Origin of the sequence: Mesorhizobium sp. M1182 (genome assembly GCF_040318335.1) — a bacterium.
Classification (GTDB): Bacteria; Pseudomonadota; Alphaproteobacteria; order Rhizobiales; family Rhizobiaceae; genus Mesorhizobium.
This window is the reverse complement of record NZ_JAMYMD010000015.1, coordinates 53,148-106,023: the sequence shown is the minus strand read 5'-3', so window position 1 is coordinate 106,023 and position 52,876 is coordinate 53,148. Positions and strand designations below refer to the sequence as shown.

The window sequence follows — 52,876 nt, the reverse complement described above, 5'->3', positions numbered from 1 at the left end:
GGCCGAGCTGCTGGCCGCCGATCACCTCCGCCTCGACGGTGAAACGGTAGCCGAGCAAACCGGCGGCCTCGGCCACATTGCCCTCGCACAGCAGCGTGCGTATGCGGCTCGACGACACCACCTCGGCGCTTTCGTCGCGAAACGCATCCACCAGCGTGACGCCGAAGCCGTGGCGCTCGCCGGCAGCCATCAGATAGGCCGGGCCGCCCTGGCGGTCCTTGCCGAAATGGAAATCGAAGCCGGTGACGGCGTGGCTTATGCCGAGATTGCGCTCGAGCACGCCGGTGACGAAAGCCTCCGCCGACAAGGCGGCGAACTCGCGTGTGAACGGCTGCTCGACCAGCGCCGCAAAGCCCAGATGCGACAACAGCCGCGCCTTCATCGGCGGCGGCGTCAGCACGAACAACGGCATGTCCGGCCTGAACACCTTTCGCGGATGCGGTACGAAGGTCAGCACCAGGGCGGGTACGCCGCGACGCTCCGCTTCGGCGCGCGCGCGTTCGAGCACCGCCTGGTGGCCGCGGTGGACGCCGTCGAAATTGCCGATAGCCACCACGCCGCCGCGCAGATGGGCCGGCAGCGGTGCGGTTGCGGAAATGCGTTCGAACATGGCAGTCATGGCTTGAACCTATTGCAGCCTGGGAATCACCGCGACCGGCCTGTAGCCATATTTTTCCAGGAAGGCCGCGAGCCTGGCCGGATCCGGCTGCAGCGTCTCACCGTAATCACGGGCATGGATCCCGCCCGATACGTAGAGCACGTCGAAGCCATTGTCGGCCGCGCCCTTGATGTCGGTCATCATGCCGTCGCCGATGGCCAGAACTTGCGAACGCTCGACCGGGCGGCCGAGAATGACGGCGATCTCCTTCATGGCGACATCATAGACCGGCGCGTAGGGTTTGCCGGCGATCAGCGTGCGTCCGCCAAGCTGTGCGTATTCGCGGGCCAAAGCGCCCGCGCACCAGATCATGCGTTCGCCGCGCTCGACGACGATGTCGGGATTGGCGCAAATGAAGGGCAGGTTCCTGGCACGCAGCCGCAGCAGAAGATCGGCATAATCCTCCGGCTTCTCCACCTCGTCATCGAACAGGCCAGTGCAGACCACGCCGGATGCTTCGAACTCCTCGACGAGTTCGACGTCGAGGCCCTCATAGAGCGTGAAATCCCGATCGGCGCCTATGTGGAAGATCTTTCGCGGCCCTTCCGCGATCAGGTCGCGGGTAACGTCGCCGGACGTCACGACACGGTCGTAGGCGGCGGGAGGAACGCCGATGGCGTTCATCTGCGCCACCACGTCGGCGCTGCGACGCGGCGAATTGGTGATCAGCACGACAGGTATTTTCGCCGCGCGAGCAGCGATCAGCGCGGCAGCCGCCGCCGGGAAATGCCATTCGCCGTTGTGCACCACGCCCCAGACGTCGCACAGGATGGCTGAATAGGCTCCCGACAAGTCTGCGAGCGAACCGATGATGTCGGGCGAATCCGCCATGCCGTTGTCCCTGTACCATGATGCTTGCAAGCGCCGCGACCGACGGTCCGCCGCGACCGGCTGGGATTAACCGAAGCGCTTCACCCTGTCACCAGCTTTCATAGCGCCGCAAGATTGTCGCACGGGGACGCCGGCGAGCACGCGATGGTGAAAGCTTTTCTTTTCCAGCGCCTTATCCCCTTTTTTAGAGGCTTTGCCGCGGGAAGCTCGGAGCAGCATTGCCGATTGCGGACGCGTGGTTAACAGGGATTGAAAACCCGTACCGGCCTTGAACGTATTTCAGCAATCGGAAATTTAAAAATGCGTGGCATCGTCCGGGAAAAATGGGGCGGGCGGGAATGCTGAAGGCAATAGTCGGAGAATTCCGACACGACAGACGTGGCAACTACTCGTTAATGACTGCAATCACCATTGTGCCGCTGATGGCCGGTCTGGCGCTCAGTGTCGACTACGGGGAGTTGCTGCGCCAAAAGCACGAAACGCTGAACGCCCTTGATGCGGCCGGCCTCGCCGCCGCCCAGCAGATCGTTGCCGGCGCCAGCGACGACGACGTCAAGGCCTACGCCAAGACATTTTTCGAAACCAATCTCGCACGTATCGACCCGGCGAATACAGCGCTGACCGTCACGCTGCCCAACAACAATGCCGGCGGCGGTACCCTGAAGCTCTGCGCCAGCCTCACCTTCCATCCCTATTTTCTACCGGCCGCCAGCCTGCTGATCGGCGGCACGGCAAGCGACACGACCTTCACCGAATGTTCGGAACTCCGCCTCAAGAACACCCTCGAAGTCGCGCTTGTGCTGGATAATTCCGGCTCGATGAGTGATCTCGGCTCCGGCACCGGCGAGAAGCGAATAAACCTGCTGAAGTCGGCCGCCAAGCAGCTTGTCGATACGCTGGCGCTTCAGGCGCAGCAGATGAAGCAGATCACCAAACCGGTGCAGTTTTCTCTCGTGCCGTTTGCGGCCTCGGTCAATGTCGGCCCTACCCACGACCAGGACGGCTGGATGGATCAGGACGGCATCTCCCCGATCCAGCACGAGGATTTCGACTGGACGACGATGAGTGCCGCCAACAATCCGGACAAATATGCCGAGAAGCTCAACGGCGTCTGGTACAAGCGCGGCACCGGCTGGGGCGAGACCAAGGACCAGCCGCTGACCCGTTTCAGCCTCTACGCCGACATGACGGTCGAATCGGGCCGCGAAGAGGTACCCAATTCGAAGCAATATGTCTGCGACACATACAAGAAGAACGGCACCTGCCAGTACGGCCATTGGAGCGCACCGGAATATATCTACACCACAAGCCGCTATGCGAGCTGGCAAGGTTGCGTCGAAGCACGGCCATATCCCTACAATGTCAGCGACACCACGCCCGATACAACCGCGCCGGCCACGCTTTTCGTGCCGATGTTCGCCCCGGATGAGGCTGGCACTCTGTGGCTCGATTTCAACCGTGACGGCATCAACGACGTCATCGGCACGTCCTACAATTACGGCAACAACTGGTGGGCCGATTGGCCCTATGTCGCCGGTCCTACCGCTTCCCAGCGCCAGTCTGACATGCGCAAATATTTCCTTGTAAAACCATACGGTTCGCAATCCGCAGCCGCAGGCGATGGGCCGAATTCCTCCTGCACCACCAACCCGATCACGCCGTTGAAGGACGTCAGCCAGGACGCAGAGAAGCAGGAGATCAAGGACGCCATCGACGCCATGGCGCCGAACGGCAACACCAACGTGCCGGAGGGCCTTGCCTGGGGCTGGCGAACTGTATCGAGCAACCCACCGTTCACCGATGGTCGGCCGAACAGCGAGAGGGGCAACGACAAGGTGGTCGTGGTGTTGACCGACGGAGCCAATACCTATAGCGCCGTCAGCGACAGCAGCTACGCCAACAACAGGTCGACCTACGCCGCCTACGGCTACACTGGCCTGACCTATCCGGGATCTGGAAGCGTAACCCGCCTGTTCATGAATACCAGCACCGATATCGGCAAGACCACCTATACCGGTGCCAACTACACGGCAGCACTCGACGAGCAGATGAAAACGCTCTGCGCCAACGCAAAGAATTCAAATATTCTGGTGATGACGGTGGCGCTCGACCTGTCACCCACGGATGCCGGCGACAAGAAGGCAATCGATGCGCTGAAGGCATGTTCCTCGGATTCGCGCTTCCGCAAGGATCCGGCGGACCCGAGCAAGCCGGCCAAGCTGTTCTGGAATGCGACAGGCGCGACGCTGTCCGACAATTTCAAGGAAATCGCCAACGAATTGTCGAACCTGCGCATCGTCGGCTGAAGGCGATGGGATTGGCGACTAAGGCAGGGGGGCCCGGCGCGCTGGCGCAAAGGCTCCTGCCGTCATGCCCTTGCGGGTTATGGAAGCATGTGGTGAGTGTCCCCACCCGGAGATGCGCTCTTGCCTGAACCCGCCAACCATCTTGCCTTCGCGCTGGTCTGCCTCGGTATGGTGCTGACGCCCGGCCCGAACATGATCTATCTGATCTCGCGCTCGCTGTCGCAAGGGCCGAAGGCCGGACTGATCTCGCTGGGCGGCGTGGCGCTCGGTTTTTTGTTCTACGTGCTGTCGGCGGCGTTCGGCATCACCGCGTTGCTGCTCGCCGTGCCCTTTGCCTATGATGTGCTGCGCCTTGCCGGCGCGCTCTATTTGCTGTGGCTCGCCTGGCAAGCGGTGAAGCCCGGTGGGCGCTCGCCCTTCCAGATCCGCGAACTGCCGAAAGACAGACCGCGCAAGCTGTTCGCCATGGGCCTGATGACCAACCTGCTCAACCCGAAGGTGGCAGTGCTCTATCTGTCGCTGCTGCCGCAATTCATCAGCCCCGGCAAGGGCCACGTGCTGTCGCAGCTTCTGGTGCTCGGTGCCACACAGGTCGCGATCAGCCTGACCGTCAACGCCATCATCGCGGTGACGGCCGGCTCGATCGCCCTCTTCCTCGCCGGGCGGCCGCTATGGCTGGTGATCCAGCGCTGGATGATGGGCACGGTGCTGACCGCGCTGGCCGTCAAGATGGCAACCGACGCGCAACGCTGATCGGTCCTACATCGGCCGCCGGTCCGGCTGTGCCCGCTCCGGTTCGACCACCCTGCGATAAAGATGCCAGGTCGCGTGGCCAAGGATAGGCATGACGACGGCAAGCCCGGCAAATAGCGGGATCGAGCCGATGACCAGCAGCACGGCGACCATCAGGCCCCACAGCGCCATCTGCAGCGGGTTTGTCAGAACTGCCCTTGCCGACGTCTCGATTGCCGAGACCGCGCCGACATCGCGGTCGAGCAGCAGCGGAAAGGCGACGACGGTCGTCGCCAGCACGATCGCGGCAAAGGCGAACCCGGCCAGGTTGCCGAGCAGGATCAGTGTCCAGCCCTTGCTGGTCGTCAGCACTTCGCGAATAAAGCCGACAATAGAGGCCGGAGGCTGATTGCCGTACAGGCTGGTGTAGATCGATTGCGCGGTGAACAGCCAGAGCAGGAACAGTACCACCAGCATGATACCGATGACTGCAATCGCGGGCAGCGCCGGCGAGTGGCGCACGTCGAGCGCATGCCACCAGGATGTATCCATGCCGAACTCGCGCCGGCGGCTGATTTCGTAAAGGCCGATTGCGGCGAACGGGCCGACCAAAGCGAAGCCGGACATCAGGGGATAGATGAGCTGGATGGCGTTCGAGCCCGAGGTCCACTGCGTCAGGATCAGGCCGACCACCGGATAGATCAGGCACAGGAACACATAATGCGACGGCTTGGCCCAGAAATCCTCTACGCCGAGACGGAGCGCATCGATCAGATCCTCGGTGCTGATGCGGCGCACCGTGGGCTGTACATGCATTCCACGTGCGTCCGCCATGACATGAAAGCCGGCCATAACCTTTCTCCCGTGTGTCGGAGCGGTCACCGCCAGGATGGCCGCCCGCAGCTGCCACTTCAACAACGCCCGTATGATAGCCGATCTCGGCGTGCTTGTCGCCACCGCCCGGCGCCGGGGCACCGGGCGCTGAACGAACAGTTTACACCGCGAAGCGATCGATCACCTCGGCCAGCGGCACGTGACCGAGGCAAGCGCCGGACCCGGCGGGCTTTTCGCCAGCCTCGACAGCGAGCGCGTATCGCACGGCCGGATCGGCTTCGATGCGGCGGCGTAGCGCCGCCAGCCTGGGATAAGCGGCGCCGTCGACCGCCTGGTGGAACTCCGCCCAGCGCGCTACGCCGATCAGCGTGGTATCGGCAAGCGTCGGCCGGTCGCCGACCAGGAAATCCGTGTCGAGGATCATCGCCTCGAGCTGGTCATGGCGGTTGGTAACGACCTTGCGGCCGAAATCACGCAAGGTCGCCAGCAGCACCGGTTCGGCCGATTCCATTTCGTAAGCCGCCCAGAGCGGGGTGAAAGCGGCGGTGAAACCGGTGTTCACGAAAGCCATCAGCTGATGCATCCGGTCGCCCTCCGGCGAGCGAGGATCGAAGCTGATACGGCGTTGCGTGTCGCGGGCTTCGAGCCAGGCGGCAATCGCCATGGTCTCGGTGAGCACCCTGCCTTCGTCGGTGATCAACACCGGCGTTTCCTGACGGCCGTTGATGCTGGCATAGGCGTCGTTCTTCATCTCAGTGAGCATATCGACGCGACACAGGCGGTAGGGTTGTCCGACGCGTTCAAATGCAGCGACAAGCCCCATCGAACTTCCCAGCGGGAAGCCGTAAAGGAGAACAGGTTCCATTTCTTTGTCTCTTCCATGATTTAGGGATTACGCTGCGCAGCGAAACTTGACCCTAAACGCTGGTCGCCCCATGTAAATTACGCACTATTCTGTAACCAGGTCCCCGCCATGAAAGATGTCGTCTCACGCTGCCCGATCGAGGAGACTATGCGTGTGCTCAGCGGTCGCTGGCCCACCTTGCTGCTCTACTACCTCAAGGACGGGACCAAGCGCTTCAGCGATTTGAGGCGTGACAACCCGACAGTTTCGCACCGCATTCTGGCGCTGGAACTGCGCAAGCTGGAGGAAGCCGGGATCGTGCGGCGAACGGCGCGTACCGGCTATCCGCTACGCGTGGATTACGACCTCACGGAGCCCGGGCTCAAGCTTGTGCCGCTCATCGACGCCCTGGGCGATTGGTGGGAAGATACCGAGGACGATCGGGCCGACCGGGCTACATCGACGCCGGAAACCAAACTCGTGGCGGCGGAATAGCCGACCGGCGATCACCGCCGCAAAGAACTGCCGGCGAGAGCCCAGAGCGCTCCAAGCCGTTCATACATTAGATTCCGCAAGACCAAGGCGGCCGGCTATGGGGCGCGCCATTGTGGCCAGCCAAACCGGGACAAGGCACCGCCATCCGGCACACCAACTCCTGTAGCATAGCTCGCCAATCCTGATCACCTGATCCGCCGTTCGATCTCGTTGCCCGATCAGATCGGCTTGACCATGCTGGCTGGCTGTCGCTTTCGATCCTGACGTGAACGAAGAGCCTACTTATCCTCTTGAAGTTTCTCCTGAGACTTTGCCATTTGATCGTCCCCAAGTTCCATATTGTGCATCGTTGCAATCAACCATTCATCATGATCCCGCGTCGCCACTACGCTGATTAATCCGCGCCGACGCGGCCATTCGTTTCCCATCGGATCGAGCGCGCCAGTCATAGACCACCGCAGGTCGAGCGTGGCAACATCAGGGCGAACAAGCCTGTTCCGCACGCTTTCGGCGGATAGATGGCTGTGCTTGAACATCTTCTCAAAAATTGGGGCATGGAACTGCTCGATCTTGTCACGTCCAGTCGCCTGCATACCGAAGACGTTTGTAAACTCGGCATCTGCCGCGAATACGGCGGCAAAGGCGCGAGCATCGTGACGATTCCAAGCTTCGATCAGCCTGTGCGCGACACTTTCCACCCCTTCAGTTCGGATGTTGCCGGTAGCCATGCTGACCTCCTGTCATATAGTTCGGTTGCCATACTATATGGGCACCATATAAGTTTGGAAAGATGGATAATCAGCCATACACGCAGTCTCTGCTTCTCTATGCTTATCAATCGTCGGCGAGCGCTTTGGTCCAGGTTCTCCGGGAGAGCGGCCATTCGGCAATCAAGCCCAAACACGGCGCTGTATTCGCCAACATCGACGCGGAAGGAACCCGATCCAGCGTCCTCGCAGAGCGTGCTGGCATTGGCAAAGCATCGATGGGTGAGTTGATCGATGAACTGGAGCGCCTTGGTTATGTTCGGCGTTCGCATGATCCGAACGACCGACGGGCCAAATTAATCGTTGCAACTGACGCGGCGCTTGCGGTGATCCGGACCGTCCACGATTTCAATCAGCGTCTCGAAGACCAATACCGAAGGCTGCTTGGTGCTCAGGCGTACGAATCGCTCCGGTCGTCACTGCAAGCGATATCCCCCAGCAAAAATTTGCAACCGAGGATACCTCGCCAGCGCTCGTGAAGCCGCAAAGGTAGGGCAAAAGAAACTCTCTGTCCGTGAAGGCCTGACTGGGTATCGAGCTCCTGGGAGTGTCGAGCCCGAACAGCCGTCTGGGCGAATGCTGCCATCCGAGCAGGCCTGTTTCGATTGAGCGGTGAAATCAATCTGACACAGTGCCATCGCGTCAAAACCATTCATCACGCATTTTCACCGCCCTGCCCGGCAAAAGCCATGATCGCGGTTATGTCAGGCGGGCATGACCGTTACGAAAATCGAAAATTATCAGGCCCAACCAAGCCTAAGCAGGCGCGTGCTGCTCAGAGCTGCCGGCCTTGGCGCCCTTGCCGGGCTCACCGCCTGCGCAACCGCCGTGCTGCCTACCGGTGAAAGCGCCGGTGTCTCTGCTTCCGCCGCCGGCACGCTGGCCGGCATCCGCGCTTCGGCGGGTCTGGGGCCGCTCGCCCCCGATGCCCGGCTCGAGCAGGCGGCGCTCCAGCAGGCCGGATATATGGCACGCGGCGGCCGAATGAATCACACCACTGGCTGGGGCAAGGACTTTGCCTCGCGCGTCAAAGACAATGGCATTGCCGGCGCTGCCGCCGAAAATATTGCCGAAGGCCGCTTCGACCAGCAGAAGCTGTTCGATATCTGGGTGCATTCGCCAGGCCACCGCCGCAACATGCTCGACCCGCGCTTCACCCGCTTCGGCCTCGCCTATGTGCGCGACGGCCGCGACAGCACGCTTCGCTACTGGTGCCTTGTGCTCGGCAGATAACTTCCACCATTTGGACGGCGGAAGCCTGCTGGCGACCGATCCGTCAGTCTTTGCGGCCGCCGCCGAGCAATTCCTCGATGTCCTGCGCACAAACCGGCCTGCTGAAATGATAGCCCTGCATTTCGTCGCAATTGTTCCTGCGCAGGAAAGCAACCTGATCATCTGTCTCAACGCCCTCGGCGATGACCCTCAGGTTGAGATTTTGCCCCAATGAAATCACCGCGCTGGCCACAGCCTGATCGTTCTCGTCGGCGGCGAGATCCTTGATGAAGGACTTGTCGATCTTTAGCCGCGCCACGGGAAAGGTCTTGAGTGCGCTGAGGCTGGAATAGCCGGTGCCGAAATCATCGATCGAGATCTGGACACCCAGGCTTTGCAGGGCGTTCATGGTGGCGACCGCCAGCTCGATATCCTGCATGATAAGGCTCTCGGTCACCTCCAGCTCGAGATACCTGGCCTCCAGGCCGCTGTCCTTCAGCGCGCTGACGATGCGATCGATCAGGTTGCGCTCCCTGAATTGCCGCGCCGACACATTCACGCAAACGGTCAAGGGCGGCAGCCCCGCGTCTTGCCAGGCTTTGTTCTGCCGGCACGCCTCATGCAGAACCCAGTCGCCGATCGGTACGATCAGACCTGTCTCCTCGGCGGTCGGGATGAACATCGTCGGCATTACCGTGCCAAGCGTTGGGTGGTTCCAGCGTATCAGCGCCTCGACGGCAAAAACCCGACCTGACCGAAGGTCCACCTGCGGTTGGTAGAGCAGCGTGAATTCCGAACGCGCCAAGGCGTTTCGCAACTCTTCCTGAAGCACGAATTTTTCATGCGCCCTGGTGTTGAACTCCGGAGCGTAAAACTGGAAATTATCGCGGCCGAACTCCTTGGCGCGATACATGGCCGCGTCGGCATTTGCCAGCAGCGTATCGGGATCCGTCCCATCCTTGGGATAGTTGGCAATGCCGATGCTGGCCGTCGCCCGCACAAGATGCGCTCCGAGCCGAACCGGCTCGGCGAGAGCAGCCCTGAGCTTTTGCAAGGTCTCGGAAACGAGATCGACGTTCGCCGGCTGGTCGAAAAGCACGACGACGAATTCGTCGCCGCCAAGCCGCACGACGGTATCGGTCGCCCGGACGCAGTCGACCATGCGACTTGCGACGGTCTTCAGAAGCTCGTCGCCGGCATTGTGGCCGAGCGTGTCGTTGACGAATTTGAAATTGTCTAGATCAATGAACACCACTGTCACCCAGCGATCGTATCGCTGGGCGTACAAGACCGCCTGTGAAAGCCGGTCCTCCAACAAGGCGCGATTGGGAAGCCCGGTCAGCACGTCATGATTGGCCATGAAGTGGATCCGGTCTTCGGCCTGTTTGCGTTCGATGGCGATCCCGGCGATGCGCGTGGTGAAATCGATGAGGCGGGTCTCGGCCTCGGTCGGCTCGCGCACCGTCATAGAATACATCGCAAAGACGCCGAGCACGGCGCCCTGATGCGACAGGATCGGCGTCGACCAGCATGAACGCAAACCGTGTGGCCGCGCGAGTTCGCGATAGTCCTGCCAAAGCGGATCCTGCATGATATCAGCGACAATCACCGGCTCGCGCCGATAGACTGCGGTACCGCAAGACCCTGCCCTTGGGCCCACCGCGGCGCCGTCGACGGCGTCGGTGTAGTCTCTCGCCAGGCTCGGCGCGGCGGCGTGGCGCAAGTGGCTGCCATCCTTGTCGAGCAGCAAGACCGAACCGAATATCCCCGCCCAGTTGGGACTCGACCAGACGCATGAGCCGCTCGAGCACGTCTTCGAGGGGAGCGCTCTTTGCGATCATCTCGAGGATATGCGCCTGCCCGTCGCGAAGGATTTCGGCCTGCTTGCGCGCAGTGATGTCGCGGGCAATGCCGACGAGGCCGAAAATGTTGTTCTGAACGTTGCGCAACGGCAGTTTCGTAGACAGGAACCATTTGCCGGTGCCTGACGCATCGACGACGAACTCCTCCTCGTCGATCATCGGTTGTCCGTCGCGCATCAGTTGCTGCTCGATGAGGCGAAATTTCTGCGCAAGATCCGGCGCGTGAAGGTCGAAGTCGCTCAGACCGATCATGTCGCTCGTGCTGTCTCGACCGCTGTCGGACGCAATGGCTCGGTTGGCGACGACGAAGCGGCTTTCGGTGTCCTTCACCCACATGTAGTCAGGCACGAGGTCGATCAGCGTCTGCAAGGAGATACGCTCGTCGACGACCAAGCGGTTGGCGCTGAGCTCGCTGATGTCCTCATGCGTGGCCACCCATCCGCCGTCAGGCATCGGCTGATGGCAGACCTGAATTGTCCGGCCATCGGCGAGCTCGGCTGTCCAGTTCCCCGAAGCCGTGCCCGAATTGACTGCCCGGGCCAACGCCAGATAAGCGTCCGCATTCATTGCCGAGGTTCCGACAGCGACGCGCCGCTCGACGATTTCGCGCAGCGCCGCACCCGGCTGCAATTGCTCCGGGGCAAGGCGATAGATTTCCGCGTAGCGTCGATTGCACAGGATCAGCCGTTCACCGGCATCAAAGAAACAGATGCCTTGCGAGATGTTCTCTATCGCGGTCTGGAACCGCAGTGCCTGGTCCTGAAGTGCCGCAATCGTGGCGCGAAGCTCGCGCTCGAGGGCCTCATATGAGGCAGTCGCCAGTTGTGCCAGCGTCGTCAAATTTGCGGATTCGGGCGCGTCGGCGGTTTGCCTGGATGACTTCGTGGCCAAACACAATTCCTCCCGCTGATGCTTGAGGCAAGCAATGGAGGCTCGCCTTCAACCCAAAAGCGACTGCATATTGGTCCGGATATACTAATGGCAGGTGAACCTGGCTCAACGCCGACGCTACCGGCACAGGCAACGGAAGCCGTGAGCCGGTCGCGATGCCGGAGCCGTGAGACTTAGTCCATATGCGCGGCAGGCGCGCCACCGGCGGGCGGCGCAGCCTTTGGCTTGCGCAGCAGGAAAACAAAGGGGACAGCAAGCAGTGTCATCATCATCAGCAGCTTGAAGTCATTGACGTAGGAGATCATCATCGCCTGGATATTGACCATGCGATCCATCAGCGACAGCGCCGTCGGATCGCCGCCCGCCGCTGTCGGCGATGCCGCCCAGAGGTTGGGATTGAACGGATTGATATAGGCCGAGAGCTCGGCGTGGTTGATCTGCGTGTTGCGTACCAGCAGAACCGTCACCACCGATACTCCGATCGACGAGCCAAGATTGCGCACCAGGCTGAACAGCGCCGTTGCATCGGTGCGGAAGCGTGCGTCGAGCGTGGCGAAAGCCACGGTGGACAGCGGCACGAACACCATTCCCATTCCAAGGCCCTGGATGACGCCGGAACTGAGGATAAGCCAGTTGTCCATCTGCGGCGAAAAGCTCGACATCGTGTAGAGCGATTGCGCGGTCAGCAGGAAGCCGATGACGACGAGGATCCTGGCATCGACCCTGTGCATGATCCGCCCGACGAACAGCATCGCGATCATCGTGCCGACACCGCGCGGGCCCAAGACGATGCCTATGGTGAGGGTCGGATAACCGAAGATGGTCGACAGCATTGGCGGCAGCAGCGACATGCTCGCCAGGATGAGCACGCCCATGACAAAGATGAACGCGAGCCCGGTGACGAAATTGCGATCGAGAAAGATCTTCGGGTCGATAAAGGGGTGCTCCGCCGTCAACGTGTGGATGGTGAATACCCAGAAACCGGTGATGGAAAGACCAAGCTCGACCCATATCTCGATCGAGGAAAACCAGTCGACCTCGCCGCCGCGATCGAGCATCAGCTGCAGCGCGCCGACACCGAGCGAGAGCATGGTGAAGCCGAAGAAATCGAAGCTGCGCACCCGCCGGGGGACGCTGGGAAGATATGCCGCCATGCCGAGGAAGGCGATGATGCCGACCGGCAGGTTGATGAAGAACACCCAGCGCCAGTTGAAATTCTCGGTCAGCCAGCCACCCAGCGTCGGGCCAAGGATCGGTCCCAGCATGATGCCGGCGCCCCAGATGGCCATAGCCTGGCCGTGGCGTTCCCTGGGGTTGATGTCGAGCAGGAAGGTCTGCGACAGCGGCACGATGGCCGCACCGAACATGCCTTGCATGAGCCGGAACAAAACGATGGTCTCAAGGCTCCAGGCGATGCCGCACAGCATTGAAAAGACGGTGAAACCGACCACGGCCGTCAGGAACAGCTCCTTGCGACCGAAGCGGTCGGCCAGCCAACCGGTCACCGGCGTCATGATCGCCGCGGCAACGATGTAGGAGGTCAACACCCAGTTGATGTTGTCGGGGGAGGCGCCGAGATCGCCGGTCATGGTCGGCAGCGCAACGTTGGCGATCGTCGTGTCGAGCGCTTGCATGATCGTCGCAAGCATGAGCGCAACTGTGATCAGGCCGCGGTGCGGTACTTCGCGAAAGGGTTCTGGGCTGCTCATGACGTAAAACTTCCAGCAGGTAACAAAAACGTGTACATTAGGTTTCCGGACGGCGAGGCCCCGCTGTAGAGAGACCCTCATCGCGGTGGGACGCGAGCATCGATGTGGGGGTTACATCGACTGAGCGTTTCGACCAAGCGGGCGCCTGCCGCCCGGAAACCTGAGGGCCGAAGATCCTGCGCGACGTTGTCTGCTCAGGCAGGCTACAGCGCAGCCCGTCTACGCATTCAACTTTTCCTGCGCCTCCCTCGGACCAATCCTGCATCCATCTCGCTGTTTGCTATGCGGCCGCTACCAGGCCTCTTTACCTGGCCTCGCCTGCCGTGGCGCGGCGGAAAATGCTCGGCAGCCCACGGGAAACGCCGGTGTCCACCGTGACGGTCGCGCTCATGCCGGTGCGCAGCGCCGCCTTGGCGTCGGCATCGGTCAATTCCAGGCGGACCGGAATGCGCTGCGTGACCTTGACCCAGTTGCCGGTAGCGTTCTGCGCGGGCAGCAGCGAGAACTCGGCGCCGGTGCCGGCGCCGATCGCCTTGACGGTGGCTTCGAACGTCTTGCCCGGATAAGTATCGACCATGATCTCGGCCTTCTGGCCGGGTTTCATGTTGGTGAGCTGGGTTTCCTTGAAATTGGCGTCGACCCAGGTGTCGCCGGTCTCGACCAGCGAAAACAGCGGCGTGCCCGAACCGACATACTGGCCGACCTTGAACGAAGCGGCCTGGCTGATGATGCCGTCGGCGGGTGCCTTGACCGTGGTCTGGACCAGATCGTAGGCCGCCTTGTCGCGTGCGGCGAGCGCCGCCATTACCGTTGGATGCTTGTCGGTCTCGATGTCGGGATTGCCGCCAAGTGCCGCCTTGGCGCTGACGATCCCTTGCTGGGCCACGGCCAGCTGCTGCTTCGCCTTGTCGAGGTCGTTCTTGGCTTCGTCCAGAGACGACTTGGCGTTGATGCCCTTCTGGGCAAGGTCGGCGGCGCGGTCATATTGCGACTGCGCGTACTGGACCTGGCTTTCGTCGGACTTCTCCTGCGCCAGCGCCTGGCTGTAGGCCGCACGCAACTGCTCGACATTGAGCCGTGCGCCGGCCACCGCCGCGTCGGCCTGGGCCAATGCGATCCGGTAGGGCTCGGGATCGATAGCGAACAACACGTCGCCCTGGTTGACAAACTGGTTGTCGAAAATGTCGACCTGAACGATGCGGCCCGCCGTATCGGCGGCTATCGACACCTTGGCCTGCTCCAGATTGGCGTTCTCGGTCTCCTGATAGCGGCCGCCGGTCACCCAGACATAGCTGCCGCCGGCGATCAACGCAGCGGGCAGCACAAACATCAACAGGAAGCGGCCGGCACGGCGCTTCTGCTTCGGCGCCACCGGCGCCGGAGCTATCTGCGGAGCGACCGTTACCGGAGCTGCCGCCGGCTTCGCGGGAGCTTCCATCTCCAGCTTGGCCGCATTCTCATCTAGTTTGGCTACCGCGTTCATGCTGCTGTGCCTTCCGTATTCTTCACTTTTTCCGAGGGCGGCGCCTCACCATCTGCAAGATTCTGCACCATTGTCTCCAGCGCCCTGACCAGGACGCGGCGATCTTCCGGCGAAACGCCAACGAGCGATTCCTCATAGACCTCGCCGGCAAGGCTCTTGACGTGGGTGTAGGCCGCGTTTGCCTTGGCGGTCGGGAAAATCATGCGCACTCGCCTGTCGGTTGCGTCGGGACGACGCTCTATCCAGCCGCCCTCCTCCATGCGATCGACAAGACGCGAGACGCTGATCGGCTCGATTTCGAGAAGCTCGGCAAGCCGCGCCTGCGCGACACCCGCCTCCTTGGCGACACGTACCAGAAGCCGCCATTGCGCTGAAGAAAGGCCGAAACCACTGGCGCGCGCCTCGAAGCGCTTGCGCATCAGGCGCTGCACGTCGTGGATCAAAAAGCCTAATCTGTCGATGCCGTCGGAAACCATGAGCGACATATATAATAAGCGTGCTCATAATTCAAGGAGCCGGATTGTGCCAGAAGCCGGCGAGTGTGCATGGCAGTTGGTGCAGGGCGATCGTAGTTAGCAATTTATTACGCCGGGCGCTTGTAACGCGAAGCGATGCGGTTCTCGAGCGGCGCCCCGGATGAGCTGAGCCTGGATGCAGCGCTTGTGACGGCGCCCTCGGGCGAACGCTTCTTCAGCATATCGGCGTGCTGCATCGGCCCACTCGACGAAGGCCAGCAAATCATTCAACCGCTGAGAGAGTATGGCACGCCAGTTGAGCGCCGGATTGCTCCTGTCCCCTATCTTCAAATCCAATCGGCCGGGGACAGCCTCTTTCCGCTTTCCGCGCGGGCGGCGCTACTACTGGAAGGCGCGTTTCATGCGCGAAATCACAGATCAGGCGATCGATACCATGCTTGCGGCTTACATGACTGCACCCAGCGAATCGCTTCTGGTCCTGCAGCAGGTTGGCGGCGCCATCTCGCGAGTACCGATGGACGGAACGCCTACGCCAATCGGGATGCGCTTTACGATCTGGGACTACCCGTCTGACGACGAAACGCACATCCGATGGGCGCGCGACCTGTGGGATGCAATGAGACCGTTCTCGACCGGCGGCGTCTATGCGAATAATCTCGGCGAAGAAGGCACTGATCGGGTTCTGGCGGCTTACGGCGAGAATTATCCGAGGTTGGCCGCACTAAAGAACAAGTATGATCCCACCAATTTCTTTCGCTTGAACCAAAACATCAAGCCTGCGACCTGAGCGACCGCCCCAGGCCGATGCTCGAAAATTCTGCGGCGCTGCTACAGCTCCACATTCCAGTTCTGGCCGACCAGATCCTTGCCAAAGGAATGGTGGCGCTCCTCGTTGGTCAATTTAAAGCCCGCAGCCTCATAGATGTGGCGGGCGGCGGCGAGCACGTCGTTGGTCCACAGCGTCAGTGTCGTGTAACCCGTGGCGCGGCAAAAGCCGATACACTCCTCGACCAGCCGCTTGCCGATACCGAGGCCGCGCGCCGACGGCTCGACATAGAGCAGGCGCAACTTCGCCACCGCGTCCGACTGGCGCACGACGAAGACCGAGCCGACGACCTCGCCTTGCCGCTCGGCGATCCAGCTGCGTTGCCATTTCGGATCGAAGGATTTGACGAAAGCGCCGAGGATTTCGGCGACCAGCGCCTCATAGGTTTCGTCCCAGCCATATTCCTGTGCGTAGAGCAGGCCCTGCCGATGGATAATCCAGCCGATGTCGCCGACTTGCAGAGGCCGCAGCATATAGGGAATTTTGGGCTCGGCGCTTCCGCCCAGCAGACGCTGTACCGTCTGCATGGCCTTGACCAGCCTGTCCTGTTCGGGAACTGGAAGCCGGTCGAGCAATGCCGCGACCTGGTCGTGCGAACCCTGGTTCAGCGGCGCGAAGGCCTGCCGCCCGGCCTTGGTCAGCGCGATCGTCGAACGCCGTGCATCCGTCTCGATCGTGGCGCGCTCGACCAGATCACGGTCCTCGAACTTCTTCAGCAGCCGGCTGAGATAACCGGCATCGAGGCCGAGATCGCGCCCAAGGTCGGTGGCGGTCAGGCCATCGCGATGCGCCAGCTCATAGAGCACTCGCGCCTCGGTCAGCGAGAAGGTGCTTTTCAGCAGCCCTTCGTCGAGCAGCCCGATCTGGCGGGTGTAGAAGCGGTTGAAGGCCCGCACCGCGTCGATCCGCTCCTTGCCTGGGTGATGATGAATGGTCATGGCATCCTCCTCCCGGCAAGATCAGCGATTTAGTTGACTTAGTCAAGTATCCGTTTGAAGCAATTGTCCTGATGATGCTCACCGGGCGCCTTGACTCGCGCGAGTTGCCAGCCTATTTCAGCGCCACGTTAGCACTCCCCCAAGATGAGTGCTAACCACATGTCCGGCGCCGCCGGACGGAGGAACTGTTCTCACCATTCTCATCGAGGAATAAAAAATGGCAAAGTCGAAGTTCCGCCCGCTTCATGACCGCGTGGTCGTTCGTCGGGTCGAATCCGAATCCAAGACCGCGGGCGGGATCATCATCCCCGACACGGCTAAGGAAAAGCCGCAGGAAGGCGAGATCATCGCCGTCGGTTCCGGCGCCCGCGACGAAGCCGGCAAGCTCGTCCCGCTGGACGTCAAGGCCGGTGACCGCATCCTGTTCGGCAAGTGGTCGGGCACCGAAGTCAAGCTCAATGGCGAAGACCTTCTGATCATGAAGGAATCCGACATCATGGGCATCATCGGCTGAATATCGGCCTCACCCTCATTTAAATCTTCGGGCTCAATCCAAGCCCCTGCCAGGAGCTAAAAATGGCTGCCAAAGACGTAAAATTCTCCCGCGACGCTCGCGAGCGCATGCTGCGCGGCGTCAACATCCTCGCCGACGCGGTGAAGGTCACGCTCGGCCCCAAGGGCCGCAACGTCGTCATCGACAAGTCGTTCGGCGCACCGCGCATCACCAAGGACGGCGTCACCGTCGCCAAGGAAATCGAGCTTGAAGACAAGTTCGAGAACATGGGCGCGCAGATGGTTCGCGAAGTTGCTTCGAAGACCAACGACATCGCCGGCGACGGCACTACGACCGCGACCGTTCTGGCACAGTCGATCGTCCAGGAAGGCCACAAGGCGGTTGCCGCCGGCATGAACCCGATGGACCTCAAGCGCGGCATCGACCTCGCCGTCGCCGACGTCGTCGCAACGCTGATCAAGAACGCCAAGAAGATCAAGACCTCGGAAGAGGTTGCCCAGGTCGGCACCATCGCCGGCAATGGCGACGTTTCGGTCGGCTCGATGATCGCGGAAGCGATGCAGAAGGTCGGCAATGAGGGCGTCATCACGGTCGAGGAAGCCAAGACCGCCGAGACCGAGCTCGAAGTCGTCGAAGGCATGCAGTTCGACCGCGGCTATCTCTCGCCCTACTTCGTCACCAACGCCGAAAAGATGGTTGCGGATCTGGAAGACGCCTACATCCTGCTCCACGAGAAGAAGCTCTCCAACCTGCAAGCCATGCTGCCGATCCTCGAGGCTGTCGTGCAGACTTCGAAGCCGCTGGTCATCATCTCCGAGGACGTCGAAGGCGAGGCCCTGGCCACGCTGGTCGTCAACAAGCTGCGTGGCGGCCTGAAGATCGCTGCCGTCAAGGCGCCGGGCTTCGGTGATCGCCGCAAGGCCATGCTGGAAGACATCGCCATCCTCACCGGTGGCCAGGTCATTTCCGAAGACCTCGGCATCAAGCTCGAGAATGTCGGCCTCAACATGCTCGGCCGCGCCAAGAAGGTGTCGATCTCCAAGGAGAACACCACCATCGTCGACGGCGCCGGCAAGAAGGCCGAGATCCAGGGCCGCGTCGCCCAGATCAAGCAGCAGATCGAGGAGACCACCTCGGACTACGACAAGGAGAAGCTGCAGGAACGTCTCGCCAAGCTGGCGGGCGGCGTTGCCGTCATCCGCGTCGGCGGTGCGACCGAAGTGGAAGTCAAGGAAAAGAAGGACCGCGTCGATGACGCCCTCAACGCGACCCGCGCGGCCGTCGAAGAAGGCATCGTTCCCGGCGGCGGCGTCGCACTGCTGCGCGCTTCGCTGAGCATCAAGGCAACCGGCGCCAACTCCGACCAGACCGCGGGCATCAGCATCGTGCGTCGCGCGCTGCAGGCTCCGGCCCGTCAGATCGCGGCCAACGCCGGTGCGGAAGCATCGATCGTTGCCGGCAAGATCCTTGAGAACAAGGGCGCGACCTTCGGTTACAACGCCCAGACCGGCGAATATGGCGACATGATCGCCATGGGTATCGTCGATCCGGTCAAGGTTGTGCGCACAGCCCTGCAGGACGCGGCCTCGGTCGCCGGCCTGCTGGTCACCACCGAAGCCATGATCGCGGAGGCTCCGAAGAAGGAGTCGGCTGGCGGCGGCATGCCTGGCGGCATGGGCGGCGGCGGCATGGGCGGCATGGGCGGCATGGACTTCTAATCCAGCCAATCTCGCAAGCTTACGGAAAGGGCGGCAGCGATGCCGCCCTTTTTCGTTGATGTGGCGGAAATTGAGGGGCCGTCCGATCCCAAGTAAGCAGGCGCGTATCCCGCAGGACGCGTCTGTTCGGCTACCATGCCGTTGCTTCCAGGCGTCGCGGCGGCGCAGAACATGAATCGTCGAGCTGCAGCCTTGGCCCTTTTGGCGGAACGCCGCGCCGCCTTCGATGCGATGAAGGCATAAACGTCAATGCACCGCGGCAGCGGCACTCTTGGCCGGCAATGCCCCCTCAATCAGCGCCGCGACCTCATCGGCTACCGCCAGCACCGGGGCGCGGTCGTGGGTGGCGCGTGCGATCACCATCAGTCCTTCAAGCGATGATTCGACCAGCAATGCCAGCGCGTGCGCGCGTCGCTCGGGCACCCCTGCCCTGACGAAGGCCGCCCTGAGCAAGCCTATCCATTGCTCGAAGGCGGACCGGCACAATTCGGCCAGTTCCGGCATGTCGATCGGCGAGTCCAACACCACGGGCGCGATCGGGCAACCGAGCGTGAACCGATTGTCTTCCAGCATGCGCGCGACCGACTGGTAGATGTGGTGGACAGCCACCGCCGGGTCCTTTTCGGCAGCGAGCGCGGCGTCCAGCCTCTGCGTCACATCGGCGACGCTGTCGCGCGTCACCTCGATGACCAGCTGGTCCTTGCCGCCCGGAAAATGAAAATAGAGCGAGCCTCTCGGCGCGCCTGAGGCGCTCAATATGTCGTTGAGCGAAGTGCCGTGATAGCCGCGCTGCCGAAGCAGGCGCCCCGTGGTCTCGAGTATGCGGGTACGGGTGTCGTTCGCCATGTCAACCTCTGTCAGGAGTGAGCATTATAGGCCTTGCCTCGAATATGACAATCGGTCTACATAATATGTAGATCAGTCTACATATCGAGAGGCAAATGCGCAGTTATCGTCTTGAAGGAACCTGCGGGACCAAGTGCCTGGTGATGCGCGACGAGGCGCAGCCGACGCCGAAGCCGCACGAGATCGTCGTGCGTGTCCGCGCCGCTTCGCTCAACCGCCGCGACACGATGATCCTCAACGGCAGCTATCCACTGGCGCCGCGCCAAGGGGTCGTTCCGCTGAGCGATGGTGCCGGCGAAGTCGTTGCGGTCGGCGAGGCCGTCACCCGCTTTGCGGTCGGCGACCGCGTCACCGGCAGTTATTTTGCGCGCTGGATCGATGGCCGCATCAATGCCGGTCTGATCGACCAGCTTGGCTGCACGCTGGACGGGATGCTGGCCGAATACGCCGTGCTCGACGAGCAATGGGCGGTGCGGCTTCCCGATCATCTCGACTGGCATCAAGCGGCGACACTAACCTGCGCCGGCCTGACCGCCTGGAATGCCGTGACGGCGGCCGAAATGCCGAAGCCCGGCCAACGGGTTCTTGTCATCGGTTCAGGTGGCGTCGCGCTATTTGCGCTGCAATTCGCCAAGCTGCTCGGCTGCCGTGTCGTGGCAGTCAGCTCGCGCAACGAGAAGCTGGACCGGCTGCGGGCGCTGGGCGCCGACCTCGTCGTCTCGACCGCCGACATGCCGGAATGGGGTGCTGCGGTGCGCGAGCAGACCGGCGGCATCGACCTCGTCGTCGAGACCGGCGGCCCGCCGACCTTCGCGCAATCGATGATCGCCTGCGCGCTTTACGGGCGCATCGTGCTTCTCACCATACAGGATGCGAAAGGCGGGACGGTGCAGATCCCCGGCCCGGTCTACCAGCGCAGCCTCGCCACCATCAGCCGCCTGTTCGTCGGCAATCGCACCAACCTCGAAGCCATGCTGCGCGCCATCTCGGTGCATCGCCTCAGGCCTGTCATCGACAAGGTGTTCGCCTTCGACGAGGCCAACGACGCCTACCGCTATTTCCAGCAAGGCGACGTCTTCGGGAAAGTGGTCGTCAACGGCGCCTGACTGGTCCGCCCCAAAATCTGATCGACCCTCAAATCAAAGGAGAGACACAATGACCATTCGTGAAGCAAAGGCCCAATGGCAGGGATCGTTGAAGGAAGGTTCGGGCCGGCTGAAGCTCGGCAGCGGCGTCTTCGAAGGCGCCTACTCGTTCCCGTCGCGTTTCGAGAACGGTCCCGGCACCAACCCCGAGGAATTGATTGGGGCGGCGCATGCCGGCTGCTTCTCGATGGCGCTGAGCACCGTCCTCGGCCGCGAAGGTTACACTCCCGCACGCATCCACACGATCGCCAAAGCGCATCTCGGCGCCACCGCGGCCGGACCGACGCTGACCCGCATCGAGCTGGAGACCGAGGCAAGCGTCGCCGGGTTGGCGGCGGGGGAGTTCGAGCGGCTGGCGCAGACGGCCAAGGAGAGCTGCCTCGTGTCGCGGGCGCTGGCCGGCGTCGCAGTGATCACGCTCAAGGCCCGCCTCATCGAAACCGCTACCGATCACTGAAGGGAAGGAATATCCAATGACACAGGAACTCGTCATCGACATCGCCGCCGCCAAACGCTCCGCCGAAACGGCCGAGATCATGCGGCGCTACAACGACGTCTTCCAGCGCCACGACCCGTCGGCGCTCGACGATCTGGTGGCGGAAGATTGCGTGATCGAGAACACCACGCCGGCCCCGGACGGCGCCCGCCGCATCGGCAAGGGCGCCTGCGTCGAACTGTGGTCGGCGATCGCAACCGGACCCGGCACGCGCTTCGACATTGAAGAAACTTTCGTCGCCGGTGATCGGGCGACGATCCGCTGGCGCTACTGGATGGCCGACGGCAATTCGCTGCGCGGCGTCAACCTGATGCGCGTGGCGGACGGGCAGATTGTCGAGGCCATGGGCTATGTGAAGGGATAGATTTGCGCTGCCCGCGACCTTCCTGTCTACCGGTCCGCCAGCGCCAGTTTGGCGCCGAGCATGACAAAGGCTCCGGCGAAGGTACGGCGCATCCAGGTCAGCACCTTTGGCCGCGACACGACATGGCTGCGGATTGACGCCGCGAAAACGCCGTAGCCGACAAAGACCACGAAGGTGAGCAGCATGAAGATGCTGCTGAGCTCCAGCATCTTCGACAGCGCATGCGGTTCGGTGGTGCTGACGAATTGCGGCAGGAAGGCAAAGAAGAAGATCGACAGTTTTGGGTTGAGGATGTTGATGAGGATGCCCGAAGTGATCACCTTGCCGGCCGAGCGCGGCGCAACATTTTCTTCGACGCTCAGGCCACCCTTCTCCTTCAGCGTGTTCCAGGCCATGTAGAGCAGGTAGGCGACGCCGAGATATTTCAGCGTCTCGAAGGCGACGGCACTGGTGTGCAGCAGCGCCGCGAGGCCGGTGATGGCGGCCGCCATGTGCGGAATGATGCCGAGCGTGCAGCCGAAAGCGGCAATGATGCTGGCGCGCGCGCCACGCGAGAGCCCGGCGCTCAGCGTATAGAGAACGCCGGTACCGGGCGAAGCCACGACAATCAGCGACGTCAATAGAAATTCGATGCTCACGGATGGTCTCCCGGTGCTGGCCCTGCCGCCGGCAGCGTAATCAGCGAAACGTGCGGGCACAAGCCAACCTGAGAGCCTATGCGCATTCAGATCATGCTGTTGGCGTGCAGCTTGCTATCGGCAATAGGCTGCCGAACTTCCCAGTGTTCGACCAGCTTGCTGTCCTTCAGCCTGAAAATGTCGACAATGGCCAGGCCCTCCTCCTCCGGTTCGCGTTTTGCGTGCATGTGCACAATGACGAAATCCCCTTCTGCAAAAATCCGCTTCACCTCTCCCCTTACGAGGGGAAATGACTGTTTGAGCTGCTGCAGATAGGCTTTGAAGCCGTCCGCACCATCCGCAATGTTCGGATTGTGTTGGATGTAGCGTTCGCCAAAATGCATCGAAGCAGCTTCGATGTTGCCCTGGTTTACCGCTTTGTCGATGAAGTCCAGGACGATCGTCTTGTTGGTCTCGAGCGAATTATGGATCTTGGCTGGAACTGGATTTGATGGTTCGTCACGCATGTTTTTGCTCCTTCAGGTGCCTGCTTCTGCCCGGTGTGGACGGGAGCGTCCGCAGGCCGATATTGCCAACATGATCAGCCACGCTTGTGAGACGGTCGATACGCTATTCGCCTAGATTCTTATCCAATCGTCTAATATCGTCAATCTGGTTATCGGCGGAGGATGGTTCTCATGGATGCCTTGTCCGAAGTTCTTGCTTCGCTGAGATTTGGCAGCGCCATGATCGGCAGCGCGACCCTGCATCGGCCCTGGGGTATTTCGGTGGATCCGACAAGGAATGCCGCCATCCACGTCATCCAGAACGGCGAAATGCTGGCTGCGGTTAGCCGGTGAAAGGGAGCCGATCCGCTTAGGCGAGGGAGATGTCATCCTTGTCGCGAGCGGTATCGGGCATACCCTTTGCAATCCGGCGGATGCACCGACGGCATCGATATCCGCCGTCCTTTCCGCGAATCGGAGCGGAGCGGAACCGAAAAGCGAAAGCGGCGCGACAACTCTTCTTTGTGCGAGATATTCACTCGACGGCGTCGGGCCATACCCGATGGTTTCGCTGCTTCCTCCGCTGATCCATTTGACCCGAAATCAGATTGGCACCAGCGAGCCGCTGCGGCTTGCCCTGGAACTTCTGCAGGTCGAAGCGAAAGGCGATCTCGGCGGCCACGACATTGTCGCCCCACGCCTTCTCGACAGCACGTTGATCTTCTTGTTGCGTGCCTGGATCGAACATCAGCCACTCGGAACAGGGGGATGGTTTGGCGCCTTGCGCGACAAAGGCATTGCGCAGGCTTTGCGCATGATCCACGAGCAGCCGGGCAATCCCTGGACTATCGCTTCCCTTGCCAGCGGCGCGGCACAGTCTCGAGCCACCTTCGCGCGTCGCTTCGCTCAACTGGTAGGACAGCCGCCGCTATCCTATGTGACCCGGTGGCGGATGAACCTTGCCGCCAGGGCGCTGCGGGAAACGAACCAGAACATCGGCGAGATCGGGCGCGCCGTCGGATATGAATCGGTGCCGTCGTTCTCGCAGGCATTCAAACGATTGACCGGACGATCGCCCGGCCTCTACCGCAGCGACTTTCGCGCATCTGATTGACGAAATTCAAACTGGGACGCCAGCCCGAGGGCCGTCATTCAAGCGTCGGCAGACCGTGAGCCCGACGCGCGATCAGGCAGTCGTCATCGCCCGGCATGCAGGCGCGGCAGACGTCGGGGCGGATGTCGTAGATGCCGCAGGCCGTTGACTTGCCGACCTCGCCGCACAGTGCCGAACAGCGCGCGCCGTCGCAGCGCATACCGGCTTCGTCGGCAGCCACGTATTTTTGCGGGATAAGGTCGAGCTGCGCGTCATCCTCGGTGGAGAAGCGCGGCCATCTGGACGAGTAGGCGCAGCAGGCGCCACAGGTCTGGCAATCGAAGGCGACCGGACCGGCGCCCTCTTGCGGCGACGAAAAATCCTCTGCGACCGCCAGGGCAAGCAGCCTTGGCGCAGATTTCCGGCCGGCACTTTGCTGCAAGGGCGCTATTTCTTCTTCGGCTTGCGCGGCGGTGCTTCGGCCGGCGACCTGAACAGATCGGTGCCCGCTTCGGCGGCTTCACCGGTTTTTGGCGCGGCGGCCGGCTTGGTCGGCTTCACGGCGGCAGCAGGCGCTGCCGGCTGGCCCTTGGCGGAAAACTTGATTGCCATTTCAATCCTCGTCAGAGAAACGCGATGATGGCGCATTCGGATTGCGAAGGCGGCCGATGAGCGCCGAAACGGCCGTGATGTTCATTTCTTCGGGCGACCAGTTCCTGGCTTCCTCGATGTGCCGGGGGGCCAGCTCGCGATGCGTGCTGCCGCTGTAGGCGGCATCCTGATAGGTCACGCGCTCGTGCGTCTTGGCGTTTTCCCGGACGTATTCGATCAGGTAATTGGGGCATTCGGCACGGCCGCGCACGCCGAGCCGCACCTGGGCATCGCCGTGGACGCGCCGGCAGCGCTCGAGCTTTTCGAGCACGCGCCGGACATATTCGACCGGCTTGTCTAGTTCACCCACGACATCGGCGATGGTCGAATCGGCGGCGATCGCCTTTTGAGGCACACGTTTGGTGGCCATCAGCGTTTGCCTGCGCGTTTTGGCGAGGCCGCGAGTGCAACCGCTGCCGCCATGTCGTCGGCTTCCTTTTCCAGGCGCAGTTCGCGCAGCCGCGCGGTCTTGGCTTCGCGGGCCTGGCTGACGGCATCCCGTTCGGAATTGATGCGGTCGAGCGACATCGACTGGGTCCGCGTCTTGCTGAAAATGGATTCGGCCTGGTCGCGGGGTTTTTTTGAAGCTTCGGTCAAGGTCTTTCTCCCGGTTCGGAGCGCGCCGCCGAAAAGGAGGCGAGACTGGTCTTTCGGCCAGGATCCCGCACAAAGCAATACGGCAGCCGGTTTCAAATTGCTGAAACGTCCTTAGCACGTCTAGGCCGTCGAGCAGCGCTTTTCGGCGGTCGAAGCGCAAAAATGAAAAAGGCCAGGCACCGCCTGACCTTCCATGAGAGCGCCCGCGCATCCCGAGAGACGCGCAAAGAAACGTTCTTCTCATGCGCATGAACGGGGACTTAACCTCCCGCGATCATGTGCTGGAATTTGCCATTCACCGGTGCCAGTACATCCGTGGTCACCGGTGAGGCTGAATTCCGTTTTAGGCCGCCTTCAACTGGTCGGCGGACATCTTGCCCGACTTGTTGTCGCGGACCATCTCGTAGCCAAGCTTCTGGCCCTCGACGATGTCGCGCATTCCGGCGCGCTCGACGGCTGAGATGTGGACAAAAACGTCGGCAGAACCGTCGTCAGGCTGAATAAAACCAAAACCCTTGGTGGCGTTGAACCATTTAACTGTGCCTGTGCTCATAACGAACCCTTTCCATGGCAAATATTCGTTCGCCGTCATGCGGGTGCACAACAACGTTTGTCTCGATTTTGATGGGGAAGTTCGTCAAAGGCGCGCCTCGGCACGCGGATAACAAAAGTCGGTCAAACAAACATCGACAAAATTCTTGTAGACTTCTTTGCGCGCTATGTCAATTTTTTTGATTTGCAACACTCGTGGAGATGCGCGGCGGCGGCAAATACGACAGCGAAAACCGGGCTATTGCCCGCCGAAAAAACCACTTAGCCGGGAACCATTTTGGCGCCGGAGCATTTTTTCGGTGTCGAACGCCGTTCCTCGAAAGAGCGATCTTGAGAAAAGGCGGACGACCACCAGGACGCCCCCCGCGCAGATAAAAGGCACGAGGGGCGTTCCTGTATGATGCGACCATTCGCGCCGCTGCCCCCTGCCTCACAGCATGGCGCGGCTGAGCCCGCCATCCACCGGCAACGCCACGCCGGTGACATAGGCGGCGGCGTCGCTGGCCAGGAATGCGGCTACCGCGCCGAATTCGGCGGGGGTGCCGTAGCGCTTTGCCGGGATTTCGGCCTGACTCTCGGCGGCGACCACAGCAGCGTCGACACCCCTGTCGGCGGCATCCATGGCGTCGAACTGTTTCGTGCGGTCCGTCGCAAAACGGCCAGGCAGCAACAGGTTGACGGTGACGCCATCCGCCGCCACTTCGCCGGCCAGCGTCTTGGCCCAGCCAGCGAGCGACGCACGCAGCGCATTCGAAGCGGTAAGGCCGGGGATCGGCTCGCGGACGGAAGTCGAAGAAACGGCGATGATGCGTCCCCAGCGCCGCGCCCGCATGCCTGGCAGGAAAGAAATGGCGACGCGCATCTGGCTCAGCACCATGCTGGTGAACTGCTTCTCCCAGACGCTCGCGTCGAAGACACTGGCCGCGAAGGGCGGCGGGCCGCCGCCATTGAGCAGGACGATGTCGATCCGTTGATGCTCGTCCTCGACGGCACGGATCAGCCCGGAGACGCTGTCGTTGTCGGAGAGGTCGGCGCTGAAGGTCGAGCAGACGGGGCCGGCGGCCTCGATCGCGCGCCGCGCCACATCCAGGGTCTTCTCCCCTCGTCCGACCAGGATGACTTCGGCGCCTTTCGCCGCGAGCGCTTCGGCAACGCCGAAACCGAGGCCCTTGCCTCCGCCGAGAACGAGCGCCCTCCGTCCCACAAGATTTGTACTTATCAAGCCAAGCCTCCTCCTGGTTCGACTGCGCAACCTCGGGTCAGGCCTAAGGGCATGCTTTGGGCGTGCATCAGCGGACATGCACGATAGCGTCGGCTTCGACCGGAACATTGGCCGGCAAGCCGGCCATGCCGAGCGAGCAGCGGGCGTGCTCGCCACGCTCGCCGAAAACATGGAGTAGAAATTCGGATGCTCCGTTGCCGACCTCCGAATAGGCCGAAAAGCCGGCCGCCGCATTCACATAGACGGTCAGCTTGGCGAATTTCAGGACGCGGTCGAGATTGCCGTCCAGTTCCTTGTCCAGCCAATAGATGATGTTGGCCGCGCAGAGCCGGGCGGCGTTCTGCGCAGCAGCCAGATCGATCTCTCTGCCGACCTGGCCGATCGCGGCGATCTCCTGCCCGATCTCGGGGATCTGACCGGAGACATAGACGATGTCGGCGACCCGAACCGTCGGCGAGAACGGCAAAGCAGGCCGCTCGAGCGAGGGCCAGGCGACACCGAACTCCTCAAATCTTCTTCTGTAGGACAAGGCGGCTGCTCCTGTTTTCATTCGTGCGAGCGGACCTTGAATTCAGATCGGACTTTCGGATAGCCTGATAGTGCTGACACAGCTATCAGGAATTCTTATGACCGGAGATATCGACGTCAGGCTGCTGCGCGCCTTCGTCACCGTGGCCGATACGGGAACGGTAAGCCGGGCGGCCGATCGGCTTGCCCGCACCCAGGCGGCGGTGAGTATGCAGCTTCAGCGCCTCGAGGGTGAAGTCGGCGCCGAGCTGCTGCGCCGTTCGCCGCGCGGCGTGACGCTGACCGAGGCGGGCGAGATCCTGCTCGCCTTCGCCCGCAAAGCCATCGCGATCGGCGACGATGCCAGGCGCGAGATTGAAGGCCGCAGGCTGGTCGGCCGTGTCCGGCTGGGCATCGTCGAGGATTTGGCGGTGACACGGCTGCCGTTGATCATCGCCGAATTCCGCCGCCGGCATCCTTCCGTGGAGATCGAGCTGACGTCGGCCAGCAGCAGCGATCTCAGCAAGTCGCTGGGCGAAGGAAGATGCGACATCGTCATGGCCGATCCGGCGCGCTTCACAATGGCGCCGCGAGGCCATCTGTCACGACAGCTGGTCTGGGCGGCAAGCCGCATGATCGAGATCGATGACGAGGTCGAGCTTCCGCTGATCATCTTCGAAGGCGCCTGCTCCTGGCAGGACAGGATGCTGGCTTCGCTCGCCGAGGCCGGAATCGGCTGGAAGATCGGCTGCCGCGTGTCGACTTTCGCGACGCTGATCTCGGCGCTGAGGGCCGGGCTTGGCATCGGCCTTCTGCTGCAAGAAGGACTGCCGCCCGACTGCCAAAGCCTCAACGGACGCTTCAACCTGCCGCCGGCGCCGATGGCGGATTTCGGCGTCTATCTTGCGAGGGACCCGTCCCGGCTGGTCGAGGAGTGTGGCGATTTCCTGCGGGCGGGTTTCGAAGTCTAACGAAACGATCCGACGTCATTCACCGCTCCTGGTCGGTCGGGCGGATGACGATCTCGTTGACGTTGACGTGTGGTGGCTGGCACACGGCGCAGAGAATGGCCGCGGCGATGTCCTCGGCGGTCAGCGCCTCCATGGCGGCGAGCCGCTTGTCCAGATCGGCCTTGAACGCCGGATTGGTGATGTGGTCGCCGAGCTCGGTGCGCACCAGGCCGGGCTCGATGACGGTGACGCGAACCTTGTCGGCGTAGACTTCGCGGCGCAGCGATTCGGAAAAGCCGACGACACCGAACTTGGTTGCCGCGTAGCCGCTGGCGCCCGGATTGGCGACACGGCCGGCGACCGACGAGATATTGACGATGTGACCCTTGGCGGCCCTCAGATGCGGCAGCGCCGCTTTGGTGACGCCCATCAGCGCCAGCAGGTTGAGCTCGACCATGCGGCGCCAGTCGTCGAGCATCGCCGCGGCGGCCGGCGACAGAAGCATGACACCGGCATTGTTGACGAGGATGTCGAGACGGCTCCATTCGGCGACAACCTTGTCGACCATGGCGGTGACATCGTCATTGCTGGTGACGTCGGCCTCGATGCGGAGCGCCGTCCCGCCGGCCTTTTCGATACGCGCGGCCAGCGCTTCGAGACGATCGGCGCGGCGTGCGGCAATCGCAACCTTGGCCCCGGCGGCGGCCAGCGCCACAGCCGTTGCCTCGCCGATGCCCGAGGAGGCGCCGGTGACAAGCGCGACCTTGCCGGCCAGTGCGGAAGAAACAGATGTCATTGTGAAGTCTCCAAGGCCCCAGCCCGATCTTCAGATAGGCCGCGGGCCGTGAAGTGGAAGACCAGCTCACCGGTTGCTCGGCTCTATTCGTCTGGGCCGGGCTCCGGCCAAGGCTCTGTCGCCGCCTCGGCATACCAGTGGCGCATCGCAGGCATCGAAAGCACGGCGTCGACATAGGCGCGGGTATCGGTTGCCAGCGTGCCGCCATAGGTGTCGAAGCGGGTGACGACCGGCGCATACATGGCGTCGGCCGCGGTGAAATGGCCAAACAGGAACGGGCCGCCTTTGCCGTATTTTTCGCGGCATTCGCGCCATAGCCCTTCGATGCGCGCCCGTTGTGCCTCACCTTCGGCGTCGAGCGGCTTGTGGCCTTTTGGCCGGCGCAAATTCATCGGCCAGCCATAGCGGACCTCGCGAAAGCCGGAATGCATCTCTGTCGCCGCCGAGCGGGCCAGCGCACGGGCGCCGATGTCGGCCGGCCAGAGCTTTTTCCCGGGAAACAGCTCGGCGAGATATTCAAGGATGGCAAGGGTTTCCCAGACGATCCGGACCTCGCCATTCGGCAGCCGATGGTTCAGCACCGGCACCTGGCCGGTCGGCGATATCCTGGCCAGATTGGCCGCGGTCTCGGGCGTGCGCAGGCGCACAAGACCTTCCTCGAACGGGATCTCCAGATGCTTCATCGCCAGCCACGGCCGCAGTGACCACGACGAAAAACACTTGTTGCCGATGAAGAGCGTGAATTCAGCCATTGTCCCTCCGGCCCTGTCTGTTCGGGCGTTCTGGTGCACCCTATCCTGTCGGCTTCGCGGCCGGAAGCTATCCCAATCGACGGGCAGAACCCGGAACCTAAGCGATCCGCGACCGTTTCTCCAGGCGAACGGTCCAGGAGATGCGAGATGGTGAACAAGGATCAGGTTGCCGGCGTTGCCAAGCAAGCCAAGGGCTCGGTCAAGCAGACCGCCGGCAAGGCCACCGGCAACAGGCGCACCGAGGCCGAAGGCGACGTCGACAAGGCCACCGGCAAGATGCAGAAGGCTTACGGCGACGTGAAGGACAAGGTGAAGAAGGCGCTTTGACGCCGGCCCTTCGTGAACCAGGAAGAGGCGGCTCGGCCGCCTTTTTTGGCCCTCTCCTGCCCGTCAGAAAGTCAGGCTTTTGCTGTATGCATTGGTGAAGGTGACCTCGCCATGATCTCCGGCGGCTTCGCCCAGCACCACATCCATGCTGTTTCCCGTCACCCGCGCCAACGCAAAGCCGCCCATGAAGGCGGCCTTCGGCTTGAACAAGTCGACCCCGTCACGGTGGTAGATCATCGGCGTCGCGTGCTGGTGGCCATGGAAGATGCCGACGACGTTGTAACCCTTCAGCACAGCCAGCAGCGCCTGCCTGTCGGCTTCGCTCCACCAGTGGGGCGGACCCTTGCCGCCGTCGTCGAAGGTTTCCTCGGCGGCGTCCCATCTTTCGATCGAAAAAGTATCCCAGCCATAATGCTGGAACAGGATGACCGGGCGGCCGTCGCCGGCATAGGTTGCCAGGTCCTGCTTCAGCCATGGCAGGCTGCTGGTGGCGCCATGGCCGGTATCGCCGGCGAAACGGTGCGTCTGGACAAGATGCAGGCCGCCCCAATCCCATGAATAGCAATCGGTCCCGACATCGTAGTCGGTCGCCGGCGCAGGCGGCTTGAAGAACACGCCGGGGCGGTGGTTGACCTCGACGTAGTCGCGCATTTCGCGGCGGTACCAGTCGACATGCGAGCGCGGGCCGTTCTGGTCGAGGTCGTGGTTGCCGAGGCCGACATAGACCGGCATGTGCACGCGGTCGGGGCCGACGCCTTGCTGGTAGCGCTGGCTGAACTGAAGCAGTTGCGTGCCCTCGCTGGGCTGGGTGATCTGGCCGCCGCCATCATCGGTGATGTCGCCGCCAACGACCAGGCCGAGCGGCGTGCCGATGTTGCCCGTCGAGCGCAGGCCGGTGGCAACGCCATCGATTTCAGCCGGCCATTGCCTGTCGCCGACGCCGTTGAGTGCGGCGACGTTGCGCAGCAAGGCAGCGTCGGTCTTGCCCTCCTGCTCGCAATGCGGGCTCAATCCGTTCGCCGTGCGGCAGGCATGGACATCGGCGATAAACAAGAAGGTGGCGTCGATCGGCGGGATGCGCTGGCCGGTCTGGCCGAAGGCCGGGTGCGAAACGGCGCCGGCCGCGGCAAGGCCCGCTGCCTGCATCAGGAACCTGCGCCGGGAAACCGGCCGGGCGGGAATGCGATGCATCATGCGCTAAAATTCAGCACGACGGGGACCGGCAGTCCAGTTGCTCGTAAAGTATGTCGACACGTTCTCCCAGGTCTGGCATTGCTTTCGGCATTCAACTTGCGCGGGCAAAGGAGGACGCCATGAAAGCTACATCCATCGGCATGACAATGGCGATTCTGGCGGTGACGAGCGCAGCGCATGGCGCCGGGTGCATCGACGCCAAATCGGCCAAGGCCGGCTTCATTCTCGAAAGGCCCGGCATCCACAGCGAATTTCGCCCGGCGGCGGGCGGAATGGTGGCGGTTGCCAACAAATACCAGTCGCAATCGCCGCAGTCGCAGTACCTGTTCGGCGGGCTGATCGAGGTGTTTCGCGACAGCAGCACGGGGCAGCTGGCGATGATCCCGTTTTCCGATCTCAGGAAGGTGTTCCCGCTGAAGGCGGGTGCCAAGAGCAAGATCGTGTTTGCCCGTCTTGCACCGAACAAGCCGCCGAAGGGCACCGAGACGCTGGAGATCAACGTCAAGGGCAAGGAGACGTTCAGCCTGGGTGACTGCAAATACTCCGTACTCGCGGTCAAGCAGACGATCAGGAGCGAGGCCGGCGAGACGCGGGACGAGTTCACCGCGCTTTACGCACCCGACCTGCAGGCAGTTGTGGCCAGGCGCTATGACGAGGGCACTAGCGCCGAAAGCGTGGTCGGCTACGAGCTGATCAAGCCGCTGCCGAATTAAGAGCTCGGCCTCCCGCCTCGGTCGCGATATCAGCGACTGCGGCCTCTGTCCTGCCAGCGTTAAAGCGCTCTGTGCAGTATCCTGCGACGTCGCCTCGTGACTCCCTGTTCCAATGCCATCAGGCAATCGCGCAGCACGCTTGCGTCCTGCGCGGTCTTGGCCATCGACATGGCGCCGGAATAGCTGGCGACAGCCAACGCTGCGAAGCGCTGCGGATCGATGCCCTGTTCCCGGCCCGCCTGCTGGTCGGCCCTGATCTTGTCGGCGATCGCCTGACGCCAGGTAGAAAAAATGCTGGCAAGGGCAATGCGGAAATCCGGATCGGCAAGCGACAGTTCATGCGCCAGGTTGTTGAGCGGGCAGCCGCGCACGAAACCCTGCTGCTCCAGCTCCGCCGCGACGGCCGCGAACACGGAGCGCACGCCCTCGCGCGCTGAGGGAGCCATCCGCACCGGCGCGATCCATGTCTCTTCTACGGCGGCGGCGACCCGCTCCTCGATCACTGCGAGCGCCAGCGCCTTCTTGGTCGCGAAATGGTGGTGCAGCGCGCCGCCGGTGACGCCCGCCGTCGCCATCAGGTCGCCCATGCTGGACGCATGATAGCCGCGTGCCTGAAACGCCTCCTCGGCGACATCGAGCACCTTTTTGCGCATGCCTTCGGGGTCGTTGGTGCGTTTTTGAGCCCGCGACCTTGGGCGAGCGGATATCTCTGCTGACATCTTCACACGATAGCAGATTGACAAAACAGGACAACCGGTCTGTTTTGTAAAACAGGATGACTGACCTGTTTTGGAGATCGAGCGATGAACCTGCCTTATGCCGCGCCTAAATCCGATCTGCTCGCCTCGCCCGTCGTCGAACTCAGGCAATACACGTTGAAACCCGGCCGGCGCGAGACGCTGATCGGCATCTTCGACAATCACCTGATCGAGGGCCAGGAAAGCGCGGGGATGACCATCATCGGCCAGTTCCGCGATCTCGACCGGCCGGATATGTTCGTCTGGCTGCGCGGCTTCGACGGTATGGAAGCGCGGAAAAACGCTCTGACCGCCTTCTACGACGGGCCGGTCTGGGCTGCGTGGCGCGACGCCGCCAACGCCACGATGATCTCATCCGACGACGTGCTGCTGCTGAAGCCGGCCTGGCCGGGCGCGACCCTAGACCTCTCGGGATCGAAACGATTACCCCCGGCGGACCTCGAAAAACCGAGCGCAAGCAGCGATTTGCAGGCAATTGTTGTCATCAGGATTCATCATTTGCAACCGGGCCTGGAAGCCCGTTTCGCCAATGACTTCCAGACCGCGTTCCTTCTGGTGCTCGCCGCATTTGGCGCGTCGCCGCTCGCCGCCTTCGTTACCGAGCATGCCGAAAACAGCTTTCCGCGGTTGCCGGTGCGGGCCGGCGAAAACGTCTTCATCAGCATCACCGGTTTCGCGAGCGCCGATGCACATGCCCGCCGCGAGGCAGCCTTGGCTGCCTTCCCGAGATGGCAGGAATTGGAGCAGGCCGCGCAGTGGGAATTCGCCAGGCCCGTGGAGGTTCTGCGCCTGGCGCCGACGGCGCGGTCGCTGCTCGGACAGCCAACGCCGGCGTGACCAATGCCGTTGAAAGCCACCTATGTGCACTGAACCCCCCTGTCTGGTTCACACCTGAAAATGCCTGGCATGGATCACCTGGTAACGCGTGGTCCATGCGGTTGCCTGCTCCAGGTCAAGGCAAACGCGCAGCAGCCGGTGATCCTCGTTCTTGCGGCCAATGAGCTGGATGCCAATCGGCAGGCCGTCTTTCGACTGGAAAAGCGGCAGGCTGGCGGCCGGTTGGCCGGTGACGTTGAAGATTTCTGTGAAAGGCGCAAAGCCGTAGGCCCGCCTCGCCCAAGCCTCGTAATCAAAGACAGCACCATCGCCATGGATGGCGCCAAGCCGGGGCGTAAGCTCGGCCGTCGTCGGTGTCATGATCAGGTCGAACCCATCGAACGCCATCGCCATCGCCAGCGAAGCGCTGTGCACATGGTCCTGCGCCCTGAAATAATCGGCGGCCGAGGATCGCCGAAAACAGTCGAGCGCGTGACGAGTCAGGCTTTCGATTTCGCCGGCCCCCGGCATCCGCCCGATCTCGTCGGCGCGATCGTCAACCAGCCGCGCGACCTCCGACATCCAGAAGATGCTCCAGTCCGCTTCGGCGCTGGCTTCCCGCGGGAAACGCGCCTCTGTGACCTCGTGCCCCCTGTCCTCGAGGAGGATCATGGCTTCCTGAAATTTTGCCCCGATCTCGGACGCGACGGGCGTGCCGTCCGGCCGGTGCGCCAGGCACGCGACGCGCAGACGCGCACCGGGCGAAGACAGCCAGTCCAGGTAGGACGGCACCGATTTGGACACGGAGTAAGGCGCTCCTTGTTCTGGACCGGCAGTCATGTCCAGCATGGCGGCGCTGTCGCGAACGGTGCGGGACAGCACGTTCTCGGCGTAGAGCCCGGCGCCGACCTGACCTCGACCAGGCCCGACAGGCGTGAGCCCGCGCGACGGCTTCATGCCGAACACGCCGCAACAGGCAGCCGGCACCCGGATCGATCCGCCGATATCGGAACCGTGGGCGACCGGCACCATGCCGCTCGCCACCGCGGCAGCAGCTCCGCCGCTTGAGCCGCCCGCCGTCAGCGAAGGATCCCAGGGGTTCGAGGTCGGGCCGCGAAAGCTGGGTTCGGTGACGAAGTCGTTGGCAAATTCAGGCGTGTTTGTCTTGCCCAGCAAGATCAGACCGGCGGCCCGCCAGCGCCGGACGATCTCGCTGTCGGGCTTCGGCGCGGCATCCTTGAAGTAGAGCGACGAGTGCGTCGTCGGCCACTCCCGTACATTGACGCCGGTGTCCTTGACCAGAAAAGGAATGCCGGCGAGTGCCGCCTGCCGGTTGCAGCTTGCCGCAACGGAAAGCGCCCGGTCCGCATCGATCAGCGTCACGGCATTGAGGGCGGGATTGACGCTTTCGATCGCTTCGATAGCCGCCTCGACGACCTCGACGGCGGATAATTCGCCCGAGCGAACATGCGCGGCCAGGGCGACGGCATCCAACGCCACGTATTCGGAAAGATTCATGACTGCTCTCAGCCCGGACTACCTGTCGCTTCGGCTGTCGGCTGGGGTCCAGCTTTGGTACCGAGCTTGAAATACCGGCCGATGGCTGCCGCGACCAATGCCGGATCCTCCCAGTGCGGGTTGTGTCCGCATCGCACCGCGCTCACGAACGCGGCGCTAGGGATTTCTTCGAGGAGCCGCCGTTGGTGCGTTTCGTCGAAGAGCAGGTCGTGCGCGCCAGCAATGACAAGCGCCGGCAGGCGCAGCATGCGCGCCTTGTCGGTCAGATCGATGCGCCGAACCTGCTCCAGGATTGCGCGCCAGAGTGCCGCCGGCATGGCTGACGCCTCCTCCGCAGTCATGGTCAGGAATTCCGCTGGAACCTCGGCCTCGCAGGCATGCCAATAGTCATAGAACGGATCGGCCGGCGATATCGGGTCTCGAAGCGCCCGCACACCAATGGTCATCGGGTGGTCCTGACCGATCTGCGGCCGTAGCGTTCCGGCCATCAGCACCAGGCCGCCGATCATCTCGGCGTAGCGTGCGGCTGCCTCGATCGCCACCATACTGCCCAGGGAATGCCCGACCAGAACCGGCCGCTCGAGCCGCAATCGCTCGATCAAACTCGCCACATCTTCCGCGAAATCCGCTGGGGCGAAGCCGCGTGTCCCGGCCAGCGAGGCGCCATGCCCGCGCAGGTCTGGAATGACAAGCCGGCGCCCGGCGAGATGCGGCGCCAGCAAGGAGAAGCTGCGGCTCGTGTCGGAGAAGCCGTGCACCAGCACCAGCGCGGGCTCCTGCCCGGCGATTTCGACGCAGGCCGTTTCAGTGCGGCCGGCACCGACCCTGCGCTTGCGGCCGTTCCAGCCCGCCTGATCGGCCGATATCACAGGCCGAGCTGCTGCTTGACTGCGTCGAGCGCGGGCTTGCCATCGAATGTGGTGACACCGGCAAGCCAGGCGCCGAGCCTATCCGGATTCTCCTTGAGGGCCTTCAGGCCGGCTTCCTCCGGCTTCATGCCGTCGTTGATGAGATAGCCCATGCCGAGATTTTCGAAATCGATATCGAAGGCGAGGTTCTTCAGCAACTGCCCGACATTCGGGCATTGCTGCAGATAGCCCTTGCGCACCTGCGTCGTCACCGTCGCGGCGCCGAAGTTCGGGCCGTAGAACTTGTCGCCGCCGCTCAGATATTTGAAGTCGTACATCGTGTTCATTGGATGCGGCGCCCAGCCCTGGAAGACGATGAAGCGCTTTTCCTTGATCTCGTAGCCGACCTCGGAAAGCATGCCGGCTTCACTCGATTCGACGACCTGCCAGCCATCGAGGCCGAGCGACTTATCGGCGATGGCGTCCATCATCAGCTGGTTCGAGCCCGGCTCGATGCCGTACATCTTCCTGCCGAATTTGTCGGCGAACTTTTGCAGGTCGGCAAAATCCTTGACGCCGGCCTCCCACACGTAACTCGGCACGGCAAAGGTGTATTTGGCGCCGACGAGATTGACGCGCACATCGTCTACCGAGCCGTCCTTCTTATAGGGCTCGTAGTAGGTGATCATCGCCGGATCCCAATAGCCAAGGAACACGTCCAAATCATTGTTCTTCAAGGATTCATAGATGACGTTGATGCCCAGAAGCGAGCTTGCCGGCTTGTAGCCGAGCGCATCGAGCAAGACGCTGGTGACGCCGGTGGTGAAGGCAAGGTCGTTCCATCCAGGCTCGGCCATGCGCACGACCTCGCATTGCTCAGGTTCAGCCGCAAAGGCCGGCCGGATCGCCAGCAGGACGCAGAGCGAGGCGCCCATTCCAAGGCTACGAAGCATTTCGGTTCTCCTCATTTCACCAACAGTGTTGACCGCCTGGTTTTTATATTGTCCCACTGGTCAATTCTTGATCTCGACGGACGAAAATGTCAACGTCGGTTTTCGATGCATGGATCCGGCCCGTGAAACTCAAGCGTCTCAGCGACATACGCCGCAAGGAGCTGCGGCAAGCCGCCTTTGCCGTGCTTCAGCGCGAAGGCATAGCTGGCGCCACCATAGAAAAAGTGGCGGCACAGGCCGGCGCGTCGAAAGGCATCGTGCTGCACTATTTCAACAGCAAGCGGGAGCTGTTCGAGCATGCCATGCGCGAATCGAACCTGGTGCTGCGGCATGCGGTGGTCGAGCGGCTGAGACAGGCGCGCACGCCAATGCAACGGATAGAGGCCATCATCGAAGGCAATTTCGAGCCGCATCTCTTCCAGCCGTCCCTCTGCCACGCCTGGCTTTCACTTTGCGCGGAGGTTCCGCGCGACGAAAAGCTTGCCCGCATCCAGAAGGTGATCCATGCGCGCATGCGCTCCAACCTGCTGTCCGGCCTGCGCGGTCTGGCGCCGGCACGCGATGCTGACGAGATCGCTTTCGGCGTCACCGCCCTGATCGACGGGCTGTGGTTGCGGCTTGGCCTGCAACCCGGCAGCGTCACGCGAGAACAGGCCATTCATCAGGTGAAGGATTTCGTCGCTACGCGGCTGGCTGTTCGGCGCGGTGCAGCCGCTGCCGAATAGACAGGCGCATCAGCCGAAAGTTCATATTGAAGGATAAGCCGGCGGCTTGACCACAATCGGCAACGGCGCTGCTCTCCTTTACCAGACAAGACGGCAATACGCGGGAGTGTTGGATGAGACTAGGCGGCAAACGGGCACTGGTCACCGGCGGCTCGGACGGGATCGGGCTGGCAATCGCCGAGGCTTTCTTGCGCGAAGGCGCGGACGTGCTGATCGTCGGCCGCGACGGCAAAAAACTCGACGCCGCCCGCAAGCAGCTCGGGGATAATGTCGACACGCTGTCGGCCGATTTGTCGGCCATTGCCGGCATCGATGCCGTGGTCGAGCATGCCAGGCGCGGCCCACCTGTCGATATCCTCGTCAATAATGCCGGCGTAGCGTTCCTTGTGCCGTTCGAGACCGTCAGCGAGGACCAGTTCCAGGAGTCATTCGCGCTCAACGTCACGGCGGTATTCTTTCTCACCCAACGGCTGTTGCCGCATCTCGCGCCGGGTGCGGCTTCGGTGATCAACATCTCGTCCTATTTCGCGCACAAGATGATCCCGAAGCGGCCGTCCAGCCTCTATTCGCTGTCGAAGGGCGCGCTCAATTCGCTGACCAAGTCGCTCGCCTTCGAGCTCGGGCCGCGCGGCATAAGGGTCAACGCGATCGCGCCCGGCACGGTCGACACAGCGATGCGGCGCAGGTCGATCGAAAACCTGCCTGAGGCCGCGCAAGCCGAGCTCAAGGCCTATGTCGAGCGCAGCTATCCGCTCGGCCGCATCGGGCCGGACCAGCGACCTTGCCGGCATCGCGGTCTATCTCGCCAGCGACGAAGCGGCATGGACCAGCGGCGGAATCTTCGCCGTGGATGGAGGATACACGGCGGGGTAAGGTTGCGATCTCCCCCCCTCGAGGGGGAGATGGCCGGCAGGCCAGAGGGGTCGTCTCGCGTGGAACACCAGCCTGTTCCGTCCGCTATGGGAGTTGCGTCAAGACCTGACCGCCCCCTTCTGTCGCCTTCGGCGACATCTCCCCCTCAAGTGGGGAGATTGCCAGCACCTTCAACCGATTTGCATTCCCGTCACCCGCAATCTCCGCTTGAAGGCATTTGTGCAACGCGATACGCCGTTTGCAAATTGCAAACCGGAGAGACTTCGTGAGCGCGCCAGAGACCAGAACCGAAACCGACACGTTCGGTCCCATCGAGGTCGCCGCCGACCGCTATTGGGGCGCGCAGGCGCAGCGTTCGCTTGCCAATTTCAAGATCGGCTGGGAGAAACAGCCGGCGTCGATCGTGCGGGCGCTGGGCATCGTCAAGCGGGCGGCAGCGGAGGCCAATATGGAGCTGAAGCGGCTCGATCCGGCGATCGGCAAGGCCATCATCGAGGCCTCGCAGGAGGTCATCGACGGCAAGCTGAACGAGCATTTCCCGCTGGTCGTCTGGCAGACAGGCTCAGGCACCCAGTCCAACATGAACGCCAATGAGGTGATTTCCAACCGGGCGATCGAGCTTTTGGGCGGCGTCATGGGATCGAAGAAGCCGGTGCATCCCAACGACCACGTCAACATGAGCCAGTCGTCGAACGACACCTATCCGACGGCCATGCACATCGCCTGCGCCGAGCGCATCACTCACGACCTGCTACCGGCGCTAAGACATTTGCATACGGCACTCGAGGCCAAGACCAGGGCTTTCGCCCACATCGTCAAGATCGGCCGCACCCACACCCAGGACGCGACGCCGCTGACGCTTGGCCAGGAATTCTCCGGCTACGCGGCGCAGGTCGCCTCGTCGGTCAAGCGCATCGAAATGACCCTGCCCGGCCTGCAGGAGCTGGCGCAGGGCGGCACCGCGGTCGGCACCGGCCTCAATGCGCCGGTCGGTTTTGCCGAAAAGGTGGCGGCGCGCATCGCCGCGATCACCGGCATCGATTTCGTCACCGCGCCGAACAAGTTCGAGGCGCTGGCCGCCCATGATTCCATGGTCTTCTCGCACGGCGCCATCAATGCCTGCGCGGCGGCGCTGTTCAAGATCGCCAACGACATCCGCCTGCTCGGCTCCGGCCCGCGTTCGGGCCTCGGCGAATTGTCGCTGCCGGAAAACGAACCGGGCTCCTCGATCATGCCAGGCAAGGTCAATCCGACCCAATGCGAGGCGATGACGCAGGTTTGCGTGCAGGTGTTCGGCAACAATGCGGCGATCAGCTTCGCCGGCAGTCAGGGCCATTTCGAGCTCAACGTATACAATCCGCTGATGGCCTATTGTTTCCTGCAATCGGTACAGCTGCTGGCCGACGCTTCCGTGTCGTTCACCGACAATTGCGTCGTCGGCATCGAGGCCCGCGAAGACAACATCAAGGCAGCACTCGACCGTTCGCTGATGCTGGTGACGGCGCTTGCGCCGACGATCGGCTACGACAACGCCGCCAAGATCGCCAAGGCGGCGCACAAGAACGGCACCACGCTGCGCCAGGAAGCGCTGGCCACCGGGCTGGTCAGCGAAGCCGATTATGAGCGGCTGGTGCGGCCGGAGGACATGACGCATCCAGGCTAGGGCGTTGATATCCTGGATCTCAACACCCATGTTGATCGCGAAAACGTTACCTTGGTGAACAATCCGTAACCAATCTGGCATCTTTGGTGAACAGTCGGCCTGCGCTAACTAGACGGGTATCCAAGCCGTTTGGCCAAATCCTTCTGGAGAGTTACGCATGTCCACCAACACGTCCGCCAATACTTCGTTTGCCGGTTCCGGCACCGCCGCCGGCGCCTCGGGCACGATCCTGCTCGGCCGCATCCTGCTTTCGGTCATCTTCCTGCTTTCGGGTTTCGGCAAGCTGACGGCGATTGCCGGCACCGCCGGCTATTTCGGCAGCCTTGGCCTGCCGCTGCCGATGGTGACCGCCATTGTCGTCGGCCTTATCGAACTGCTTGGCGGCCTGGCCATCCTCGTCGGCTTCCAGACCCGGATCGTCGGCTGGGTAATGGCGATTTTCACCGTCGCCACCGCGCTGGTCGCCCACACCGGCTGGGCCGATCAGATGCAGATGATCAATTTCATGAAGAACCTCGGCATTGCCGGCGGCTTCCTCGTGCTCGCCTCCTCGGGCCCAGGCGCGTATTCGATCGACGCCAAGCGCGGCTGAAGCAGTCCAGCATTTCCTGAACAAAAGGGGCGCGGAATTTTCCGCGCCCCTTTTTCGTTGTCGTTTGTGCCTGTCGGTCCGCTGACCGGAATTCTGCTAGGATCGGGCTCTTGGCCACCCGGCCGACAACGGAGGTTACCATGCCCCGCAATGCGCTGCTTTTGCTTTCCCGACTGCTGTTCGCCGCACTGTTCGTGCCGTCCGGCTTCCACGCGCTGACCGACATTGCCGGCACGACCGGCTATTTCGCCGGCCTTGGCCTGCCGCTGCCGACGCTGGCTGCCTGGGGCACCGGGCTGTTCGAACTGATCGCCGGGCTGCTCATCCTCGTCGGCTTCAAGACGCCGATCGTGGCGCTGCTGCTCGCCGCCTTTTGCGTCGCGACAGCGTTCATCGGCCACTATGGCCAGGGCGGCGGCGATCCGACGCTGACCTTCATGCATTCGCAGATGCTGATGAAGGACATCGCGATATCAGGCGGTTTTCTGGCGCTGGCGATGGCTGGCGCGGGTGCATGGTCGGCCGACGGCCGGATGGCTGCAGGGACTGGCTAAGCTGCCGCCCGGCTCGGCTCATTTGCTGTCGAGAAAGACGAACTCCGCAAGCCTGGTTATGTTTATGGGCTGAGAGAGGAAGCCCCCATGCCCCATTCGGCCGACGCTGATGGTCAGGCAAACCTGTCTGCTTTGTACCGCGATCGGCAACCATTCATATCCATATTGATCTGCCCCCTTGGGGGAGTAGCTCCGAAGATTGCTGTCAATCGCGACATACAGGTAGTTGCGCAGTTGGATCAGGCTTGCCCTCTTAACGTATGGCAACAGGTCGATTCGGCCCGCGACAGGCTCAAGAAAGTTGCCGAGGGGCTGATGAACGGACACGGTTCGATCGACAGCGCCAGGACAGAGATTAACGTCCGCATAAAACGTGTTCATCGAAATCGATCTTTGAAATTTGATCATTTCGTCGCTTATTCTAAATACAAAATAGTTTATCTTTTGCCCGCTTTTAGGTTTTAGAAAACCTGTGAGCAAATTGAACAGTGTTTTTCCGTCTGCGGCTTTTGGATAACTCTTGTCAAACTCAAACGCGCCTTTTGCAGCAACGGAAACCTTGGAAACCGTCTGAGCTCTGGCCGCGTCGAAAATCAACAATGGCAGGATGGAAAGCAGCAGCAGGATTTGACTGGATTTCACGATCTTCTCCCAAGCGTGGAGCTCGCAGCGAATTGCCACATGCAATTGGCGTCGTGCCTGAAACTACTTCACTGAAACGCTAGGCCCGCCCTCGACCGCCAGCACCAGCCGACGGTTGGTGACCCTTGCCAGTTGTGCCAGCCGGCCGGCGGGCCGCTCGCCGTAAAGATCGGCCAGCGCTGCCGGCAGCACCAGCGCCAGCACGCCATTGCCGCGGTTTTCCCATTTCAGTCGCGACATGACGCCGGGCATTGCCGCCGTCAGGAGATAGACGACGCGCAGCAGCGCCGCCAGCACGCGGGCCCGTTCGAGATAGCGCGGTGTCGCCAGTCCGCGGATTTCCGGAGCGGCTTCATTGAACACGCCCTCGTGGCGAAACAGGCTGACAAGCGCCAGGAAGGCGCGGCCGGGATGATCGACGCCGATGAAGGAGGCGTGGGCGATGATGTTGAGCGATTGCTTGCCGCGATATTCGGGATGGGCACGCCAGCCGATATCGGCGAGCAGGCAGGCGGCGTGGCGGTAGCGCGCCTCATCCCTGGTCTCGTCGATGCCGAAGGCGGCGAACGCCTTGCCGGTCCACTCGACAAGCTCATGCGCGTGGTCGACCGAGCGCGAGCGCAGGCGGGCAAGCTCTTCCGCCGCCGAGATCAGCGGATCGGCTTTCTGCTCGGCCTTGTCGAGCAGCGAATAGAGAAAGCCCTCGCGCACGCCCAGCGCCGACACGATGATCTTCGACGGCTGCATCGCCGCCATGATCTCCTGCAGCACGATGGCGCCATAGGGCAGCAGCGACCGGCGGTTCTTGGAGATGCCCTCGATGCCTTTGATCTTGTCGATCTCGGCCTTAGCAACCTGCCGGAGGAAGTTCGCGGCGCTTTCGATGCCGATCTCGTAATGGTGCATGACGCCTAGCGGGTAGTTGGTCATTTCCATGTGTAGCCGGGCGAGATTTCGCCAGGTGCCGCCGACCGTGTAGAACGCCCTGCCCTGCCCGCCCTTCAGCAATTTCGCCCGCGCCAGTTGCTCGCGCGTGATCCTTGCCGCCTGGGTCAGGGAGTTCTTCGCCATGTCCTGCAGGCGCAAGCCGCCCAATGGCAGCGTGATGCCGTCACCGATCGTCTCACCGTCGATGTCGATCAGTTCGAGGCTGCCGCCGCCAAGGTCGCCGGCGATGCCGTTGGCCGGGTGGAAACCGGAGATGACGCCGAGCGCCGAATAATGGGCTTCCTCGCGGCCGCTCAGCACCTGGATCTCGGTCTTGAGCACATCCTCGGCGCGGTGGATGAAGTCGGGGCCGTTGACCGCCTCGCGAGCGGCGGCGGTCGCCAGCACATACATGCGCTCGGCGCCGGCCTGGTCGGAGAGCGCGCGGAAGCGGCGAAACTCTTCCATCGAGCGCGTCACCGCCTCGGGATCGAGCTTTCCGGTCGAAACGATGCCGCGGCCGAGGCCGGCCAGCATCTTTTCGTTGAACAGCAAGGTCGGCGAACGCGCCAGCCCCTCATAGATGACAAGACGGATCGAGTTCGATCCGATATCGATGATGGACAGCGGTCGGCGGTCCTGAAGCCGGCCCTGGGACGCTGAAATCATCAGCCCGTCGCTGCGTTCTGTTTCTTGCGGCGCTTGAACTGCGCGATGCGCTTGGGCGCATGCGACTTCAACGCATCGCCCCGTCCGGACAGGCTCGGATTGGTCATGAAATATTCCTGCGCGTTGAACGGTTCCTCGCCCTCCTCCAGCACAACGCGCCGGGAGGTTCCGTCAGCCAATACGTCGAAACTTTGCTGGTTGTCCATGATGTTGCCGAGCATGATCTGGCCGAGCACCTGCTCATGCACAGTTGGATTGGTGATCGGCACCATGGTCTCGACGCGGCGGTCGAGATTGCGCGGCATCAGATCGGCCGAGGAGATATAGACGATCGCCCCGTCCGAGGGCAGGCCGTGGCCGTTGCCGAAGCAATAGATGCGGCTGTGCTCGAGGAAACGGCCGACGATCGACTTCACCCTAATGTTCTCCGATAGGCCGGGCACCTGCGGTCTCAGGCAGCAGATGCCGCGCACGACGAGATCGATCTCGACGCCGGCGCGGCTGGCATCGTAGAGCGCATCGATGACGATCGGGTCGACCAAGGCGTTCATCTTCATCCAGATGCGGGCCGGCCTGCCCTCCAGCGCGTGGCTGATCTCATCCGAAATGTGCTGGAGGATGCGGTCGCGCAGCGTAAACGGCGAGATGGCCAGCCGCATCTGCTCGGCCGGCTCGGCATAGCCGGTGATGAAGTTGAACAGCTGGGCGACATCGCGCGCGATCGTCGGATCGGTGGTGAAGAAGGACAGGTCGGTGTAGATGCGTGCCGTGACCGGGTGGTAGTTGCCGGTGCCCAGATGCACGTAATTGCGCAGCCTGCCATCCTCGCGGCGCACCACCAGCGACATCTTCGCATGGGTCTTCAGTTCGAGAAAGCCGAAGACGACCTGGACGCCGGCGCGCTCGAGGTCGCGGGCCCAGCGGATGTTGGCTTCCTCGTCGAAACGCGCCTTGAGCTCGACTAGCGCGGTCACCGACTTGCCGGCCTCGGCGGCGTCGACCAAAGCGCGTACGATCGGGCTGTCGTTGGAGGTGCGATAGAGCGTCTGCTTGATCGCCACCACTTCCGGATCGGCCATTGCCTGGCGCAGGAACTGCACCACGACGTCGAAGGATTCGTAGGGGTGGTGGACGATGATGTCCTTCTCGCGGATCGCGGCAAAACAATCGCCGCCATGCTCGCGGATGCGCTCGGGGAAGCGCGGATTGTAGGGCGTGAACTTCAGATCGTCGCGGGCGACGGCGACGATCTCCGAGATCTGGCTGAGCGCCAGCGGACCGGTGAGCACGCTGATCCGGCTTGCCGAAACGCCAAGCTCGCCGGCGACGAAGTCGCGCAATTCGGGCGGCATCAGCCGGTCGAACTCGATCCGGATGACCGAGCCGCGGCGTCGCCGCTTCAGCGCCGTCTCGAACAGCCGCACCAGATCCTCTGATTCTTCCTCGACCTCGATATCGCTGTCGCGGATGATGCGGAATGTGCCGGAGCCCTTGACCTCATAGCCGGGGAACAGCTTGCCGATATAGAGACTGACCGCCTCTTCGAGTGGAATGAAGCGGACATGATGCTTGCGATCCGGCAAACGGATGAAGCGCCTCAGCGCCACCGGCAGGCGCAGAAGCGCGCTCATTTCCTCGCCGTTCTTGCGATGGCGCAATTGCAGCGCCATCGAGAAACCGAGATTGGGAATGAACGGAAACGGATGCGCCGGGTCGATCGACAGCGGCGTCAGGACCGGAAATACCTGCTCCTGGAAATGGTCCTCGAGCCAGGTCTTCTCGTCCTTGGTCAGCGCATCGCGGGTGATGCTTTCGATGCCTTGTTTGTCGAGCAGCAGCATCAGCGCCGAAAGGCTGTTCTGCTGGTCCTCCTGCAGGCGCTCGACCTCGCGCAGCAATTGTTCGAGCTGCTGCTCGGGAGTGCGCCCATCCGGGCTCTTCAGCACGATGCCTTCGCGCACCTGGCCGGCAAGACCGGCGACGCGGACCATGAAGAACTCGTCGAGGTTGGCGGCCGATATCGACAGGAAGCGAACACGCTCGAGCAGCGGATGGTTGGCGTTCAGCGACTCTTCGAGCACGCGCCGGTTGAATTGCAGCCAGGAAAACTCGCGATTGACGAAGCGATCGGGATTGCCGCCTTCGGGGCTCGCCGCCTCGACGGTGATGAATTCGTTCTGCACCGGCTTCAGTTCGTTCATGGTTCCCGCTCTTCCCACACCGTTCGACGAGCACAGCCTTAACCGGCTTAACTTATCCTCTGACAGGCTTTTGCGACAGTTTCATTTCATCGATCTTGCAAAGAGACGGGTTATGATCCAGATGCAATCGACGAGATCAGGAGACGACGATGGCAGGCGGTTCCATTCCCCATTTCCAGAACGATGCGGGCTACCCGGCAATCGACATCGGCGTCAAGGAATTCATGTGCACCGGCGCCAATCCGCCTTTCGACCATCCGCATGTATTTCTCGACATGGGCGACGACAATGAAAAGGTCTGCCCCTATTGCTCGACGCTCTATCGCTATTCGCCGAAACTGAAGGCATTGGAAACGCAGCCGCCGGGCTGCCTCTATATCGACCAGGCCGCCTGATTCTTCCGCGACAAGCCTGATGCAGGAAACGCAGTCCCGGCAGGTGGTCATCGCCGGGGCGGGCGTCGCCGGGCTGACCGCGGCACTGGCCTTCGCCGAGCGCGGCTATCGGGTAAAACTGTTCGAACAGGCGCAGCACCTCGAGGCTGCCGGCGCCGGTATCCAGCTTTCGCCCAACGCGACGCGCATCCTACGGCAGCTCGGCGTACTCGATCGGCTGCTGGCGACGGCGGTGCGGCCGGAGGCAGTCGTGCTCAAGGATGCCGCCACGCTGCGCAAGCTGGCGCGCGTACCGCTTGGCCAGGCGGCCGACACGCGCTGGGGAGCGCCCTATCTCGTTGCCCACCGCGCGGATCTGCAGTCAGCGCTGATGCAGCGGATAGCCGAGCGGCCCAAGGTCGAGCTTGTCACCGGTGCCCGCGTCTGCGGCGTCGCAACCAGACCGAATGGCATCACCGCAACAGTCGAGATTGCCGGCACGACCATCGGAACCGAAGCATCGTTGCTGGTCGGCGCCGATGGGGTCTGGTCGTCGGTGCGAGAAAAACTGGCCCGCAAGGCGGCCGAATTCGGCAGAAGCCGATTCTCGGGCGAGCTTGCCTGGCGCGCCACGGTGGCCGCGGACACCCTCGCCGGACAAGCCTTCAGGGCGATCGGTGCGCCCGATTGCGTTACCGCATTCCTCTATCCCGGCTTTCATATGGTCGCCTATCCGGTCAGCCGTGGCACTGCCTTCAACCTCGCTGCCTTCACCAAGGGCGAGCGCATCGCCGAAGGCTGGTCGGGGTATGCCGACCCCGCCAGCCTCGCCAGCGCCATGCGCGGTACCGCGCCGGCGCTGGTTCGCCTGGCGACCGAGGCGGCGCCGTGGACGGCATGGCCGATCCACATTGTCGAGCAGCGGCGGTGGACGACGCCGCAAGGCATCGCGCTGATCGGCGATGCGGCGCACGCGATGACGCCGTTTGCCGCACAGGGCGCGGCGATGGCGATCGAGGACGCGGCGACGCTTGCCGGCTTCATTGCGGCCTCCACAGCCGATCTTGAGGGGGCGCTTGCCGCCTGGGAACAGGCGCGGCGGCCGCGCGTCGCCCAGGTCGCCCGCCGTGGCGCCATCAACCGCCTCGCCTGGCATGCGGCCGGGCCGGTGGCGATGGCCCGCAACCTGGTCCTGGCGATGCGCTCACCCGAAAAGCTCGCCGCCGATCTCGACTGGCTCTACGGCTGGCGGGCGTAGGACGTTCGGCGGTCCTAAGTCGCCCGGTCAATTGTAAAGCCGCATCGACAGGCCGAGCGATGCCGGCAGCGGGTTCCACCAGCCGGTGCGCAGCCCGGCGGTGCGCAGCGCCGCCGCCGCCCAGGTGTTGCAGCCGACCAGCGCGTTGAAACGGCCATTGCCTTCGAAGAAACGATCGAAACGGGAATACGCCGCATTCTCGATCGGCATGGCCCCGTTCGGTCCCTGCCGGAAGCTTCCCGCAATGTAATCGAGCAGCGCCGTAAACCGCTCCTCGCCGATGTCGAAGCCGGCGACGTCGGGATGCGGCTCGGCGATTTCGCCTGAAATGTCGACATGCATCACCGAGGCATCGACGGTCAGCGCCTTCATCACCGGCACTGCCTTCAGTTCCGACCAGGTCGGCGTCTCGAGATAGAAGGCGCGGCCGCCCCAGCCGAAGACGATGTAGCGGACCTCCGCCATGTCGGCGGGAATGCCGGCATCGACCAGGAAATGGAAGCGCCGGCGCACATCGTCGTCGACCGGGATGGCGATGTCGGTGTGGATCGGATTTTTCAGCACCAGGATGCGGTGGCTTGAGCCGATCGGATCGGCAACTGCCGCCGGCCAGAGCGGGCGCGGCAGCAGTGTGCCCAATGCCACCGCAAGGACTGCTGCAACGACCAGCAGGCCAAGAAAACGGGCAAGCTTCTTCATGGGAAAGGCATAGAACAAGCAATGCTCAAGGTGAAGCCCCTCCGAAAGTTGCACCGCTGACTTAGAGCTTGACGCGTATCCTCCCCGGGAGGATACGCTGAGGCATGTCAGATCACCTCCACGCCTCGCATCCTTCCATCATAAAGCGCCTGAAGCGCGCGCAAGGCCACCTTGCGGCGGTGCTGGCGATGATCGAGGCGCATCGCCCTTGCGTTGACCTGGCGCAGCAGCTTCATGCCGTCGAAAGGGCCATCAGCAGCGCCAAGCGCGAGCTGATCAACGATCACATCGAGCATTGCCTGACCGACAGCGTCGAAACCGGCGGCAACTCGCTGGCGGAACTCAAGCAGCTGGCGAAGTATCTATGAATGCCATCGTAGCCCGCATTCTGGACTGGCTCGGGTTCGCCTCGCACGCCGCACATCATCACGGCGGTCACGGTCCGCACGGTCACAGCCATGGCGTCATCGACGCAACAATTGCCACCACCGACCGGGGCATCTGGGCAATCAAATGGTCGTTCGTGATCCTGGCCATCACCGCTGCATTGCAGATGGTCGTGGTTGCATTGTCGGGGAGCGTGGCATTGCTGGCCGACACGATCCATAACATCGGCGATGCAACCACGGCGATCCCGCTATGGATTGCGTTCGTACTGGCGCGGCGCAAGCCGTCGCGGATCTTCACCTATGGCTTGGGCCGGGTCGAGGATCTGGCCGGCATCATCATCGTGCTCATCATCCTGTTCAGCGCTGTAGTCGCTGCCTACCAAGCCATCGACAGGCTGATCAATCCACAAGTGGTGACACACCTGGGCTGGTTGACTGCGGCGGGCATTGTCGGCTTCCTAGGCAATGAGGCGGTTGCCGTATTCCGTATCCGCGTCGGTCGTGAAATCAACAGCGCGGCACTGATTGCCGACGGCTACCACGCCCGCACAGATGGACTTACCAGCCTTGCCGTGATCATCGGAGCCATCGGCGTCTGGCTCGGCTTTTCCTTGGCCGATCCGATCGTCGGCCTGCTGATCACGATTGCGATCTTCGGTATCGTCTGGCAATCGGCCCGCTCGGTGCTGACCCGCATGCTGGATGGAATCGAACCCGGTGTGATGGACGAAATCCGACATGCCGCCGAGCATGTTCCGGGCGCGCGCATTGTCGATGCCAAGGCGCGCTGGATCGGTCATAGATTGCACGCCGACATCGCAATTGCCGCGGACGAAACCCTGCCGCTGTCGGCGGCCAACAAGATCGCCGCAGCGCTGAAGGACGAACTATCCCAGCATATGCCCGCCCTGGCTGAGGCGAATGTGCGGTTTTCAACGGAACGTGGAGAGAACGGCCATCCTCACGAGCACACGCATGACCACGGCCACATGCACTGACGCTCGCCGATTTTCTGCTAGTCTCGTCCGATGTTCCAGACGCTCGTCGAATTTCAGCGCACGATCTATCTGACGCTCGGCGAACAGATCAAGCTGCTTGCGGCCGGAGGCAATTGGCTGGCGTTCATGGCCTTCCTGCCGATGGGCGTCCTGTTCGGGGCTGCCCATGCGCTGACGCCGGGGCACAGCAAGGCCGTCCTGGCGACTTATCTTGCCGGTTCGGATGCGAAGGTCTCGCGTGGTCTGCTCGTATCTATCACGCTATCGTTCACGCATGTGACGATTGCCGTTCTGATTGCGGCTCTCTCGCTGCCACTGGTCTCAATAGCATTGGGCAGCGTCGGCCGCGCTCCGCTTCTGGAGCATATCAGTCGCGGGCTGCTCGGCCTCATTGGCGTCTGGATGATCTGGCGCGCGTTGAGCCACAGCCATCATCACAGGCACGAGGGCGAGGCTGTCGGCGTCACGGCAGGCCTGATCCCATGCCCGCTGACGCTTTTCGCGATGACTTTCGCAATCTCCAGGGGGGTTCCGGCGGCGGGCGCCCTGTTTGCCGTCACCATGATGGTCGGCGTGGCGCTGACGCTGTCCTGTGTCGCCGTGTTGTCGATCCTGTTTCGGGAACGGCTTGTACAGTTTTTCGCGCGCCAGCCACGCCTGTTCGAAACCATCTCCCGGGCCATCGAGGGCGCCGCCGGTCTCGCCCTTGCCGGCGTCGCTGTCTGGCAGATCACCTCAGCTTGAGAGAAAATTTGGCCCCAGCCACTGCATGGCGTCCGGGCCGGTGCACCGGCTGGAACGAGCCTAGGCGACGCCGGTCATGTCACATCGATCACGACCATCAGCCCGCCGCCGCCCTTTTCCTCGACATTGTTGTTCGTGGTGTGATGCGGGATGTGGCAATGGATCAGCCATTTGCCCGGACGCTGCGCCTTCCAGATTACGTCGTAGCGCTGACCCGGCCCGACGTTGATCGTATCGGCAAGGAAACGACCCGAAGCGGGGACCGTCTCGCCGTCGCGGGCAACGACCTCGAACGGTCCGCCATGGATATGCATCGGATGGATGAAGCCGTTGTTGGTGCCGATGAACCGCACCTTGAGCGTCTCGCCGACCTTCATCGGGATCGTCTCGGTCGAGGGATAGGCCTTGCCGTTGATGGTGAAGAAATTCGGCATGCCGCCATCCATCGGCATCGACGGGTAGGTCAGCCCTTCCCGCACCAGCCATTCCTGAAGCTCGATGACGTAATCATGGTCGGCCGCGACCTCGTCGGCGGGATTGGCGGGATCGATGATCAGCGCACCGTAGAGGCCGAGCGCCTGGGTCCGGTCCGGCTTGGCATGGGGGTGATAGAAATAGGTTCCGTGCTGGGTCGCGGTGAATTCGTATGAATAGGATTGCCCGGGCTCGATCGGCGGCTGCGTGATCTCGGCCGGCCCATCCATCTGGTTCGGCAGGATCAAGCCATGCCAATGCACCGTCGTTTCCTCAGGCAGGCCGTTGGTGACGTTGATCCTGACCCGATCGCCCTGGCGAATGTGAATTCGCGGACCGGGAATCTGGCCGTTATAGGCATAGGCGTCGACCGCAACGGCCGGCAGGATCTGCCAGCGGACCACCGAAGGCCTGAGCTCGAACACCTTGATGCCGTTCTCCATCCGAAACGGCAGTTCCTGGTCGCCCTTTGCCGTCAGGCCATAAGAGGCGGCCACGAGGCGTGGATCGGTAGCGGCCATGTCACGCATCGTGTCGGCCGGCGTGTCGCGATCCATGATCATGCCTTGCGGCATGATCACCCCGCCGACGTCGCGTGCCGACAGCGTCAGGTTCAGCCAGTTCGCCGGCGCGACCATGCCGATGGCGAGCGCCAGCAGGGAGACGGCACCCAGGGCAGCGACCTGCGGCGTCGTGGCATCCGTCTCCATGTGATGGCCGCCGCCTTTGCCTTTGTGGGAAACCATATCGTGGTGCTGCCCGCGATGGCCGCTGGCGTCGGCCTGCTGCATTTGTATCTGCGCATGTTGCCTCGTGGCAGGCTGCTCCCGGACATCGATGCCGGCTGCCTGCGCACGCTGCGTCATCAGCCCATGCTTCAGCCCCCGGGCGACCAGCCAGACATTGGCCGGATAGGCAAGCGCAAAACCGGCGATGACGCCGATCGACATCACGCCCCAGAACAGCAGCTCCGTCGGTTCCATCGCGCGCATGTCGCGGCCCATCATCAGGAAGCTCATGACCGGCGCCATGCCGGCCATCATGAAGTTCATGGAGATGAACTCGGGCAGGAAGCTCTTGCGTACGTTTTCCCAATAGGTGCCGCCCATCATCGATTTCATGAACAGCGACTGGAAGATGAACAGGCCGAAGGCAAAGCCGGCGAGATATTCGACGATCAGGTCGATCCACATCGGCAGGCCGAGCGCCGCCGTGACGGCGGCGGCAAGAATGATGCCGGTGGCATCGCCGGCGACGCAGTGGATGGTGGAGCCGACGCCCTGCTTCCAGAGCGGCCGGGTGAAGAGTTCATGATCGCCCGGCCGGGGCTCCTTGTCGGCGAGCACGTAGAGCAGCAAGCCGAGCGGACCCATATAGAGGGTGACCAGGATGAAGCCCCATTTCATCACCACCGGCTCGGGATTGTTGCGATATTGGTCGAAGCCGACGTAAAGCGTCGAAGCCAGCGCCAGCGCGAACCAGACGACGAGGAAATAATCGATCGGTTGGATGAGCATCAGGATGAACCCGTGACCTGCCGCCGCACGCCCCCACGCGGCTCGTTACACAACTCCCAATGGCAATGAACGCAGCCGGCACGCTTATGATCCGTGCCGGCCTTAGTTACCAGGTTGCAATGTGACCACTCGAACGGCCTGAAGCACGCTTGCTATTTATCGCGCAGCGCACGGTCAGCGCTCGTCGAATACGCGCGAAGCCAGCAAGACACAGAGGCGTGATCCGCCGGTCTTGTCCCGAACCGGCGTACAGGATCAGT

61 protein-coding genes and 1 pseudogene (2 of these 62 only partly in view) are annotated in these 52,876 nt (G+C 62.5%); 27 read left to right on the top strand and 35 right to left on the bottom strand.

The window, feature by feature from the left end:
* On the bottom strand, positions 1 to 619 hold the 5' portion of the coding sequence (locus NKH33_RS19200) for a bifunctional riboflavin kinase/FAD synthetase (protein ID WP_352921028.1). It extends 365 nt beyond the left edge of the window; the window shows 619 of its 984 coding nt (coding positions 1-619); it begins with the start codon at positions 617 to 619; the stop codon falls past the left edge of the window.
* A 9-nt stretch (positions 620 to 628) separates the two neighbouring features.
* Positions 629 to 1,489 (bottom strand): TIGR01459 family HAD-type hydrolase, encoded by an 861-nt coding sequence (locus tag NKH33_RS19195; protein WP_352503369.1) that lies wholly within the window; start codon positions 1,487 to 1,489, stop codon positions 629 to 631.
* Positions 1,490 to 1,827: 338 nt separating this feature from the next.
* Here NKH33_RS19195 and NKH33_RS19190 point away from each other — a divergent pair, with 338 nt between their 5' ends.
* Both NKH33_RS19190 and NKH33_RS19185 read left to right on the top strand, forming a co-directional pair.
* Entirely contained in the window at positions 1,828 to 3,795 is a 1,968-nt protein-coding gene (locus NKH33_RS19190) for a pilus assembly protein TadG-related protein (RefSeq protein WP_502906745.1), read from the top strand.
* A 120-nt stretch (positions 3,796 to 3,915) separates the two neighbouring features.
* Positions 3,916 to 4,548 carry a LysE family translocator gene (locus tag NKH33_RS19185; protein ID WP_352817458.1) on the top strand — a complete coding sequence of 211 codons (633 nt, stop codon included), beginning with the start codon at positions 3,916 to 3,918 and terminating at the stop codon, positions 4,546 to 4,548.
* A 6-nt stretch (positions 4,549 to 4,554) separates the two neighbouring features.
* Here NKH33_RS19185 and NKH33_RS19180 read toward each other — a convergent pair whose 3' ends face one another.
* On the bottom strand, positions 4,555 to 5,379 hold the full coding sequence (locus NKH33_RS19180) for a DUF2189 domain-containing protein (protein WP_352541597.1): 825 nt from the start codon (positions 5,377 to 5,379) through the stop codon (positions 4,555 to 4,557).
* Positions 5,380 to 5,521: 142 nt separating this feature from the next.
* Positions 5,522 to 6,226 carry a glutathione S-transferase family protein gene (locus NKH33_RS19175; protein ID WP_352685525.1) on the bottom strand — a complete coding sequence of 235 codons (705 nt, stop codon included), beginning with the start codon at positions 6,224 to 6,226 and terminating at the stop codon, positions 5,522 to 5,524.
* Between the two features lie 108 nt (positions 6,227 to 6,334).
* On the opposite strand from NKH33_RS19175, the gene NKH33_RS19170 reads away from it, so the two are divergent.
* Positions 6,335 to 6,700 (top strand): winged helix-turn-helix transcriptional regulator, encoded by a 366-nt coding sequence (locus tag NKH33_RS19170; RefSeq protein ID WP_352474516.1) that lies wholly within the window; start codon positions 6,335 to 6,337, stop codon positions 6,698 to 6,700.
* Between the two features lie 278 nt (positions 6,701 to 6,978).
* Here the strand turns inward: NKH33_RS19170 and NKH33_RS19165 are convergent, their stop codons facing one another.
* The gene (locus tag NKH33_RS19165; protein ID WP_352921023.1) at positions 6,979 to 7,428 is read right to left on the bottom strand and encodes an SgcJ/EcaC family oxidoreductase; all 450 of its coding nucleotides are present in this window, start codon (positions 7,426 to 7,428) and stop codon (positions 6,979 to 6,981) included.
* Between the two features lie 62 nt (positions 7,429 to 7,490).
* Between NKH33_RS19165 and NKH33_RS19160 the strand changes: the two genes are divergently transcribed.
* Together NKH33_RS19160 and NKH33_RS19155 are read left to right on the top strand one after the other, a co-directional pair.
* Positions 7,491 to 7,946: a MarR family winged helix-turn-helix transcriptional regulator gene (locus tag NKH33_RS19160; protein WP_352685527.1), complete on the top strand. Its 456-nt coding sequence runs from the start codon at positions 7,491 to 7,493 to the stop codon at positions 7,944 to 7,946.
* A gap of 235 nt (positions 7,947 to 8,181) precedes the next feature.
* Entirely contained in the window at positions 8,182 to 8,700 is a 519-nt protein-coding gene (locus NKH33_RS19155; protein ID WP_352503378.1) for a CAP domain-containing protein, read from the top strand.
* A 43-nt stretch (positions 8,701 to 8,743) separates the two neighbouring features.
* Here NKH33_RS19155 and NKH33_RS19150 read toward each other — a convergent pair whose 3' ends face one another.
* The 6 genes and pseudogenes from NKH33_RS19150 to NKH33_RS19125 form a co-directional block, all read right to left on the bottom strand.
* Positions 8,744 to 10,039: a putative bifunctional diguanylate cyclase/phosphodiesterase gene (locus NKH33_RS19150; RefSeq protein WP_352921048.1), complete on the bottom strand. Its 1,296-nt coding sequence runs from the start codon at positions 10,037 to 10,039 to the stop codon at positions 8,744 to 8,746.
* Between the two features lie 90 nt (positions 10,040 to 10,129).
* Positions 10,130 to 10,381 (bottom strand): annotated as a pseudogene (locus tag NKH33_RS19145) (GAF domain-containing protein); the annotation flags it as partial.
* Complete coding sequence (locus NKH33_RS19140) at positions 10,275 to 11,381, bottom strand: PAS-domain containing protein (RefSeq protein WP_352921046.1); 1,107 nt, start codon at positions 11,379 to 11,381, stop codon at positions 10,275 to 10,277. The gene NKH33_RS19140 and the pseudogene NKH33_RS19145, both read right to left, overlap by 107 nt.
* 224 nt (positions 11,382 to 11,605) lie before the next feature.
* Positions 11,606 to 13,141, bottom strand: a complete 1,536-nt coding sequence (locus tag NKH33_RS19135) for a DHA2 family efflux MFS transporter permease subunit (RefSeq protein WP_352921021.1) — start codon at positions 13,139 to 13,141, stop codon at positions 11,606 to 11,608.
* Between the two features lie 304 nt (positions 13,142 to 13,445).
* Entirely contained in the window at positions 13,446 to 14,624 is a 1,179-nt protein-coding gene (locus tag NKH33_RS19130; protein WP_352921019.1) for an HlyD family secretion protein, read from the bottom strand.
* Positions 14,621 to 15,100, bottom strand: a complete 480-nt coding sequence (locus NKH33_RS19125) for a MarR family winged helix-turn-helix transcriptional regulator (RefSeq protein ID WP_352474535.1) — start codon at positions 15,098 to 15,100, stop codon at positions 14,621 to 14,623. The genes NKH33_RS19130 and NKH33_RS19125 overlap by 4 nt, the downstream gene beginning before the upstream one ends.
* A gap of 283 nt (positions 15,101 to 15,383) precedes the next feature.
* On the opposite strand from NKH33_RS19125, the gene NKH33_RS19120 reads away from it, so the two are divergent.
* Positions 15,384 to 15,887 (top strand): BBE domain-containing protein, encoded by a 504-nt coding sequence (locus tag NKH33_RS19120; protein ID WP_352921017.1) that lies wholly within the window; start codon positions 15,384 to 15,386, stop codon positions 15,885 to 15,887.
* A gap of 41 nt (positions 15,888 to 15,928) precedes the next feature.
* Here the strand turns inward: NKH33_RS19120 and NKH33_RS19115 are convergent, their stop codons facing one another.
* Positions 15,929 to 16,864 (bottom strand): bifunctional helix-turn-helix transcriptional regulator/GNAT family N-acetyltransferase, encoded by a 936-nt coding sequence (locus NKH33_RS19115; RefSeq protein ID WP_352921015.1) that lies wholly within the window; start codon positions 16,862 to 16,864, stop codon positions 15,929 to 15,931.
* Between the two features lie 217 nt (positions 16,865 to 17,081).
* Between NKH33_RS19115 and groES the strand changes: the two genes are divergently transcribed.
* Together groES and groL are read left to right on the top strand one after the other, a co-directional pair.
* Positions 17,082 to 17,378, top strand: coding sequence for a co-chaperone GroES (groES, locus tag NKH33_RS19110; protein ID WP_006203049.1), 297 nt, complete (start codon positions 17,082 to 17,084; stop codon positions 17,376 to 17,378).
* Between the two features lie 62 nt (positions 17,379 to 17,440).
* Positions 17,441 to 19,096, top strand: a complete 1,656-nt coding sequence (gene groL, locus NKH33_RS19105; RefSeq protein WP_352481739.1) for a chaperonin GroEL — start codon at positions 17,441 to 17,443, stop codon at positions 19,094 to 19,096.
* Between the two features lie 246 nt (positions 19,097 to 19,342).
* Here groL and NKH33_RS19100 read toward each other — a convergent pair whose 3' ends face one another.
* Positions 19,343 to 19,942: a TetR/AcrR family transcriptional regulator gene (locus NKH33_RS19100; RefSeq protein WP_352921013.1), complete on the bottom strand. Its 600-nt coding sequence runs from the start codon at positions 19,940 to 19,942 to the stop codon at positions 19,343 to 19,345.
* 95 nt (positions 19,943 to 20,037) lie between these two features.
* Between NKH33_RS19100 and NKH33_RS19095 the strand changes: the two genes are divergently transcribed.
* Genes NKH33_RS19095 through NKH33_RS19085 form a run of 3 tightly spaced genes read left to right on the top strand, consistent with a single transcriptional unit; the run spans position 20,038 to position 21,947 of the window.
* On the top strand, positions 20,038 to 21,048 hold the full coding sequence (locus NKH33_RS19095) for a zinc-dependent alcohol dehydrogenase family protein (protein WP_352921011.1): 1,011 nt from the start codon (positions 20,038 to 20,040) through the stop codon (positions 21,046 to 21,048).
* Between the two features lie 49 nt (positions 21,049 to 21,097).
* A complete protein-coding gene (locus tag NKH33_RS19090; protein ID WP_352831811.1) occupies positions 21,098 to 21,544 on the top strand; it encodes an OsmC family protein in 447 nt (148 codons plus the stop codon).
* Positions 21,545 to 21,560: 16 nt separating this feature from the next.
* A complete protein-coding gene (locus NKH33_RS19085) occupies positions 21,561 to 21,947 on the top strand; it encodes a nuclear transport factor 2 family protein (protein WP_352569753.1) in 387 nt (128 codons plus the stop codon).
* Positions 21,948 to 21,973: 26 nt separating this feature from the next.
* Here the strand turns inward: NKH33_RS19085 and NKH33_RS19080 are convergent, their stop codons facing one another.
* Both NKH33_RS19080 and NKH33_RS19075 read right to left on the bottom strand, forming a co-directional pair.
* Positions 21,974 to 22,585, bottom strand: a complete 612-nt coding sequence (locus tag NKH33_RS19080; RefSeq protein ID WP_352684918.1) for a LysE family translocator — start codon at positions 22,583 to 22,585, stop codon at positions 21,974 to 21,976.
* 86 nt (positions 22,586 to 22,671) lie between these two features.
* Positions 22,672 to 23,091 carry a nuclear transport factor 2 family protein gene (locus NKH33_RS19075; RefSeq protein WP_352684920.1) on the bottom strand — a complete coding sequence of 140 codons (420 nt, stop codon included), beginning with the start codon at positions 23,089 to 23,091 and terminating at the stop codon, positions 22,672 to 22,674.
* A 162-nt stretch (positions 23,092 to 23,253) separates the two neighbouring features.
* Here NKH33_RS19075 and NKH33_RS19070 point away from each other — a divergent pair, with 162 nt between their 5' ends.
* Together NKH33_RS19070 and NKH33_RS19065 are read left to right on the top strand one after the other, a co-directional pair.
* Positions 23,254 to 23,424 (top strand): cupin domain-containing protein, encoded by a 171-nt coding sequence (locus NKH33_RS19070; protein WP_352921009.1) that lies wholly within the window; start codon positions 23,254 to 23,256, stop codon positions 23,422 to 23,424.
* Positions 23,369 to 24,184 carry an AraC family transcriptional regulator gene (locus NKH33_RS19065; protein WP_352921007.1) on the top strand — a complete coding sequence of 272 codons (816 nt, stop codon included), beginning with the start codon at positions 23,369 to 23,371 and terminating at the stop codon, positions 24,182 to 24,184. The genes NKH33_RS19070 and NKH33_RS19065 overlap by 56 nt, the downstream gene beginning before the upstream one ends.
* A 34-nt stretch (positions 24,185 to 24,218) precedes the next feature.
* On the opposite strand, the gene NKH33_RS19060 is transcribed toward NKH33_RS19065, so the two are convergent.
* From NKH33_RS19060 to NKH33_RS19030, 7 genes are all read right to left on the bottom strand, one after another.
* Positions 24,219 to 24,560 carry a YkgJ family cysteine cluster protein gene (locus NKH33_RS19060; protein ID WP_352921044.1) on the bottom strand — a complete coding sequence of 114 codons (342 nt, stop codon included), beginning with the start codon at positions 24,558 to 24,560 and terminating at the stop codon, positions 24,219 to 24,221.
* Between the two features lie 50 nt (positions 24,561 to 24,610).
* Positions 24,611 to 24,775 (bottom strand): hypothetical protein, encoded by a 165-nt coding sequence (locus tag NKH33_RS19055; RefSeq protein ID WP_352663276.1) that lies wholly within the window; start codon positions 24,773 to 24,775, stop codon positions 24,611 to 24,613.
* 1 nt (position 24,776) lies between these two features.
* On the bottom strand, positions 24,777 to 25,184 hold the full coding sequence (locus tag NKH33_RS19050) for a hypothetical protein (protein ID WP_023722751.1): 408 nt from the start codon (positions 25,182 to 25,184) through the stop codon (positions 24,777 to 24,779).
* Positions 25,184 to 25,411: a hypothetical protein gene (locus NKH33_RS19045; protein ID WP_352921042.1), complete on the bottom strand. Its 228-nt coding sequence runs from the start codon at positions 25,409 to 25,411 to the stop codon at positions 25,184 to 25,186. Before NKH33_RS19045 ends, NKH33_RS19050 begins: the two co-directional genes overlap by 1 nt.
* Positions 25,412 to 25,754: 343 nt before the next feature.
* Complete coding sequence (locus tag NKH33_RS19040) at positions 25,755 to 25,964, bottom strand: cold-shock protein (protein ID WP_010915421.1); 210 nt, start codon at positions 25,962 to 25,964, stop codon at positions 25,755 to 25,757.
* Positions 25,965 to 26,393: 429 nt separating this feature from the next.
* On the bottom strand, positions 26,394 to 27,185 hold the full coding sequence (locus NKH33_RS19035; RefSeq protein ID WP_352921005.1) for an SDR family oxidoreductase: 792 nt from the start codon (positions 27,183 to 27,185) through the stop codon (positions 26,394 to 26,396).
* 67 nt (positions 27,186 to 27,252) lie between these two features.
* A complete protein-coding gene (locus tag NKH33_RS19030) occupies positions 27,253 to 27,714 on the bottom strand; it encodes a RidA family protein (RefSeq protein WP_352921004.1) in 462 nt (153 codons plus the stop codon).
* Positions 27,715 to 27,811: 97 nt separating this feature from the next.
* Between NKH33_RS19030 and NKH33_RS19025 the strand changes: the two genes are divergently transcribed.
* Positions 27,812 to 28,663 (top strand): LysR family transcriptional regulator, encoded by an 852-nt coding sequence (locus NKH33_RS19025; protein ID WP_352921002.1) that lies wholly within the window; start codon positions 27,812 to 27,814, stop codon positions 28,661 to 28,663.
* A gap of 19 nt (positions 28,664 to 28,682) precedes the next feature.
* On the opposite strand, the gene NKH33_RS19020 is transcribed toward NKH33_RS19025, so the two are convergent.
* Both NKH33_RS19020 and NKH33_RS19015 read right to left on the bottom strand, forming a co-directional pair.
* A complete protein-coding gene (locus NKH33_RS19020; RefSeq protein WP_352921000.1) occupies positions 28,683 to 29,438 on the bottom strand; it encodes an SDR family NAD(P)-dependent oxidoreductase in 756 nt (251 codons plus the stop codon).
* An 83-nt stretch (positions 29,439 to 29,521) separates the two neighbouring features.
* The gene (locus NKH33_RS19015; protein ID WP_352920998.1) at positions 29,522 to 30,190 is read right to left on the bottom strand and encodes a glutathione S-transferase family protein; all 669 of its coding nucleotides are present in this window, start codon (positions 30,188 to 30,190) and stop codon (positions 29,522 to 29,524) included.
* A 147-nt stretch (positions 30,191 to 30,337) separates the two neighbouring features.
* Here NKH33_RS19015 and NKH33_RS19010 point away from each other — a divergent pair, with 147 nt between their 5' ends.
* Positions 30,338 to 30,517 carry a CsbD family protein gene (locus NKH33_RS19010; RefSeq protein ID WP_254820647.1) on the top strand — a complete coding sequence of 60 codons (180 nt, stop codon included), beginning with the start codon at positions 30,338 to 30,340 and terminating at the stop codon, positions 30,515 to 30,517.
* Between the two features lie 63 nt (positions 30,518 to 30,580).
* Here NKH33_RS19010 and NKH33_RS19005 read toward each other — a convergent pair whose 3' ends face one another.
* Entirely contained in the window at positions 30,581 to 31,711 is a 1,131-nt protein-coding gene (locus tag NKH33_RS19005; RefSeq protein ID WP_352920996.1) for a metallophosphoesterase, read from the bottom strand.
* Between the two features lie 119 nt (positions 31,712 to 31,830).
* Here NKH33_RS19005 and NKH33_RS19000 point away from each other — a divergent pair, with 119 nt between their 5' ends.
* Positions 31,831 to 32,424: a hypothetical protein gene (locus NKH33_RS19000; RefSeq protein WP_352472655.1), complete on the top strand. Its 594-nt coding sequence runs from the start codon at positions 31,831 to 31,833 to the stop codon at positions 32,422 to 32,424.
* A 59-nt stretch (positions 32,425 to 32,483) separates the two neighbouring features.
* Here the strand turns inward: NKH33_RS19000 and NKH33_RS18995 are convergent, their stop codons facing one another.
* Positions 32,484 to 33,077 (bottom strand): TetR/AcrR family transcriptional regulator, encoded by a 594-nt coding sequence (locus NKH33_RS18995; protein WP_352472654.1) that lies wholly within the window; start codon positions 33,075 to 33,077, stop codon positions 32,484 to 32,486.
* A 150-nt stretch (positions 33,078 to 33,227) separates the two neighbouring features.
* Here NKH33_RS18995 and NKH33_RS18990 point away from each other — a divergent pair, with 150 nt between their 5' ends.
* On the top strand, positions 33,228 to 34,019 hold the full coding sequence (locus NKH33_RS18990) for an NIPSNAP family protein (protein WP_352920994.1): 792 nt from the start codon (positions 33,228 to 33,230) through the stop codon (positions 34,017 to 34,019).
* A gap of 48 nt (positions 34,020 to 34,067) precedes the next feature.
* Here NKH33_RS18990 and NKH33_RS18985 read toward each other — a convergent pair whose 3' ends face one another.
* The 3 genes from NKH33_RS18985 to choX are packed head-to-tail and all read right to left on the bottom strand — an operon-like array spanning position 34,068 to position 37,317.
* A complete protein-coding gene (locus NKH33_RS18985; RefSeq protein WP_352920992.1) occupies positions 34,068 to 35,516 on the bottom strand; it encodes an amidase in 1,449 nt (482 codons plus the stop codon).
* A gap of 8 nt (positions 35,517 to 35,524) precedes the next feature.
* Complete coding sequence (locus tag NKH33_RS18980; protein ID WP_352920990.1) at positions 35,525 to 36,385, bottom strand: alpha/beta fold hydrolase; 861 nt, start codon at positions 36,383 to 36,385, stop codon at positions 35,525 to 35,527.
* The gene (choX, locus tag NKH33_RS18975) at positions 36,382 to 37,317 is read right to left on the bottom strand and encodes a choline ABC transporter substrate-binding protein (protein WP_352831824.1); all 936 of its coding nucleotides are present in this window, start codon (positions 37,315 to 37,317) and stop codon (positions 36,382 to 36,384) included. The genes NKH33_RS18980 and choX overlap by 4 nt, the downstream gene beginning before the upstream one ends.
* Before the next feature lie 86 nt (positions 37,318 to 37,403).
* On the opposite strand from choX, the gene betI reads away from it, so the two are divergent.
* From betI to NKH33_RS18945, 5 genes are all read left to right on the top strand, one after another.
* Complete coding sequence (gene betI / locus NKH33_RS18970; protein ID WP_352541621.1) at positions 37,404 to 38,042, top strand: choline-binding transcriptional repressor BetI; 639 nt, start codon at positions 37,404 to 37,406, stop codon at positions 38,040 to 38,042.
* Between the two features lie 113 nt (positions 38,043 to 38,155).
* Entirely contained in the window at positions 38,156 to 39,184 is a 1,029-nt protein-coding gene (locus tag NKH33_RS33250; protein ID WP_502906744.1) for an SDR family NAD(P)-dependent oxidoreductase, read from the top strand.
* Positions 39,181 to 40,578: a class II fumarate hydratase gene (fumC, locus tag NKH33_RS18955; RefSeq protein ID WP_352588580.1), complete on the top strand. Its 1,398-nt coding sequence runs from the start codon at positions 39,181 to 39,183 to the stop codon at positions 40,576 to 40,578. The genes NKH33_RS33250 and fumC overlap by 4 nt, the downstream gene beginning before the upstream one ends.
* A 157-nt stretch (positions 40,579 to 40,735) precedes the next feature.
* Positions 40,736 to 41,170, top strand: a complete 435-nt coding sequence (locus NKH33_RS18950) for a DoxX family protein (RefSeq protein ID WP_352501902.1) — start codon at positions 40,736 to 40,738, stop codon at positions 41,168 to 41,170.
* A 140-nt stretch (positions 41,171 to 41,310) separates the two neighbouring features.
* A complete protein-coding gene (locus NKH33_RS18945) occupies positions 41,311 to 41,724 on the top strand; it encodes a DoxX family protein (RefSeq protein ID WP_352588583.1) in 414 nt (137 codons plus the stop codon).
* 18 nt (positions 41,725 to 41,742) lie between these two features.
* Here NKH33_RS18945 and NKH33_RS18940 read toward each other — a convergent pair whose 3' ends face one another.
* The 3 genes from NKH33_RS18940 to NKH33_RS18930 form a co-directional block, all read right to left on the bottom strand.
* Positions 41,743 to 42,366, bottom strand: coding sequence for a hypothetical protein (locus NKH33_RS18940; RefSeq protein ID WP_352588586.1), 624 nt, complete (start codon positions 42,364 to 42,366; stop codon positions 41,743 to 41,745).
* Positions 42,367 to 42,429: 63 nt separating this feature from the next.
* Positions 42,430 to 43,962, bottom strand: a complete 1,533-nt coding sequence (gene ppx, locus NKH33_RS18935; protein ID WP_352831829.1) for an exopolyphosphatase — start codon at positions 43,960 to 43,962, stop codon at positions 42,430 to 42,432.
* Positions 43,962 to 46,163, bottom strand: coding sequence for an RNA degradosome polyphosphate kinase (locus tag NKH33_RS18930; protein WP_352831831.1), 2,202 nt, complete (start codon positions 46,161 to 46,163; stop codon positions 43,962 to 43,964). Before NKH33_RS18930 ends, ppx begins: the two co-directional genes overlap by 1 nt.
* A 149-nt stretch (positions 46,164 to 46,312) precedes the next feature.
* On the opposite strand from NKH33_RS18930, the gene NKH33_RS18925 reads away from it, so the two are divergent.
* Together NKH33_RS18925 and NKH33_RS18920 are read left to right on the top strand one after the other, a co-directional pair.
* Positions 46,313 to 46,558: a zinc-finger domain-containing protein gene (locus NKH33_RS18925; RefSeq protein ID WP_254820632.1), complete on the top strand. Its 246-nt coding sequence runs from the start codon at positions 46,313 to 46,315 to the stop codon at positions 46,556 to 46,558.
* 19 nt (positions 46,559 to 46,577) lie between these two features.
* Positions 46,578 to 47,795, top strand: a complete 1,218-nt coding sequence (locus tag NKH33_RS18920) for an FAD-dependent monooxygenase (RefSeq protein WP_352920986.1) — start codon at positions 46,578 to 46,580, stop codon at positions 47,793 to 47,795.
* A gap of 27 nt (positions 47,796 to 47,822) precedes the next feature.
* Here the strand turns inward: NKH33_RS18920 and NKH33_RS18915 are convergent, their stop codons facing one another.
* Positions 47,823 to 48,494 carry a TIGR02117 family protein gene (locus tag NKH33_RS18915; protein WP_352920984.1) on the bottom strand — a complete coding sequence of 224 codons (672 nt, stop codon included), beginning with the start codon at positions 48,492 to 48,494 and terminating at the stop codon, positions 47,823 to 47,825.
* Between the two features lie 104 nt (positions 48,495 to 48,598).
* On the opposite strand from NKH33_RS18915, the gene NKH33_RS18910 reads away from it, so the two are divergent.
* The 3 genes from NKH33_RS18910 to NKH33_RS18900 are packed head-to-tail and all read left to right on the top strand — an operon-like array spanning position 48,599 to position 50,625.
* Complete coding sequence (locus NKH33_RS18910) at positions 48,599 to 48,862, top strand: metal-sensing transcriptional repressor (RefSeq protein WP_023719742.1); 264 nt, start codon at positions 48,599 to 48,601, stop codon at positions 48,860 to 48,862.
* Positions 48,859 to 49,881: a cation diffusion facilitator family transporter gene (locus NKH33_RS18905; protein ID WP_502906743.1), complete on the top strand. Its 1,023-nt coding sequence runs from the start codon at positions 48,859 to 48,861 to the stop codon at positions 49,879 to 49,881. Before NKH33_RS18910 ends, NKH33_RS18905 begins: the two co-directional genes overlap by 4 nt.
* Before the next feature lie 30 nt (positions 49,882 to 49,911).
* Positions 49,912 to 50,625 carry a HoxN/HupN/NixA family nickel/cobalt transporter gene (locus NKH33_RS18900; protein WP_352920982.1) on the top strand — a complete coding sequence of 238 codons (714 nt, stop codon included), beginning with the start codon at positions 49,912 to 49,914 and terminating at the stop codon, positions 50,623 to 50,625.
* Positions 50,626 to 50,699: 74 nt separating this feature from the next.
* On the opposite strand, the gene NKH33_RS18895 is transcribed toward NKH33_RS18900, so the two are convergent.
* Both NKH33_RS18895 and NKH33_RS18890 read right to left on the bottom strand, forming a co-directional pair.
* Positions 50,700 to 52,616: a multicopper oxidase domain-containing protein gene (locus NKH33_RS18895; RefSeq protein WP_352920980.1), complete on the bottom strand. Its 1,917-nt coding sequence runs from the start codon at positions 52,614 to 52,616 to the stop codon at positions 50,700 to 50,702.
* Positions 52,617 to 52,871: 255 nt separating this feature from the next.
* Positions 52,872 to 52,876, bottom strand: partial view of an amino acid ABC transporter ATP-binding protein gene (locus tag NKH33_RS18890; RefSeq protein ID WP_031212005.1) — the 3' portion only. The gene runs 745 nt beyond the window's last position; only the last 5 of its 750 coding nucleotides appear in the window; the start codon falls outside the window, past its right edge — the gene reads right to left on this strand; its stop codon occupies positions 52,872 to 52,874.

Excerpts from the sequence above, each read along its gene's own strand:
- NKH33_RS19195 (WP_352503369.1), bottom strand. The coding sequence starts at position 1,489 with ATGGCGGATTCGCCCGACATCATCGGTTCGCTCGCAGACTTGTCGGGA.
- NKH33_RS19190 (WP_502906745.1), top strand. The coding sequence starts at position 1,828 with ATGCTGAAGGCAATAGTCGGAGAATTCCGACACGACAGACGTGGCAAC.
- NKH33_RS19180 (WP_352541597.1), bottom strand. The coding sequence starts at position 5,379 with ATGGCCGGCTTTCATGTCATGGCGGACGCACGTGGAATGCATGTACAG.
- NKH33_RS19175 (WP_352685525.1), bottom strand. The coding sequence starts at position 6,226 with ATGGAACCTGTTCTCCTTTACGGCTTCCCGCTGGGAAGTTCGATGGGG.
- NKH33_RS19170 (WP_352474516.1), top strand. The coding sequence starts at position 6,335 with ATGAAAGATGTCGTCTCACGCTGCCCGATCGAGGAGACTATGCGTGTG.
- NKH33_RS19165 (WP_352921023.1), bottom strand. The coding sequence starts at position 7,428 with ATGGCTACCGGCAACATCCGAACTGAAGGGGTGGAAAGTGTCGCGCAC.
- NKH33_RS19160 (WP_352685527.1), top strand. The coding sequence starts at position 7,491 with ATGGATAATCAGCCATACACGCAGTCTCTGCTTCTCTATGCTTATCAA.
- NKH33_RS19155 (WP_352503378.1), top strand. The coding sequence starts at position 8,182 with ATGACCGTTACGAAAATCGAAAATTATCAGGCCCAACCAAGCCTAAGC.
- NKH33_RS19150 (WP_352921048.1), bottom strand. The coding sequence starts at position 10,039 with ATGGCCAATCATGACGTGCTGACCGGGCTTCCCAATCGCGCCTTGTTG.
- NKH33_RS19135 (WP_352921021.1), bottom strand. The coding sequence starts at position 13,141 with ATGAGCAGCCCAGAACCCTTTCGCGAAGTACCGCACCGCGGCCTGATC.
- NKH33_RS19130 (WP_352921019.1), bottom strand. The coding sequence starts at position 14,624 with ATGAACGCGGTAGCCAAACTAGATGAGAATGCGGCCAAGCTGGAGATG.
- NKH33_RS19125 (WP_352474535.1), bottom strand. The coding sequence starts at position 15,100 with ATGGTTTCCGACGGCATCGACAGATTAGGCTTTTTGATCCACGACGTG.
- NKH33_RS19120 (WP_352921017.1), top strand. The coding sequence starts at position 15,384 with ATGGCACGCCAGTTGAGCGCCGGATTGCTCCTGTCCCCTATCTTCAAA.
- NKH33_RS19115 (WP_352921015.1), bottom strand. The coding sequence starts at position 16,864 with ATGACCATTCATCATCACCCAGGCAAGGAGCGGATCGACGCGGTGCGG.
- groES (WP_006203049.1), top strand. The coding sequence starts at position 17,082 with ATGGCAAAGTCGAAGTTCCGCCCGCTTCATGACCGCGTGGTCGTTCGT.
- groL (WP_352481739.1), top strand. The coding sequence starts at position 17,441 with ATGGCTGCCAAAGACGTAAAATTCTCCCGCGACGCTCGCGAGCGCATG.
- NKH33_RS19100 (WP_352921013.1), bottom strand. The coding sequence starts at position 19,942 with ATGGCGAACGACACCCGTACCCGCATACTCGAGACCACGGGGCGCCTG.
- NKH33_RS19095 (WP_352921011.1), top strand. The coding sequence starts at position 20,038 with ATGCGCAGTTATCGTCTTGAAGGAACCTGCGGGACCAAGTGCCTGGTG.
- NKH33_RS19090 (WP_352831811.1), top strand. The coding sequence starts at position 21,098 with ATGACCATTCGTGAAGCAAAGGCCCAATGGCAGGGATCGTTGAAGGAA.
- NKH33_RS19085 (WP_352569753.1), top strand. The coding sequence starts at position 21,561 with ATGACACAGGAACTCGTCATCGACATCGCCGCCGCCAAACGCTCCGCC.
- NKH33_RS19075 (WP_352684920.1), bottom strand. The coding sequence starts at position 23,091 with ATGCGTGACGAACCATCAAATCCAGTTCCAGCCAAGATCCATAATTCG.
- NKH33_RS19070 (WP_352921009.1), top strand. The coding sequence starts at position 23,254 with ATGGTTCTCATGGATGCCTTGTCCGAAGTTCTTGCTTCGCTGAGATTT.
- NKH33_RS19065 (WP_352921007.1), top strand. The coding sequence starts at position 23,369 with ATGCCGCCATCCACGTCATCCAGAACGGCGAAATGCTGGCTGCGGTTA.
- NKH33_RS19055 (WP_352663276.1), bottom strand. The coding sequence starts at position 24,775 with ATGGCAATCAAGTTTTCCGCCAAGGGCCAGCCGGCAGCGCCTGCTGCC.
- NKH33_RS19050 (WP_023722751.1), bottom strand. The coding sequence starts at position 25,184 with ATGGCCACCAAACGTGTGCCTCAAAAGGCGATCGCCGCCGATTCGACC.
- NKH33_RS19040 (WP_010915421.1), bottom strand. The coding sequence starts at position 25,964 with ATGAGCACAGGCACAGTTAAATGGTTCAACGCCACCAAGGGTTTTGGT.
- NKH33_RS19025 (WP_352921002.1), top strand. The coding sequence starts at position 27,812 with ATGACCGGAGATATCGACGTCAGGCTGCTGCGCGCCTTCGTCACCGTG.
- NKH33_RS19020 (WP_352921000.1), bottom strand. The coding sequence starts at position 29,438 with ATGACATCTGTTTCTTCCGCACTGGCCGGCAAGGTCGCGCTTGTCACC.
- NKH33_RS19015 (WP_352920998.1), bottom strand. The coding sequence starts at position 30,190 with ATGGCTGAATTCACGCTCTTCATCGGCAACAAGTGTTTTTCGTCGTGG.
- NKH33_RS19010 (WP_254820647.1), top strand. The coding sequence starts at position 30,338 with ATGGTGAACAAGGATCAGGTTGCCGGCGTTGCCAAGCAAGCCAAGGGC.
- NKH33_RS19005 (WP_352920996.1), bottom strand. The coding sequence starts at position 31,711 with ATGATGCATCGCATTCCCGCCCGGCCGGTTTCCCGGCGCAGGTTCCTG.
- NKH33_RS19000 (WP_352472655.1), top strand. The coding sequence starts at position 31,831 with ATGAAAGCTACATCCATCGGCATGACAATGGCGATTCTGGCGGTGACG.
- NKH33_RS18995 (WP_352472654.1), bottom strand. The coding sequence starts at position 33,077 with ATGCGCAAAAAGGTGCTCGATGTCGCCGAGGAGGCGTTTCAGGCACGC.
- NKH33_RS18990 (WP_352920994.1), top strand. The coding sequence starts at position 33,228 with ATGAACCTGCCTTATGCCGCGCCTAAATCCGATCTGCTCGCCTCGCCC.
- NKH33_RS18985 (WP_352920992.1), bottom strand. The coding sequence starts at position 35,516 with ATGAATCTTTCCGAATACGTGGCGTTGGATGCCGTCGCCCTGGCCGCG.
- choX (WP_352831824.1), bottom strand. The coding sequence starts at position 37,317 with ATGCTTCGTAGCCTTGGAATGGGCGCCTCGCTCTGCGTCCTGCTGGCG.
- betI (WP_352541621.1), top strand. The coding sequence starts at position 37,404 with ATGTCAACGTCGGTTTTCGATGCATGGATCCGGCCCGTGAAACTCAAG.
- NKH33_RS33250 (WP_502906744.1), top strand. The coding sequence starts at position 38,156 with ATGAGACTAGGCGGCAAACGGGCACTGGTCACCGGCGGCTCGGACGGG.
- NKH33_RS18950 (WP_352501902.1), top strand. The coding sequence starts at position 40,736 with ATGTCCACCAACACGTCCGCCAATACTTCGTTTGCCGGTTCCGGCACC.
- NKH33_RS18945 (WP_352588583.1), top strand. The coding sequence starts at position 41,311 with ATGCCCCGCAATGCGCTGCTTTTGCTTTCCCGACTGCTGTTCGCCGCA.
- ppx (WP_352831829.1), bottom strand. The coding sequence starts at position 43,962 with ATGATTTCAGCGTCCCAGGGCCGGCTTCAGGACCGCCGACCGCTGTCC.
- NKH33_RS18930 (WP_352831831.1), bottom strand. The coding sequence starts at position 46,163 with ATGAACGAACTGAAGCCGGTGCAGAACGAATTCATCACCGTCGAGGCG.
- NKH33_RS18925 (WP_254820632.1), top strand. The coding sequence starts at position 46,313 with ATGGCAGGCGGTTCCATTCCCCATTTCCAGAACGATGCGGGCTACCCG.
- NKH33_RS18920 (WP_352920986.1), top strand. The coding sequence starts at position 46,578 with ATGCAGGAAACGCAGTCCCGGCAGGTGGTCATCGCCGGGGCGGGCGTC.
- NKH33_RS18915 (WP_352920984.1), bottom strand. The coding sequence starts at position 48,494 with ATGAAGAAGCTTGCCCGTTTTCTTGGCCTGCTGGTCGTTGCAGCAGTC.
- NKH33_RS18910 (WP_023719742.1), top strand. The coding sequence starts at position 48,599 with ATGTCAGATCACCTCCACGCCTCGCATCCTTCCATCATAAAGCGCCTG.
- NKH33_RS18905 (WP_502906743.1), top strand. The coding sequence starts at position 48,859 with ATGAATGCCATCGTAGCCCGCATTCTGGACTGGCTCGGGTTCGCCTCG.
- NKH33_RS18900 (WP_352920982.1), top strand. The coding sequence starts at position 49,912 with ATGTTCCAGACGCTCGTCGAATTTCAGCGCACGATCTATCTGACGCTC.
- NKH33_RS18895 (WP_352920980.1), bottom strand. The coding sequence starts at position 52,616 with ATGCTCATCCAACCGATCGATTATTTCCTCGTCGTCTGGTTCGCGCTG.